The sequence below is a fragment of the Nocardioides segetis genome (assembly GCF_051390595.1).
In the GTDB taxonomy this organism is placed as follows: Bacteria; Actinomycetota; Actinomycetes; order Propionibacteriales; family Nocardioidaceae; genus Nocardioides.
On the sequence record NZ_JBNINR010000017.1, the window covers coordinates 55067 to 107261 of the forward strand.

The 52195-nt window shown below is 70.8% G+C and carries 51 protein-coding genes and 3 pseudogenes (1 of these 54 only partly in view); 10 read left to right on the forward strand and 44 right to left on the reverse strand.

Annotated elements, in window-relative coordinates; all coding sequences use genetic code 11:
* A protein-coding gene (locus ACPZVR_RS21760; RefSeq protein WP_436701783.1) for a MerR family transcriptional regulator crosses the window boundary here: on the forward strand, positions 1 to 263 show its 3' portion. 109 nt of this gene lie to the left of the window's left edge; 263 of the gene's 372 nt are visible here — the last part of the coding sequence; the start codon falls outside the window, past its left edge; it ends in the stop codon at positions 261 to 263.
* Between the two features lie 123 nt (positions 264 to 386).
* Here the strand turns inward: ACPZVR_RS21760 and ACPZVR_RS21765 are convergent, their stop codons facing one another.
* The 4 genes from ACPZVR_RS21765 to ACPZVR_RS21780 form a co-directional block, all read right to left on the reverse strand.
* The gene (locus ACPZVR_RS21765) at positions 387 to 827 is read right to left on the reverse strand and encodes a carboxymuconolactone decarboxylase family protein (protein ID WP_436701784.1); all 441 of its coding nucleotides are present in this window, start codon (positions 825 to 827) and stop codon (positions 387 to 389) included.
* A 78-nt stretch (positions 828 to 905) separates the two neighbouring features.
* A complete protein-coding gene (locus tag ACPZVR_RS21770; protein ID WP_436701832.1) occupies positions 906 to 1397 on the reverse strand; it encodes an RrF2 family transcriptional regulator in 492 nt (163 codons plus the stop codon).
* Positions 1398 to 1491: 94 nt separating this feature from the next.
* Positions 1492 to 1827 carry a YnfA family protein gene (locus tag ACPZVR_RS21775; protein ID WP_436701785.1) on the reverse strand — a complete coding sequence of 112 codons (336 nt, stop codon included), beginning with the start codon at positions 1825 to 1827 and terminating at the stop codon, positions 1492 to 1494.
* 58 nt (positions 1828 to 1885) lie between these two features.
* On the reverse strand, positions 1886 to 2152 hold the full coding sequence (locus ACPZVR_RS21780) for a hypothetical protein (RefSeq protein ID WP_436701786.1): 267 nt from the start codon (positions 2150 to 2152) through the stop codon (positions 1886 to 1888).
* 164 nt (positions 2153 to 2316) lie between these two features.
* Between ACPZVR_RS21780 and ACPZVR_RS21785 the strand changes: the two genes are divergently transcribed.
* Genes ACPZVR_RS21785 through ACPZVR_RS21800 form a run of 4 tightly spaced genes read left to right on the forward strand, consistent with a single transcriptional unit; the run spans position 2317 to position 5050 of the window.
* Complete coding sequence (locus ACPZVR_RS21785; protein WP_436701787.1) at positions 2317 to 3081, forward strand: ABC transporter ATP-binding protein; 765 nt, start codon at positions 2317 to 2319, stop codon at positions 3079 to 3081.
* Between the two features lie 10 nt (positions 3082 to 3091).
* On the forward strand, positions 3092 to 3853 hold the full coding sequence (locus ACPZVR_RS21790; protein WP_436701788.1) for an ABC transporter permease: 762 nt from the start codon (positions 3092 to 3094) through the stop codon (positions 3851 to 3853).
* 15 nt (positions 3854 to 3868) lie between these two features.
* Positions 3869 to 4642 carry a MerR family transcriptional regulator gene (locus tag ACPZVR_RS21795; protein ID WP_436701789.1) on the forward strand — a complete coding sequence of 258 codons (774 nt, stop codon included), beginning with the start codon at positions 3869 to 3871 and terminating at the stop codon, positions 4640 to 4642.
* Between the two features lie 48 nt (positions 4643 to 4690).
* Positions 4691 to 5050, forward strand: coding sequence for an MmcQ/YjbR family DNA-binding protein (locus ACPZVR_RS21800; protein ID WP_436701790.1), 360 nt, complete (start codon positions 4691 to 4693; stop codon positions 5048 to 5050).
* A gap of 53 nt (positions 5051 to 5103) precedes the next feature.
* On the opposite strand, the gene ACPZVR_RS21805 is transcribed toward ACPZVR_RS21800, so the two are convergent.
* Entirely contained in the window at positions 5104 to 5586 is a 483-nt protein-coding gene (locus ACPZVR_RS21805; protein WP_436701791.1) for a MarR family winged helix-turn-helix transcriptional regulator, read from the reverse strand.
* An 86-nt stretch (positions 5587 to 5672) separates the two neighbouring features.
* Here ACPZVR_RS21805 and ACPZVR_RS21810 point away from each other — a divergent pair, with 86 nt between their 5' ends.
* Positions 5673 to 6542 (forward strand): phosphatase PAP2 family protein, encoded by an 870-nt coding sequence (locus ACPZVR_RS21810; protein WP_436701792.1) that lies wholly within the window; start codon positions 5673 to 5675, stop codon positions 6540 to 6542.
* 34 nt (positions 6543 to 6576) lie between these two features.
* Here the strand turns inward: ACPZVR_RS21810 and ACPZVR_RS21815 are convergent, their stop codons facing one another.
* The 16 genes from ACPZVR_RS21815 to ACPZVR_RS21890 form a co-directional block, all read right to left on the reverse strand.
* Positions 6577 to 7326: an SDR family NAD(P)-dependent oxidoreductase gene (locus ACPZVR_RS21815; protein ID WP_436701793.1), complete on the reverse strand. Its 750-nt coding sequence runs from the start codon at positions 7324 to 7326 to the stop codon at positions 6577 to 6579.
* Position 7327: 1 nt separating this feature from the next.
* The gene (locus ACPZVR_RS21820; RefSeq protein WP_436701794.1) at positions 7328 to 8935 is read right to left on the reverse strand and encodes a GMC family oxidoreductase; all 1608 of its coding nucleotides are present in this window, start codon (positions 8933 to 8935) and stop codon (positions 7328 to 7330) included.
* Positions 8932 to 9951 (reverse strand): glycerate kinase, encoded by a 1020-nt coding sequence (locus ACPZVR_RS21825; protein WP_436701795.1) that lies wholly within the window; start codon positions 9949 to 9951, stop codon positions 8932 to 8934. The genes ACPZVR_RS21820 and ACPZVR_RS21825 overlap by 4 nt, the downstream gene beginning before the upstream one ends.
* Positions 9948 to 10769: a sugar phosphate isomerase/epimerase family protein gene (locus ACPZVR_RS21830; RefSeq protein WP_436701833.1), complete on the reverse strand. Its 822-nt coding sequence runs from the start codon at positions 10767 to 10769 to the stop codon at positions 9948 to 9950. The genes ACPZVR_RS21825 and ACPZVR_RS21830 overlap by 4 nt, the downstream gene beginning before the upstream one ends.
* Positions 10769 to 11968: a dihydrodipicolinate synthase family protein gene (locus tag ACPZVR_RS21835; protein WP_436701796.1), complete on the reverse strand. Its 1200-nt coding sequence runs from the start codon at positions 11966 to 11968 to the stop codon at positions 10769 to 10771. Before ACPZVR_RS21835 ends, ACPZVR_RS21830 begins: the two co-directional genes overlap by 1 nt.
* Positions 11965 to 13584 carry an acyl CoA:acetate/3-ketoacid CoA transferase gene (locus ACPZVR_RS21840; protein ID WP_436701797.1) on the reverse strand — a complete coding sequence of 540 codons (1620 nt, stop codon included), beginning with the start codon at positions 13582 to 13584 and terminating at the stop codon, positions 11965 to 11967. Before ACPZVR_RS21840 ends, ACPZVR_RS21835 begins: the two co-directional genes overlap by 4 nt.
* Positions 13585 to 13621: 37 nt before the next feature.
* Positions 13622 to 14380: an SDR family NAD(P)-dependent oxidoreductase gene (locus ACPZVR_RS21845; protein ID WP_436701798.1), complete on the reverse strand. Its 759-nt coding sequence runs from the start codon at positions 14378 to 14380 to the stop codon at positions 13622 to 13624.
* Complete coding sequence (locus tag ACPZVR_RS21850; protein WP_436701799.1) at positions 14377 to 15900, reverse strand: aldehyde dehydrogenase family protein; 1524 nt, start codon at positions 15898 to 15900, stop codon at positions 14377 to 14379. The genes ACPZVR_RS21845 and ACPZVR_RS21850 overlap by 4 nt, the downstream gene beginning before the upstream one ends.
* The gene (locus tag ACPZVR_RS21855; RefSeq protein WP_436701800.1) at positions 15897 to 16697 is read right to left on the reverse strand and encodes an enoyl-CoA hydratase/isomerase family protein; all 801 of its coding nucleotides are present in this window, start codon (positions 16695 to 16697) and stop codon (positions 15897 to 15899) included. The genes ACPZVR_RS21850 and ACPZVR_RS21855 overlap by 4 nt, the downstream gene beginning before the upstream one ends.
* A 47-nt stretch (positions 16698 to 16744) precedes the next feature.
* A complete protein-coding gene (locus tag ACPZVR_RS21860; RefSeq protein ID WP_436701801.1) occupies positions 16745 to 17749 on the reverse strand; it encodes an ABC transporter permease in 1005 nt (334 codons plus the stop codon).
* Positions 17750 to 17804: 55 nt separating this feature from the next.
* A complete protein-coding gene (locus tag ACPZVR_RS21865; protein WP_436701802.1) occupies positions 17805 to 19292 on the reverse strand; it encodes a sugar ABC transporter ATP-binding protein in 1488 nt (495 codons plus the stop codon).
* A gap of 66 nt (positions 19293 to 19358) precedes the next feature.
* Entirely contained in the window at positions 19359 to 20432 is a 1074-nt protein-coding gene (locus tag ACPZVR_RS21870; protein WP_436701803.1) for a sugar ABC transporter substrate-binding protein, read from the reverse strand.
* Between the two features lie 80 nt (positions 20433 to 20512).
* Entirely contained in the window at positions 20513 to 21607 is a 1095-nt protein-coding gene (locus ACPZVR_RS21875; protein ID WP_436701804.1) for a LacI family DNA-binding transcriptional regulator, read from the reverse strand.
* A gap of 77 nt (positions 21608 to 21684) precedes the next feature.
* The gene (locus ACPZVR_RS21880) at positions 21685 to 22551 is read right to left on the reverse strand and encodes an alpha/beta fold hydrolase (RefSeq protein ID WP_436701805.1); all 867 of its coding nucleotides are present in this window, start codon (positions 22549 to 22551) and stop codon (positions 21685 to 21687) included.
* A 52-nt stretch (positions 22552 to 22603) separates the two neighbouring features.
* Complete coding sequence (locus ACPZVR_RS21885; protein WP_436701806.1) at positions 22604 to 23263, reverse strand: response regulator; 660 nt, start codon at positions 23261 to 23263, stop codon at positions 22604 to 22606.
* Between the two features lie 37 nt (positions 23264 to 23300).
* The gene (locus tag ACPZVR_RS21890) at positions 23301 to 24443 is read right to left on the reverse strand and encodes a sensor histidine kinase (protein ID WP_436701807.1); all 1143 of its coding nucleotides are present in this window, start codon (positions 24441 to 24443) and stop codon (positions 23301 to 23303) included.
* A gap of 133 nt (positions 24444 to 24576) precedes the next feature.
* Here ACPZVR_RS21890 and ACPZVR_RS21895 point away from each other — a divergent pair, with 133 nt between their 5' ends.
* Positions 24577 to 25494, forward strand: a complete 918-nt coding sequence (locus ACPZVR_RS21895; protein WP_436701808.1) for an ABC transporter ATP-binding protein — start codon at positions 24577 to 24579, stop codon at positions 25492 to 25494.
* Positions 25491 to 26318 carry an ABC transporter permease subunit gene (locus tag ACPZVR_RS21900; RefSeq protein ID WP_436701809.1) on the forward strand — a complete coding sequence of 276 codons (828 nt, stop codon included), beginning with the start codon at positions 25491 to 25493 and terminating at the stop codon, positions 26316 to 26318. The genes ACPZVR_RS21895 and ACPZVR_RS21900 overlap by 4 nt, the downstream gene beginning before the upstream one ends.
* Here the strand turns inward: ACPZVR_RS21900 and ACPZVR_RS21905 are convergent.
* Positions 26311 to 26727 (reverse strand): hypothetical protein, encoded by a 417-nt coding sequence (locus ACPZVR_RS21905; protein ID WP_436701810.1) that lies wholly within the window; start codon positions 26725 to 26727, stop codon positions 26311 to 26313. The two genes, ACPZVR_RS21900 and ACPZVR_RS21905, sit on opposite strands and share 8 nt — an antisense overlap.
* Before the next feature lie 250 nt (positions 26728 to 26977).
* Positions 26978 to 27353, reverse strand: a pseudogene (locus tag ACPZVR_RS21910) (transposase); the annotation flags it as partial.
* Positions 27354 to 27439: 86 nt separating this feature from the next.
* Between ACPZVR_RS21910 and ACPZVR_RS21915 the strand changes: the two are divergent.
* Positions 27440 to 27976, forward strand: a pseudogene (locus ACPZVR_RS21915) (IS630 family transposase); the annotation flags it as partial.
* On the opposite strand, the gene ACPZVR_RS21920 reads toward ACPZVR_RS21915, so the two are convergent.
* From ACPZVR_RS21920 to ACPZVR_RS22000, 17 genes are all read right to left on the reverse strand, one after another.
* Positions 27973 to 29148, reverse strand: a complete 1176-nt coding sequence (locus ACPZVR_RS21920; protein WP_436701811.1) for a thiolase family protein — start codon at positions 29146 to 29148, stop codon at positions 27973 to 27975. The pseudogene ACPZVR_RS21915 and the gene ACPZVR_RS21920 overlap by 4 nt on opposite strands.
* A 32-nt stretch (positions 29149 to 29180) precedes the next feature.
* A complete protein-coding gene (locus ACPZVR_RS21925; protein ID WP_436701812.1) occupies positions 29181 to 29930 on the reverse strand; it encodes an SDR family NAD(P)-dependent oxidoreductase in 750 nt (249 codons plus the stop codon).
* Between the two features lie 161 nt (positions 29931 to 30091).
* A complete protein-coding gene (locus ACPZVR_RS21930; RefSeq protein WP_436701813.1) occupies positions 30092 to 31492 on the reverse strand; it encodes an NAD-dependent succinate-semialdehyde dehydrogenase in 1401 nt (466 codons plus the stop codon).
* A gap of 30 nt (positions 31493 to 31522) precedes the next feature.
* Positions 31523 to 32509, reverse strand: coding sequence for a 5-oxoprolinase subunit C family protein (locus ACPZVR_RS21935; protein ID WP_436701814.1), 987 nt, complete (start codon positions 32507 to 32509; stop codon positions 31523 to 31525).
* Entirely contained in the window at positions 32506 to 33399 is an 894-nt protein-coding gene (locus tag ACPZVR_RS21940; RefSeq protein WP_436701815.1) for a 5-oxoprolinase subunit B family protein, read from the reverse strand. Before ACPZVR_RS21940 ends, ACPZVR_RS21935 begins: the two co-directional genes overlap by 4 nt.
* Before the next feature lie 20 nt (positions 33400 to 33419).
* Positions 33420 to 34181, reverse strand: coding sequence for a 5-oxoprolinase subunit PxpA (gene pxpA, locus ACPZVR_RS21945; RefSeq protein ID WP_436701816.1), 762 nt, complete (start codon positions 34179 to 34181; stop codon positions 33420 to 33422).
* 4 nt (positions 34182 to 34185) lie between these two features.
* Positions 34186 to 35556, reverse strand: a complete 1371-nt coding sequence (locus ACPZVR_RS21950) for an aspartate aminotransferase family protein (RefSeq protein ID WP_436701817.1) — start codon at positions 35554 to 35556, stop codon at positions 34186 to 34188.
* 11 nt (positions 35557 to 35567) lie between these two features.
* On the reverse strand, positions 35568 to 36578 hold the full coding sequence (locus ACPZVR_RS21955; RefSeq protein ID WP_436701818.1) for a phosphotransferase: 1011 nt from the start codon (positions 36576 to 36578) through the stop codon (positions 35568 to 35570).
* Positions 36575 to 37336 carry an SDR family NAD(P)-dependent oxidoreductase gene (locus ACPZVR_RS21960; RefSeq protein ID WP_436701819.1) on the reverse strand — a complete coding sequence of 254 codons (762 nt, stop codon included), beginning with the start codon at positions 37334 to 37336 and terminating at the stop codon, positions 36575 to 36577. Before ACPZVR_RS21960 ends, ACPZVR_RS21955 begins: the two co-directional genes overlap by 4 nt.
* Positions 37337 to 37407: 71 nt before the next feature.
* The gene (locus tag ACPZVR_RS21965; protein WP_436701820.1) at positions 37408 to 38340 is read right to left on the reverse strand and encodes an NADP-dependent oxidoreductase; all 933 of its coding nucleotides are present in this window, start codon (positions 38338 to 38340) and stop codon (positions 37408 to 37410) included.
* A gap of 20 nt (positions 38341 to 38360) precedes the next feature.
* Positions 38361 to 39917, reverse strand: a complete 1557-nt coding sequence (locus tag ACPZVR_RS21970) for a class I adenylate-forming enzyme family protein (protein ID WP_436701821.1) — start codon at positions 39915 to 39917, stop codon at positions 38361 to 38363.
* Between the two features lie 61 nt (positions 39918 to 39978).
* On the reverse strand, positions 39979 to 41781 hold the full coding sequence (locus ACPZVR_RS21975) for an acyl-CoA dehydrogenase (RefSeq protein ID WP_436701822.1): 1803 nt from the start codon (positions 41779 to 41781) through the stop codon (positions 39979 to 39981).
* A gap of 3 nt (positions 41782 to 41784) precedes the next feature.
* Positions 41785 to 42660, reverse strand: coding sequence for an NAD-dependent epimerase/dehydratase family protein (locus ACPZVR_RS21980; protein WP_436701823.1), 876 nt, complete (start codon positions 42658 to 42660; stop codon positions 41785 to 41787).
* Complete coding sequence (locus tag ACPZVR_RS21985) at positions 42657 to 43097, reverse strand: nuclear transport factor 2 family protein (RefSeq protein WP_436701824.1); 441 nt, start codon at positions 43095 to 43097, stop codon at positions 42657 to 42659. The genes ACPZVR_RS21980 and ACPZVR_RS21985 overlap by 4 nt, the downstream gene beginning before the upstream one ends.
* On the reverse strand, positions 43094 to 44377 hold the full coding sequence (locus ACPZVR_RS21990; RefSeq protein WP_436701825.1) for an alpha/beta hydrolase family protein: 1284 nt from the start codon (positions 44375 to 44377) through the stop codon (positions 43094 to 43096). Before ACPZVR_RS21990 ends, ACPZVR_RS21985 begins: the two co-directional genes overlap by 4 nt.
* A complete protein-coding gene (locus ACPZVR_RS21995; protein WP_436701826.1) occupies positions 44374 to 45825 on the reverse strand; it encodes an APC family permease in 1452 nt (483 codons plus the stop codon). Before ACPZVR_RS21995 ends, ACPZVR_RS21990 begins: the two co-directional genes overlap by 4 nt.
* Positions 45815 to 46408 (reverse strand): pyridoxamine 5'-phosphate oxidase family protein, encoded by a 594-nt coding sequence (locus ACPZVR_RS22000; protein WP_436701827.1) that lies wholly within the window; start codon positions 46406 to 46408, stop codon positions 45815 to 45817. Before ACPZVR_RS22000 ends, ACPZVR_RS21995 begins: the two co-directional genes overlap by 11 nt.
* Positions 46409 to 46501: 93 nt before the next feature.
* On the opposite strand from ACPZVR_RS22000, the gene ACPZVR_RS22005 reads away from it, so the two are divergent.
* The gene (locus tag ACPZVR_RS22005; RefSeq protein ID WP_436701828.1) at positions 46502 to 47122 is read left to right on the forward strand and encodes a TetR/AcrR family transcriptional regulator; all 621 of its coding nucleotides are present in this window, start codon (positions 46502 to 46504) and stop codon (positions 47120 to 47122) included.
* A 268-nt stretch (positions 47123 to 47390) separates the two neighbouring features.
* Here ACPZVR_RS22005 and ACPZVR_RS22010 read toward each other — a convergent pair whose 3' ends face one another.
* The 4 genes and pseudogenes from ACPZVR_RS22010 to ACPZVR_RS22025 all read right to left on the reverse strand — a co-directional run.
* Positions 47391 to 48917 (reverse strand): reverse transcriptase domain-containing protein, encoded by a 1527-nt coding sequence (locus ACPZVR_RS22010; protein ID WP_436701829.1) that lies wholly within the window; start codon positions 48915 to 48917, stop codon positions 47391 to 47393.
* 304 nt (positions 48918 to 49221) lie between these two features.
* Positions 49222 to 50985 (reverse strand): UvrD-helicase domain-containing protein, encoded by a 1764-nt coding sequence (locus ACPZVR_RS22015; RefSeq protein WP_436701830.1) that lies wholly within the window; start codon positions 50983 to 50985, stop codon positions 49222 to 49224.
* Entirely contained in the window at positions 50982 to 52046 is a 1065-nt protein-coding gene (locus ACPZVR_RS22020; RefSeq protein ID WP_436701834.1) for an ATP-dependent nuclease, read from the reverse strand. Before ACPZVR_RS22020 ends, ACPZVR_RS22015 begins: the two co-directional genes overlap by 4 nt.
* 72 nt (positions 52047 to 52118) lie before the next feature.
* Positions 52119 to 52195: pseudogene (locus ACPZVR_RS22025) on the reverse strand (transposase); the annotation flags it as partial.

A 52195-nucleotide genomic window follows, 5' to 3' on the forward strand; every position in this document is an offset into this window, starting at 1 on the left:
TCCGGCTCTACACCGAGGACGACGTGGAGAAGATCCTGGTCATCCGGCGGATGAAGCCGCTCGGCTTCACCCTCGACGAGATGAGCGCCGCCATGCGCGACCTCGAGACCCTCCGGGACCCGCACGCCGCCGAGCGCCACGCCACCGCCCGGGCGCGGCTGGACGCGGTGCTCGCCGACGCCACCGAGCGCCGGGCCCGCCTGGTCACCCAGCTCGCCATGGCCGACGAGTTCCTCGACCAGCTCGCCCGGCAGCTGGGCTGACCGGGCGGCCCCGGGCGGCCCCGGGCGGCCCCGGGCGGCCCCGGCTGGACCCGGGCGACCCGGGCGGGCGCGCTCAGGTCAGCGCGCCCTCCGGCTGGACCCGGGCGACCCGGGCGGGCGCGCTCAGGTCAGCGCGCCCTCCGGCTGGAGGTGGGTGGTGATGCCGGCCATGTTCCAGGTGTTGATGGTGCCGACGGCGACGATCAGGTCGGCCCGGCGCTCCTCGCCCAGCAGCCGGCCCGCCTCGTCCCACAGGTCGTCGTCGATCGGCCCGACGCCGCCGGTCAGCTGCTCGGCGAAGGCGAGGGCGACCCGCTCGGTCGCGTCGAAGAACGGGCTCTCCTGCCAGGCGGCGACGCCGTGCAGCTTGCGGATCGGCGTCCCGCGGCGCTCCAGGTCGGTGGCGTGCATGTCGACGCAGTAGGCGCAGCCGTTGAGCTGGGACGCCCGCAGCTTGACCAGGTCGTAGAGCACCGGGCCGAGGGACTTCTTCATCCGGGTGTCGAGCGCGAGCAGCGCCTGGAAGGTCTCCGGGGTCGCCTCGCGGATCGGGGTGCGGGTCATGGCTCTTCCTCTCTCATTAATCGGACATTACTTGTCCAGTTTTGGATGTACGGTCCGAGGCGGGCCCGGACCGCAGGCTCAGGTGCGGGCGAAGTGCCGGCGTACGTCGGCGGCGACCCGGCGCGGGGTCGCCGCGGCGAGGTCGAGGACGGAGGTCGCGGCCAGCTCCCGGCGCCAGGCCAGCTCGGCTCCGCGCATGGCGTGGGCGATGCCGCAGGGCTTGGCGAACTCGCGCTCCGGCCGGTCCTCGTTCAGGCCGCGGCGGCGGATCTCGGTGCAGGCGAACGCGTCGCCGGGACCCTCGATCGCCGCGACGACGTCCATGAGGGTGATCCGGTCGGCGGACCGGGCCAGCCGGACGCCGCCGTGCTTGCCGGGCACGGACTCGGTGATCCCGGCCCGGGTCAGCGCCTGGACCTGCTTGACGAGGTACGGCGCCGGGAGGTCGTAGACCTCGGCGAGCCGAGCCACCGGCACCGGCGTCGCGCCGCCCGCGTCGCTCGTGTCGCCCTCCTGCAGCCAGTGGAGCAGCACGCAGACATGGGCCGCCCACTCGACGCCCTCGTTCATCCGCACGGCCACTGCTCCTTCGCGTTATCTGGACACAGAGTATCCAGGTAATGCGGGAGAGGCAACCACCCGAGCCCGGTCCGCCCGACCGGGGTCAGCCCGATCGCGGGGCGTACATGATGACGGCGACGCCCACGAGGCAGACCAGCGCGCCCGCCACGTCGTACCGGTCCGGGCGGAAGCCGTCGAGCGCCATCCCCCACAGCAGCGAGCCGGCCACGAACACCCCGCCGTACGCCGCCAGGATCCGGCCGAAGTGCGCGTCCGGCTGCAAGGTGGCGACGAAGCCGTAGAGGCCCAGCGCGATCACCCCGGCGCCGATCCACAGCCAACCGCGGTGCTCCCGGACCCCCTGCCACACCAGCCAGGCGCCGCCGATCTCGGCGATCGCCGCCAGCACGAAGAGGGGGATCGAGCGCAGCACGTCCATGGCCCGATCCTCCCAGGGACGAGTCGAAGACGCGCTCGACCGGTCCTAGACAGCGAACTCAGAAGTAGCCGCGGGGGCGCTCGGCGGTGTCGCCGGGCCGGTGGCCGTCCTGCCAGTCGGTGATCGTGCTGCGCGCGTCGAGGTCCACGTCCGGGTTGGCCCGGATGAACTCGTGGACGACCCGCTCGGGGTCGACCCGCTCGCGGTTGACGATCAGCCGGCCGTACGCGACGAGCTCACGCACGGTGAAGGTCCGGAACCCGTCGCGGTCCTGCGCGGGGGTGGCTGATCCGAAGTGCGCTCCGTAGCCCTGTGCCCGAGTCATGGCCTCACCGTACCCGTGCGTGCCGGCGGCCCGGCACCCGAGCACGGTACGACGGCTCACCAGAAACCCGGGTCGGCTGCGGGGTTGACCTTGACGCAGCGTCAACCCCGCACGCTGCTGTCCTGAGGCCGCCCCGGCCTCCCGTCACGAAGGGAAGCACCGCCATGACACGACAGGCAGCGACCGCCATCCGGGTCGCCGGCGTCGAGAAGTCGTTCGGAGACCTGCCCGTGCTGCGCGGGGTCGACCTCGAGGTCGCCGCCGGCAGCATCGTCGCCCTCCTCGGCTCCAACGGCGCCGGCAAGACGACCCTGATCCGGATCCTCGCCACCCTGACCCGCGCGGACGCCGGCACCGCCTCGGTCCAGGGCTTCGACGTGGCCACCCGGCCGGCGGAGGTCCGCGAGTCCTTCAGCCTCACCGGACAGTTCGCGGCGGTCGACGAGATCCTGACCGGCCGGGAGAACCTGGTCCTGGTCGCGCGGCTGCGGCACCTGCCCGACCCCGGGAAGGTGGCCGACGACATGCTCGCGCGCTTCTCCCTCACCGAGGCGGGCGGGCGCCGCACCGCCACCTACTCCGGCGGCATGCGCCGGCGGCTCGACATCGCGATGAGCCTGATCGGCGATCCGCCGGTGATCTTCCTGGACGAGCCGACGACCGGGCTCGACCCGCAGGGCCGGATCGAGGTGTGGCAGGCCGTCCGGGAGCTCGCCGCCGGCGGCACGACCGTCCTGCTGACCACCCAGTACCTCGACGAGGCCGAGGCGCTGGCCGACCGGATCGCGATCCTCCACCAGGGCCGGATCATCGTCGACGGCACGCTCGCGGAGCTCAAGCAGCTGCTCCCGCCCGCCCAGGTCGAGTACGTCGAGAAGCAGCCGACGCTCGAGGAGATCTTCCTCGCGCTCGTCGGCGCGGAGCACTGAGGAGAGCGTCATGAGCACCCACGTCGTGAGCGACACCCGCACCCTGCTGGGTCGATCGCTGCGCCACATCCTGCGCAGCCCCGACACCATCATCACCACCGCCATCACGCCGATCGCGATGATGCTGCTGTTCGTCTACGTCTTCGGCGCCGCGATCGACGCCGGTGACGGCGAGTACGTCGACTACCTGCTGCCCGGCATCCTCCTGATGACGATCGCCTCCGGCATCGCCTACACGTCGTACCGGCTCTTCCTGGACCTCAAGGGCGGGATCTTCGAGCGGTTCCTGTCGATGCCGATCGCCCGCTCCGCGGCGCTGTGGGGCCATGTGCTGACCTCGCTCGTCGCGAACCTGATGTCGGTCGTGCTGGTCGTGCTCGTCGCCCTCCTCATGGGCTTCCGCTCCGGTGCCGGCGTGCTCGCCTGGCTCGGGGTCGCCGCGATCCTGGTCCTGTTCACCCTGGCGCTGACCTGGCTGGCGGTGATCGCCGGGCTGGCCGCGAAGTCGCCGGACGGAGCGGGGGGCTTCGCCTACCCGATCATCTTCCTGCCGTTCGTCAGCTCGGCGTTCGTCCCGACCGAGGGCATGCCCGGGCCGGTCCGCTGGTTCGCCGAGCACCAGCCGGTCACCTCGATCGTCAACACGCTGCGCGCCCTGCTCGCCGAGCAGCCGGTCGGCGACGACGCCTGGATCGCGGTGGCCTGGTGCGCCGGCCTCCTCGTGCTCGCGTACGCGATCGCCACCCGGGTCTATCGCCGCCGGTTCGCGTGAGGGCAGGCTGGTTCCGTGCTCACGATCGGACAGTTGGCGTCGTACGCCGGAGTGACCATCCGGGCGGTGCGGCACTACCACCAGGTGGGGCTGCTGCCCGAGCCGGAGCGCGACCGCTCCGGCTACCGGTCCTACGACGCGCCGGCGGTGGTCCGGCTGATCCGGATCCGGACCCTCGCCGAGGCCGGCGTCCCGCTGGCGCGGGTCCAGGAGCTGCTCGACGCCGACCCGGCGACGTTCAGCGAGGCGGTCGGCGACATCGACCGCCGGCTGCGTGCGGAGATCCGCGAGCTCCAGGAGCACCGGCGTCGGATCGCGCAGCTGGAGTCGGGCGACTCCCTGGCCGTGCCTCCCGAGGTCGCCGACTACCTCGACCGGGTGCGGAGCATCGGCGCGCCCGACGAGCTGATCGAGGGTGAGCGGGACGCCTGGATCCTGATCGCCGGCCGCTACCCCGACCGCATCCCCGCCTTCATGGACGACAAGAACGCCCAGCTCGAGGACGAGCGGACGGTCCGGTTCTACCGGCTGATCGGCGACCTGGTCCGCGGCGAGCGCGACGAGCACGAGCAGATCGTGCGCGAGATGGCCGACCTGCTGGTCGAGCTCTTCGAGGAGGCGGCGGCCACCGGGCAGCTCGAGCTGCAGGAGGAGTTCCTGGACGACAACGCGCTCGTGCGGCTGTTGGACTCCATGGCCGACGAGAGCCCGCCCGTCCGGCGGCTGCGCGAGCTCCTCGCCGAGCGCGGCTGGGCGGGGTGGACCCGCATCGAGCGCGTCGAGGACTGACGAGGGGGCCGGCGATGAGTCCGCGCCGTCGTACCGGTCGAACCCAGCATGGCGGTGCTCGACGACGTCCGGTCGCTCGGCGACGAGCTGGAGCGGTCCTACCCGGTCTACGTGCGCGACCGGCTGAAGTTCCGGGTCGGCCAGATCGTGTACGTCGCGTTCTCGCGCGACGAGACCGTGATGGGCTTCGCGTTCCCGAAGGAGGAGCGCGCGGCACTCGTCGCCGGGGCGCCGGACCGGTTCGGGCTGCCCCGCGAGTCCGAGCTCCGGTTCAACTGGGTCCACGCCGAGCTCGCGGCCCTGGAGCCGAGCGAGGCACGCGAGCTCGTGGTCGACGCCTGGCGGATGGTCGTGCCCCGGAAGGTCTCGCGCGCCTGGGACCTCACGCACCCCGACGGCCCGGGATGAGCCGCCGCGGCCGGCGTACCTCCCCCGCTCGGCCGGGGCCGGGTGCCGCGGCGTCAGCGCACGGGCACCGGTGGGGCGGCAGGGGCGTCCGCGGGCGCGAGCACGTCGGCACGGGCGAGGAGACGCTGCAGGGCCGTGTTGAACGCCCCGACCTCGTCGTCGGGCAGCCGGCCGATGAACATGCGCAGCGCGGCGCGGCGCGGCTCCTGGTGCCGGTCGAGCAGCTCACGGCCCTCGCGGGTGATGGAGACCAGCCGGACCCGCCGGTCCACGCGGCTCTCGCGGCGCTCCACCAGGCCGAGCCGGACCAGGCGGTGGATGTTGCGGCAGGCCGCGGGCGCCGACAGCTCCATCCGCTCCGCGATCTGGTTCACGGGCAGGGGCGCGTCGGCCATGGTCAGCATGAGCAGCGTGCGGATCTGGGTCAGCGAGAGGTCCCGGTCGGCGAGGTAGGTGAGCCCCTCGCGCTCCGCGAGGGTCCACAGGGACTGCAGGAACTGCTCCAGCCCCTCGAACAGCGTGTCGCGCTCACCCACGGGCCGGACGCTACTCAATTGATTGCGTGATCGCAATCATTGCTGTAGGACAGTGATGGTGTGAACGACAGGAGGACGCAGGGCCGATGACATCGCGCGACCTGACGGTGGGCGACAGGGGCGAGCCGGACCCTTCCCTCGCGGCGTCCGCGGCGTCGTCCGTGCGGGCCGCGACCGCGCCTCCGGCCCGCCTCTCCGGACGGTGGGCCGTCACCCTCGTCGAGGGCGGCGCGCTGCTGGTCCTCGCCGTGGCCTACACCCTCATCCGCGCCGCCCAGGGCGAGGACGTCGCCGGCGCCCTCGCGCACTCGCGCGCGATCGCGGACGTCGAGCACTGGCTGATCCAGCATTTCGAGCGCCCGGCCAACACCTGGCTCGCGTCGATCCCGGCGCTCGCCGTCCCCGCCTGCTACTTCTACGCCGTCTTCCACTACGCCGCCACGCCGCTGGTGCTCTACCGCTCGTGGCGGCTGGGCGGCTGGGTGCACCAGCGCGGCTACTGGACCCTGATCATCGCCTCGGCCATCGCGCTGGTGATCTACGCGCGCTTCCCCGTCGCCCCGCCGCGGCTCCTGCCCGACCTCGGCATGATCGACGTGATGCGCGCGTACGCCGACTACGGCTGGTGGGGCGACGCCGCGTCGGCGCCGCGCGGCATCGGCGACGCCACCAACCAGTACGCCGCCATGCCCTCCCTCCACTTCGGCTGGTCCCTGTGGTGCGCGATTCAGATGTGGAGCTTCCCCGGCCTGTGGTGGCGCGTCGCCGCCGTGCTCTACCCGACCGTCCAGGTGCTGGTGGTGATCGCCACCGCCAACCACTACCTCCTCGACGTGGTCGCCGGCGGACTCTGCGTGGTCGTGGCGATGGGCCTCGTCGTCGGACTCCGCCGCCTGCGCGCCCGGCGCGTCGCGGCCCCGATCAGCGATCCGACGGGGCTCCCCGCCGGGCGGTGAGGTGACCCGGCACCCCCGGCCGACCGGGGAGGCGTCAGGTGGCGCGGACGGTGAGACCGCCGTCGGCGACGAGGGTGTGCCCGGTGACGAAGGCTGCCGCGTCGCTGGCGAGGAAGAGCAGGACCCGGGCGATCTCGTCGGCATCCGCCGCCCGGCCGAGCAGACTCCGGCCGACCTCGGCCCGCACCTCGTCGGTCCAGGTCTCGGCCATGTCGGTGAGCACGAAGCCGGGCGCGACGGCATTGACCGTCACCTGGGGCGCCAGCTCCTTGGCGAGGGACACCGTCAGGTTCTCCAGCGCCGCCTTGGCCGCCGAGTACGCCGCCACCGCAGGCGCGGCGAGCGCATGACGCCCCCGGATGGACGACACGAGTACGACCCGTCCCTGCCCGCGTGCGACCATCGAGGGCGCGACGGCCCGCACCACGTTGAGCGGCGCGAGCACGTTGGCGCGGTACTGCTCGGTCCACGTGTCGGGCTCGCCGCTCAGTACCGGAGTGGACGCGACCGCGCCCAGTGTGCACACCAGCGCATCGACGCTCACCCCCGCGTCAGCGAGACCGCCGACGCCGTGCGCGGTGGCGGCGGGATCGCCCGCGTCGAAGGCGACCCGGCGGCAGCCGAGCTCGTCGGCGAGCGCCCGCAACCCCGGACCGTCCCGCCGTCCGTGGACGACCACCTCCGCTCCCGCGGCGGCGGCCCGGCGCGCGGTGGCCGCGCCGATGCCGCGGGAGGATCCGGCGATCAGCAGCGTGCGGCCGGACCAGTCCGTCCCTGCCGGCATCTCAGCCGGCCCGGGCCGCCGCGAGCACCAGGGCCGCGCCCTTCTCGCCGATCATCATCGACGGCGCCTGGGTGTTGCCGCTGATGATCGTCGGCATGATCGAGGAGTCGATCACCCGCAGCCCCTCCAGGCCGTGGACGCGCAGCTGGGGGTCGACGACCGCGAGCTCGTCGATGCCCATCTTGCAGCTGCCCACCGGGTGGTAGTCGGTCTTGCCCCACCTGCGGATGTAGTCGCGGATCTGCTCGTCGGACTGCACCGAGGGACCCGGCAGCTGCTCGGCCTCCAGGAGGTCACGGAAGGCGGGTGCGTCGAACACCTTGCGCATCAGCTTGAAGCCCTCCACCGCGACGTCCATGTCCTCGGGGACCTCCATGTAGTTGGGGTCCACCACCGGCGGGACCGAGGGATCCTTGGAGCGCAGGGTGACGGCGCCACTGGAGATCGGGCGCACGTTGCAGGCGAGCAGGGTGACCCCGTGCCCCGGGATGCGCTCGGCGCTGCGGGCCCCGTCCTTCCACACGACGTACGCCGGCAGGAAGTGCAGCTGGATGTCGGGCGAGCGGACGCCGGGCGCGCTGCTCACGAACGCGCCGGCCTCGGTGATGGTCGCCGTCGCCGGCCCGGTGCGGTAGAGCCCGTACTCGAGGGCGTGCAGCAGTGCCCGATGCCAACGGTCCTCGCCGCTGTAGGTGACCGGCTGGGCGGCCTTGCGGGTGATGTAGACCTCCAACTGGTCGCGGAGGTTCTTGCCCACGCCCGGCAGGTCGTGGACGACGTCGATCCCGAGCGCGGCGAGCTCGTCGCCGGGGCCGATACCGGAGTGGAGCAGCAGGCGCGGCGAGTTGATCGCGCCGGCACTGACGATGACCTCCCGGTCGGCCCGCACCCGCTGGGTGCGGCCCTTGACGACGTACTCCAAGCCGGTGGCCCGGCCCTGGGTGACCAGGATCCGGCGGGCCTCGGCTCCGGTGACGACGGTGAGGTTGGGCCGGTCGAGGACCGGGTGCAAGAAGGCGGTCGAGGCGCTCTCGCGGCGGGCCGCGCGCTGGGTCACCTGGTGGAAGAAGACGCCCTCCTGGCTCGCGCCGTTCGGGTCGTCGGTGCGCGGGATCCCGACCTCCTGCGCCGCCCGGAGGAACGCCTGCGACATCGGGTTGTGCTGGACCTGGTCGGCGACGTTCAGCTCGCCCCGGGTGCCGTGGTACTCGTCGGCGAGGCGCTCGTTGCGCTCGTGGACGGTGAAGTAGGGCAGGACCTCCTCGTACGACCAGCCGGCACAGCCGAGGTCGGCCCACTCGTCGTAGTCGAGCCGGTTGCCCCGCACGTAGAGCATGGCGTTGACCGAGGTGCTGCCGCCGAGCACCTTGCCCTGGGGGAGGAACATCGACCGCTCGTCGAGGTGCTTCTGCGGGGCGGTGTCGTAGATCCAGTTGGCGGAGGTCCCCATCAGCTTCGCGAAGCCCGCGGGGATCTTCACCAGCGGGTGCCGGTCTCGCGCCCCGGCCTCGAGCAGCAGGACCGAGCTCCGCGGGTCGGCGCTGAGCCGGTTGGCGAGCACGCAGCCGGCCGCGCCGGCGCCGACGATGACGTAGGTGTAGCTGTTCACGGGGTGGTCACTTCCTTGGTTGCGGTACCGGTGGGGCAGATCTCGCGGGTGGCACGACGGGCCGCGGCCCGGAGGGCGGCCGGATCCCCGGCCTCCGTGACGCCGCTCAGGCCGAGGCGCGCGATCACCTCGGGGGAGACGTCGCTGCGGCCGACGACGGCATGGACGGGCACTCCGGCCTCCTGGGCCCAGCGCGTGAGACCGGCGACGGCCTTGCCCTCGGCGGTCTGCGCGTCGAGGCGACCCTCTCCGGTGAGCACCAGGTGGGCACGCTCCAGGCGGGCGACGACGCCGTGCGCGTGCAGGACGGCGTCGATCCCGGACACCAGCTCCGCGTCGTGGACCGCCCACAGCGCGCCGGCCAGGCCACCTGCGGCACCGGTGCGCGGCACGCCACGCGGGTCGCGGGGAAGGGAGCGAGCGGTCTCGTGGAGCCGGTCGGTGAGTCGTACGACGGTGGCCGGGTCCGCGCCCTTCTGCGGTCCGAAGACGCGGGCGGCGTCTTCATAGGGCGTCGCGACGTCGCACAGCACCCGCAGCCGGGCGCCGCGCAGACCGCCGGCGGCCGCGATCGCGGACAGGGCACCGCGTCCGCCGTCGCTGCAGCCCGAGCCGCCGACACCGAGCAGGACCCGCCGCACGCCCGCGGCCGCGACCGCCGCGAGAAGCTCGCCGGTGCCGGCGCTCGTCGCGGCGAACGCATCGACCGTGGCGGGGTCGATCAGGTGCAGACCGCTGGCGGTGGCGGTCTCGACGACGGCTGTCCCGCCGTCCTCGGTGAGCAGGTAGTGGGCGGGTACGCGGCGCCCGTCCGGTGCGGTCGCGTCGACCTCGACCAGATGGCCTCCGAGAGCGGCGCGCAGCGCGGCGAGGGTGCCCTCGCCGCCGTCGGCGACCGGGCACACGTCCGGCACGCCCCCGGCGTCGCGGACGCCGTCGGCCAGGGCCGCGGCCACGGTCGGGGCGTCCATCGTGCCCTTGAAGGAGTCCGGTGCGACCAGCACCCGCGCGCTCATGCCGCCGCCCCCGGGGCGGTCAGCCTGGCCATCCGGTCGCGGACGTCCTCGACGAGCTCGCGCACGGGCCGGTCCCAGACGGCGCGGTTGAGCACCTCGACCTCGACCGGCCCGTCATAGCCGAGGGCGTGGACGCGGGACAGCAGCCCCGCGAGATCGATGACGCCGTCGCCCGGCAGCCCCCGACCGGCGAGGAGGTCGGTGGTCGGCGCCAGCCAGTCGGCGACATGCAGGGCGACGACGTACGGCGCCGCTACGGCCAGGCTCTCGTCGAGTTCGGGGTCCCACCACACGTGGTAGGTGTCGATCGCGATGCCGAGCCGCGGGTGGTCGATGGCGCGGACCAGTCGCGTCGCCTGGCCGAGCGTCACGATGGCCGAGCGCTCCGCGGCCAGCATCGGGTGGAAGGGCTCGACGGCGAGCATGACGTCGTGCTCGTCGGCCAGCGGGAGCAGCCGCTCGATCCCGCGGCGGATCCGCGCCTCGGCGTCGGCGGGACCGGCCGATGTCACCGGACCGCAGACCAGGGTGAGCACCGGCGCCCCCAGGGCGGCCGCCTCCCGGACGGCCGCGTCGTTGTCGGCGTCGGCTTCCGTGTCCGGCCGAGTGCCGGTGAAGAAGCCGCCGCGGCACAGGCCGATCGCGCTCACCCCGTGGTCGTCGAGGGCCCGGCGGGTCAGCCGGACGTCGCCCGCGACGTACTGATGGCGCCACAGCGCGACCCGGTCGATCCCGCCGGCGGCGCACGCCGCGAGGAACTCGACGGTGGGCGTGGTCGGCGCCGTCGCCTGGTTGAGCGCGAGCGGCAGCGGCTCCATCACGCCTCGACCCCGGCGACGCGGAGGAAGGCGCGCATCCGCTCGGTCGCCAGCTCGGGGTCGCCCAGCGCGCCCGCTCGGTCGGCGAGGACCAGCACCCGGGCGAGGTGGGGGACCGAGCGCTGCGTCTCGGCGCCCGCCACCATCCGGAAGTGGTCCTGGTGACCGTTGAGCCAGGCCAGGAACACCACCCCCGTCTTGTAGGCCGAGGTCGGGGCCGCGAAGAGGTGGCGCGCCAGTGGGACGGTCGGCTCGAGGATCTCCGCGAACCCGGCGGAGTCCCCCGCGTCGAGCCGGGCGAGCGCCGCCCGGGCCGGAGCCGCGATCGCGTCGAAGACGCCGAGGAGGGCATGGCTGTGGTCGGTGCCGTGGGCCCCGTCGCCGACGATGAGGGGCACGTAGTTGAAGTCGTCACCGGTGTGCATGAGCACACCCGGAGGCAGCCTGCGCCGCAGCTCGACCTCGCGTCGCTCGTCGAGCAGCGAGATCTTGACTCCCTCGATCCTGGCCGCGTGCCGGGCGGTCAGCTCGAGGAAGGTCTCGGCCGCGACGTCCAGGTCGGTGCTGCCCCAGTAGCCGCGCAGCTGCGGGTCGAACGCCTCGCCCAGCCAGTGCAGGAAGACCGGGCCGTCGGCCTGACGGAGCACCTCGTCGTAGACGCCGAGATAGTCGTCGGCGGAGCGGGCGGTCGCGGCGAGGTGCCGGCTGGCCATGAGCACGGGCACGGCGCCGCTCTCCCGGATCCACGCCACCTGCTCGAGGTACGCCGTGACCAGGTCGGCGGCGGACCAGAGGCGGGTGGGGTCGAGCTGGTCGGTGAGCGCGCCACAGACCAGCCGGCCACCGACGGCCCGGGCCTCGGTGCCCGAGCGCCGGATGAGGCCACGGGCCAGCTCCCAGCCGAGTCCACCGCCGCGCTGCGCGGTGTCCATGGCGTCGGCGACGCCGAGGCCCAGGCCCCACAGGTGGTGGCGGAACGCGAGGGTGGCGTCCCAGTCGATCTCCCGCTCGGTGCCACGGTCCCGGATCTCCGCGAGCGGGTCGGCGACCACGTGGCCGGCTGCGAAGACCGAGCGGGTCGCCGGCGGGGCGGCGTACGTGGCGTCGAAGAGGGCCGGACGCTCGCCGAGCCGGTAGGTCTGCAGTGTGCCGGCCGCGTCGGGCAGCCTCAGCGTGGAGGACGCGATGAGCGCGCTCATGCCCTGTCTCCCTCGACCACCGCGCTCCGCCAGGCGGCCCCCAGCGGAGCGTCGGTGAACAGGGCGGCGTCCATCTCACGCAGGTCGGGCGCGACCTCCACCGGTCCCGGGAGCTGGTCGAGGACGTCGGCCCGGACGTCGATGCCGGGCGCGACCTCGGTGAGGACGAGCCCGTTCTCACCGAGGCGGAACACCGCTCGCTCGGTGACGTAGAGGACCCGCTGGCCCCGGACCCGCGCCTGCTCGGCGCTGAAGGTCACCTGCTCGACCTCGTCGACGAACTTCCCATGCCGGCCCTCGGCGCGCAGGTCCAGGCGGCCGTCGCCGGGGACCGCGTCGAGGCCGCCGGCGTTGAAGGTGCCGCAGAAGACCACGGTGGCGGCGTTCTGGGAGATGTTGACGAAGCCCCCGGTGCCGACGACCCGCTTGTTGAACTTGGAGACGTTGACGTTGCCCGCACGGTCGACCTGAGCGAAGCCGAGGAAGGTGATGTCGAGCCCGCCGCCGTCGTAGAAGTCGAACTGGTAGGGCTGGTCGAGCACCGCGGCGGGATTGGTCGAGACCCCGAAGATGACGCCGCGGGCGGGCACGCCGCCGACCAGACCCTGCTCCACGGTGAGCGTGAAGTGGTCCGACCAGCCCTCCTCGGCCGCCACCGACGCGACGCCGTCGGCGATGCCGACCCCGAGGTTGACCACGTCGCCGTCACGGATCTCCGCCAGTGCGCGCCGGGCCACCACCTTGCGCTGGTCGAGGGCGAACGGCTCCAGATGGCTGAGCGCCTGCTTGAGCTGCCCGGAGAACGCCGGGTTGAAGTCGTGGGTGACGGTCTGCCGCTGCTCGGGATGGACCACCACGACGTCGACGCAGATCCCGGGGACCTCGACCGAGCGCGGCGGCAGCGAGCCGCCCTCGGCGACGTGCTTGACCTGTGCGATCACCAGCCCGCCGGTGTTGCGGGTGGCCTGGGCGATCGAGAGCATCTCGAGGTTCGCGGCCTCCTGCTCCAAGGAGATGTTGCCCTGCTCGTCGGCCACGGTGCCGCGGATCAGGCACACGTCCAGCTCGATGCGGGGATAGAACAGCCACTCGCGGCCGCCGAGCTCGACGACCTGGACGAGCTCCTCGGTGGTGACGTCGTTGAGCCGGCCCCCCTCGAGGCGCGGGTCGCAGAACGTGCCGAGACCCACGTGCGTCAGCAGGCCCGGTCGCCCACCCGCGATCTCACGGAACAGCTGGCTCATCACCCCCTGCGGGAAGTTGTAGGCCTCGAACTGGTTCTCGATGACCATCTGGCTCATCCGGGGCGCCATCCCCCAGTTGCCGGCGATGATCCGGCGGGCCAGACCCGGCTGCGCCAGGTGGTCCATGCCTCCGCCCTCGCGGTCGCCGATCCCGGTCGTGTGGACCAGCGTCAGGTCGCGAGGCTCGCCCGTCTCGGCGTACCTCCTGCCGAGGGTGGCCAGGAGCAGGTCCGGCTCGACCAGCCCGCCTCCCGAGCCGCCGATCGCGACCGTGTCGCCGGGGCGGATCATCGCGATCGCGTCGTCGGCGGACAAGAAGAGCGGTCCGCCGCGCACCCGGCGCGAGGGACGAGGGGTCGTGGTGGGGCTCATCGGGGGTCCTTCGGACGGAGGTGGGGTCGGGGGACGGTCATGCCATGACCCCGCCGCCGTTGACGTTGAGGGTCTGGCCGTGGATGTACGACGCCGCGTCGCTGGCGAGGAAGACGACGGCGGGGGCGACCTCCGCCGCGGTGCCCATCCGGCCGGCGACCAGGCCGGCCGTGCGGGCCCGCGTGAGCTCCTCGTCGAAGGTGACGGCGGTCATCGGGGTGGTGATCGGGCCGGGCGCGACGGCGTTGACGCGCACCGTCGGCCCGAGCTCACGGGCCATCGCGCGGGTCAGGCCGAGAACGCCGGCCTTCGCGGCGCAGTAGCTGCTGAAGTCCTCGGCACCCTTGTGCGCGAGCTGGGAGGAGACGTTCACGACGGCGCCCGAACCGCGCACGAGCATGCCGCCGACGACATGACGGGAGACGATGAAGACCCCGTCGAGGTCGATGGACAGCGTGCGCCGCCACTCCTCGAGCGACATCTCGGTGATCCGGCCGGGTGCCATGAAGCCGGCGTTGTTGACGAGCACGTCGATCGGACCGAGTGCCGCCTCGGTCGCGGCCACGAAGTCGGCAGCCTGCTGCCAGTCACTGACATCGCCCTCCACGACCACGGTCCGGGTGCCGTGCGCGGACAGCTCGTCGGCGAGGGCGGCCGCCTCCTCGTGCTGGCCGAGGTGGTGGATCGCGACCCCCGCCCCGGCCGCCGCGAGCGCCCGGCACATCTCCTGGCCGAGCCCGCCGGCTCCGCCGGTCACCAGCACGGTGCGGCCGGCGAGCACGCCCGCGCCGCTCATCGGCCGTACCAGGCCGGGCGCGTGCCCCGGCGGATCTGGACCGTCTTGTTCTCGGTGAAGAACTCCATGCCCTCGCGGCCGAACTCCGCGCCGTATCCGCTGTCGCGGCGGCCGCCGAGCGGCACCTCGGGGTAGGCGTCGGTCGATCCGTTGACCCACACCGTGCCGGTGTTGAGCGCGAAGGTCAGGTCGAGGGCCTCCTCGACGTCACGGGTCCACACCGACGCCGCGAGGCCGAACTGCTGCTCATTGGCGCGGCGGATGACCTCGCCGAGGTCGGCGTACCGCTGCACGGTCGTGACCGGACCGAAGAACTCCTCCCGCACCGCGTGGTTGGTGTCGGACTCGGTCGCGAGCACGGTCGGCGCGAGGTACGGCGCCGCGGTGGTGCCGGCGACCTGCGCGGCCACGCCGCCGGCGACCAGCGTCGCGCCTTCGGCCGTCGCCGTGCCGACCGAGGCGAGCACACCGTCGAAGTGCTGCCGCGAGATGAGCGGTCCCATCTCGGTCGCCTCGTCACCGGGGTCGCCGAGCCGGATCCGTGCGGCCCGCTCGCCCAGGCGCCGGGTCAGTTCGTCGGCGATCGCGGCGTCGGCGAGGATCCGGGACCCGGCGACGCAGACCTGGCCCTGGTTGAAGAAGGACGCGAAGAGGAGTCCCTCCACGGCCTCGTCGAGGTCCGCGTTGCGGGTCACGATGACGGGGGTCTTGCCGCCCGCCTCGAGCGCGACGCGCTTGAGGCGGTTGCTGCCCGCGCCGGCCGCGATGTGGCGGCCGGTGGTCGTCGAGCCGGTGAAGCTGATGACGTCGGTGTCCGGATGGCTGACCAGACTGGCGCCGGCCGCGCCCTCGGCGACGACGACCGACAGCGCGCCCGGTTCGAGGCCGGCCGTGTAGAGGAGGTCGGCCACGGCGAGCGCGGTCAGGGGCGTGAGCGGGCTCGGCTTCATGACGACCGTGCAGCCCGCGGCGAGCGCGGGAGGCAGCTTCTGGCCGAGAATGCCGAGCGGGAAGTTGAACGGCACGATCAGGCCGGCCACGCCCGCAGGCTCGCGCAGGGTGAAGGCGAAGACGTCCTCGCCCACATCGCGCAGCGTGCGGCCGTTGATGTCGCGCGCCAGGCCGGAGAAGTACTCGAACGCGTTGACGGTCGAGGCCACCTCGCCCCGCGCCTCGCGGATCGGCTTGCCGGTCTCGGCGAGCAGCAGCCACGCCAGCTCCTCGGCGCGCTCCTCGATCAGCCGGGCCGCCCGGGCCAGGACGGTGGCGCGGTCGCGACCCGTCGTCCGTCCCCAGGCTCCCTGGAACGCGGAGCGCGCCGCCGCCACCGCGCTCCCGACCGGTGCATCGGTGGCGTCGCCGCCCACGAAGAGCGGGGCCCCGGTGGCGGGGCTGACCCGCGGAGCCGTCGCGGTCTCGGCGCCCACGCCACGGCCGTGGACGAGCGATCCGATCAGGGGGACGCCGTCACGCTCACCGAGGAGCGCGGCGCCGAGCAGGGACAGGTCGGGGGTGGTCACGATGCGGTTCCTTCGCTGGTGGAGGAGGCGGCCCGCGCCGCCGTGGCCTTCTTGGCGGCTGCCTTGCGGTCGAGGAAGTCCTGCTTGCGGTCCCGGGAGGAGTCCAGGCCGGCGGTGTACGCCGCCAGCGCGTCCTCCTGCGCCAGGTGGCGCTCGAGGCCGGCCAGCGCCCGCTTCGCGAGGGAGACCGCGAGGGGCTCGGCCTGCGTCAGGCGCTGGACCAGCGCGGCCACGGCCGTGTCGAGGTCGGCCGCCTCGTGCGCGCTGCTGACGATCAGCAGCTCGGCGGCGCGGACGCCGGTGATCAACTCGCCGGACAGCAGCAGGTGTCGCGCCACGCCCAGGCCGGCGACGTCGGCGATGCGCGCCGTACCACCCCACGACGGGAGGTTGCCGAGCCCCAGCTCAGGCAGCCCGAGCCGTGCGTCGCGGGACGCGATCCGCAGGTCGCACGCCATCGCCAGCTCGAGGCCGCCACCGACGGCGATCCCCTCGAGCACCGCCACCGTGGGCACCGGCAGGGCGGCGATGGCATCGAAGGCCGCCGTGCCGGCGCGGGACTGCGCGGCGGCCACGGCGTTGGCCGGGGCGACCCAGTCGGCGATATCGGCCCCGGCGCAGAAGCTCCCTCCTGCGCCGCGCAGGACCACGACCCGCACGTCGTCGCGGGCGGCGAGGACCGCGACCTGCTCGCGCAGGGCGGCGACCATCGCCCGGTCGAGCGCGTTGCGCTTGGCCGGACGGTCGAGGGTGAGGTGGGCGACGCCGTCGGTGTCGACGGTGAGGGTCACCGGCATGGTGGGTGCTACTCCCTTTCTCGAAGATGCGGTCGGAGCGGGCGGGGTCAGGCCCGCCGGCGCCGGGCGAGTTGGTCGACGAGGAGCGCGAGGATGATCGCGGCGCCGACGGCGACCTGCTGGTAGAAGGCCTGCACGTTCAGCGACGTCAAGCCGGCGGTGAGGGTGGCGATGAGGATCGCGCCGAAGGCGGCGCCCGCCATCGAGCCGTGGCCGCCCTCCAGCTTCGTGCCACCCATGACAGTGGCCGCGATGGCGGTGAGCAGCAGGTCGGCGCCCAGGGTCGGGTCGGCGGCACCCAGTCGCGCCGTGAGGATGGCGCCGCAGAGGCCGGCGGCGGCGCCGGCGACGACATAGGCGGTGGCCGTGTGCTTGCCGACGCGGATGCCCGCCAGGCGGGCCACCTCGGAGTTGCCGCCGATGGCGACGAGGTACTCGCCGAACAGCGTGTACTTCAAGACGAGGCCGGACACCACGGTCAGGACGACGAACAGGACGACCGGGATCGGGATGCCGGCGATGCCGCCTGCGAGGGCGTCCTCGAACGCGACCGGGATGCCGTAGACCGCCTGGCCGCCGGCGATGATCAGCGCGAGCCCGGCGTAGACGCTCATGGTGCCGAGCGTGACGATGAACGGCGTGATCTTGGTGACCGTGATCAGCAGGCCGTTGATCAGCCCGCAGCAGGCGCCGATCGCGATAGCGCCGAGGATGGCGACCGGCGCCGCGACCTCCTGGGAGAGCAGGCCCGCACACACCGCCGTGACCGCGACGGTGGAGCCGATCGACAGGTCGATGCCGCCGGTGAGCAGCACGTAGGTCTGGCCCAGGGCGAGGATGCCGACGACGGCCGCCTGGAGCAGGACGTTCATCAGGTTGTTGCCGTCGAGGAAGAACGGCTTGGCGATGCCGAAGCCGATCACCATGGCGAGGATGACGACGATCAGGCCGCCCTGTCGGGCGGCGCGGCCGGCGAGCTCGCGCACGTCGAGGCCGGGCCTCGCCTGCGCCGAACCCGACGGCGCCTCACGGGTGAGGGTGGACTGGGACATGACCTGCTCTCCTGGTGCGTCGGTGACGGCGGTGGGGGTGGTGGCGGGGGTGGGTTCACTCGGCGGCGGCATGGCGGACCACCACCTCCTCGGTGGCTTCGGCGCGGTCGAGCTCGGCGACGATGCGCCCCCGCCTCATGACCAGCACCCGGTCGCTCATCGCGAGCACCTCCGGGAGGTCGGAGCTGATCATCAGCACCGCCTTGCCGGCCTCGGCGAGGCCGCGCATGATGCCGTGGATCTCGCCCTTGGCGCCGACGTCGATCCCTCGGGTGGGCTCGTCGAAGATGAAGATGTCGCTGTCCGTGCGCAGCCACCGCGCCAGCACGACCTTCTGCTGGTTGCCACCCGAGAGCGTGCGCACCGGCTTGTCGACCTGCATCTTGGTGTTGAGCGGTCGCAGCGAGGCGGTGGCGACCGTTCGCTGCCGGCGCCGGTTCAAGAGCCCCGCCCTACCGGGTGGGTCGATGAGAGTGACGTTGGACGCGGTCGTCATGTCGAGGGCGAGACCCTGGTGCTTGCGGTCCTCGGTCAGCAGCGCGATGCCGGCGGCGATCGCATCACCGGGCCGCTTGATGCGGACCCGGCGACCGCTCACGTAGACCTCGCCGGAGGAACGGCGGTCCGCGCCGATCACGGCCCGGGCCAGCTCGGTGCGCCCGGCGCCGACCATGCCCGCCATCCCGACGATCTCGCCGCGGCGCAGGGTCAGTGACACGTCCTCGACCACGCCGGGGACGCTGACGCGCTCCACGCGGAGCAGCTCCTCGCCGGGCTCCGTCTTCCCGGGCGGGACGCCGATGGCGTCGAGGTTGCGTCCGACCATCAGCTGCACCAGGTCGTCCTCGGACCCGAGGTCCGCACGCAGTCGCGTCCCGACCAGCCGGCCGTCGCGCAGCGCCGTGACGCGGTCGGAGAGCTCGAGCACCTCCTTGAGGCGGTGGGAGACGTAGATGACGGCCTTCCCGGAGGCCCGCAGGTCGTCGATCACCTCGAACAGCCGGGCACTCTCGGCGTTGGTGAGCGAGGCGGTCGGCTCGTCCATGATGATGGTCCGCGCATCGGTGCTGATCGCCCGGGCGAGCTCGACGAGCTGCTGTTGCGCCACGCTCAGCCGGGCGACCGGTACGTCGTCGGGTGCGTCGAAGCGAAGCCGCGCGAGCGCGGTCCGCGCCCGGGAGCGAGCCTCCCGCCAGTCGATGACGCCGCCGCGACTGCGCTCCCGGCCGAGGACCAGGTTCTGGATCGCGCTGAGCTGGGGCACCAGGCTGAGCTCCTGGTGCACCATCGCAATGCCGGCCGCCATCGCGTCCGACGGGCGCGCGAAGTCGACGAGCTCGCCGTCCACCCGGATCTCGCCGGAGTCGGGGCGTTGCACTCCGAAGACGGTCTTCAGCAGCGTCGACTTCCCCGCGCCGTTCTCCCCGAGCAGGGTGTGCACCTCGCCGGGGTAGGCGGCGAAGCTGACCCCGGCGAGCGCCCGCACGCCGGGGAAGCTCTTGGTCAGGTCACTCACCTGCAGAGCGGGGACCCGCTCGGTCATGGTGTCTCTCCGTCCTCGATGGTCATCGTCGAGCGGCTCGCGTCACGGACCGGTCACTCGAACAGGTCACTCGAACAGGTCGGTGAGGACCTGGCCGTCGGCGTCGTAGAACGAGTCGACGTTCTCGGCCGTGATCAGCTGGGCGGGCGCCACGACCCACGGTGCGACCTCCTGGCCCTCGAGCAGACGCACGGCGGCCTCGACGGCCCAGTAGCCCTCCCAGTACGGGAGCGGGCTCACGGTGGCGGTCATCGTGCCCTTGCGCACACCGGCGATCGCCTCGGGCACACCGTCGGTGCCGACCACCGCGATCTGCTTCCCGGACGCGGCGACCGCCTTCGCGACGCCGACCGCCATCGTGTCGTTGTTGGCGTAGATGCCCTTGACGTCAGGGTGCTGCTGGATGATCTGCTGAGCCGCCGAGAACGCCTTGTCCGGGTCCCAGTCGCCGGGGACGCTCGCGACGAGCTCGAGATTGCCGGCCTTCTCCACGCCGTCCTTAAAGCCCTTGATCCGCAGGGTCGCGGCACTCGAACCGGCCTGGCCCTCGACCTGGGCGACCTTCGCACCCTGGGGGAACAGCTTGGCGAACTCCTCCGCGGCCTGGATGCCGTTGCTCTCGTGGTTGGGTCCGACGTACGTCGTCGCCGCGATGCGCGCGTCGTCGACGTTGACGATCGGAGCACCCTGGGACTGCATGGTCCGCAGCGCCGGGGTGAGGTTCGACGTGCTCTCCGGCGCGACGACGTAGGCGTCGAAGTCCTGGCCGGTCAGCGTCTGGGCGATGGTGAGCTGCTCGGTCTGCGCGCTCTCGCTCGAGGCCGCCTGGACCGTGACGTCGACGCCGAAGTGCTCGGCGGCCGCCTCCGCGCCCTTCTCGATGCCCTGCCAGTACTGGTTCGTCAGGGCCTTGAGAATCACCGCCACCCGGTACTCCTCACCTACCTCGACTTTGCCCAGGGTGCTGGCCATCGCCTCGCCGTCGAGCTGGTCGACGCCGTCCTGGTCGCTGGTGTAGCTGTAGTCCGAGGCCTTGTCGGACCCGCCGCTGGCGACGTCGGAGGCGGAGCTGCAGGCCGAGACCAGGACGAGCAGGGCGCTCGACGCGAGGACGGGCAGGATGCGCTTGATTCGGGTCATCGTGGGTGATGCCTTTCTGGCGGGGCCGCCACGGTGCGGCGCCTGGTTGGGTGGATCCGAGACAGTAGGAAAGCGTTTTCCTAATGGCCGTCGAGGAACGGCCCGGGCGGGTCGTCACCGTCGCAGCCGCAGGTCGAGCGCGTGACGAGATCAGCAGGGAGGACGGCGGTCTGCGGGCCGGAGGAGGTATGGCCCCCATCCGCCCAACGCGCCTCGATCCGGTCGACCAGCCGGGCCGCGGCGCTCATCCCGACCTCGCGGGCCCGGGAGTCGATGGTGGTGAGCCGGATGCCGGGCAGCCGCCCGACCCAGATGTTGTCGAAGCCGACGATCGCCAGGTCGTCCGGCACCTCGATCCCGCGGCGCGCGCACGCCTCCAGCACCCCGAGCGCCATCCCGTCGCTCCCGACGAAGACCGCGGTCGGCGGCTCGGGCAGGTCGAGGAGACCCTCCACCGCCTCCGCGCCCCGCTCCGGCGTACTGGCCTCGACCTCCACGACCAGCTCGGGGGCGATGTCGAGCTCGAGCGCCGCGCACTCGTCGCGGAAGGACGCGCATCGCAGCGCGAACGGGACGACGTCCTGCGGACCCGCGATGTGCGCGATCCGGGTGTGCCCGTGCGCGGCGAGATGCCGGACCGCCGCCGCCGCGCCGGCGGCGTTGTCGACGACGATCGCGTCGACCATGTCGTTGCTGGCGATGTCACGACTCGCCAACACGACATCGAGGCCGGAGCCGACCAGCTGGGCGACCTCGTCGTCCTGCATGGTCACCGACGCCATGATGATGCCGTCGACCTGGCGCTGCCGCATCGACCGCACCACGTCGGCCTCCTTGGCAGGCGCGTTCTCACTGCTGCCGAAGATCAGCGTGTAGCCCTTCGCGCCCAGGACGCTCTCGGCCCCCGCGATCAGCTCGGGATAGAGCGGGTTGGTGATGCTCGCGACGATGACGCCGATGGTCTGCGTCCGCCGACGCACCAGGCCGCGCGCCAACGCGTTGGGCTGGAAGTCCAGTTCCTCGACCGCGGCCGCGATCCGGGTCCGGGTCGCCGCGGAGATGTAGTAGTCGCCGTCGCCCAGGTACTTCGACACGGTCCCCTTCGAGACGCCGGCCAGGGCGGCCACGTCCTCGATGGTCGTCCGCTTCGGCGGCGACGGAAACCGGTTTCCCATGGCGAGGAGTATGTGTGACGACTCCCACAGGTGTCAAGGGCCCGTCACTCAGCCCGGCGCAGGGCTTCGGGCCGCCGTCAGGCCGGGCTCTCCAACCGGCGCACGAAGGCGAGGACGGACCGTGCGAGGCGCTCGGGCTGGTCGAACGGCAGCCCGTGACCGGCATCGTCGACCTGCTCCAGTCGCAGGAGCGGGTTGAGCTCGCACAGCTCGGTGGCCAGGTCCCGGCTGACGACGGGCTGGTCGCCGATGACGAGCAGGGTCGGTACGTCGAGCGCGCGCACCACCTCGCGGTACGGCGGGTTGGGCGGCCGCAGCACGTCGAAGGCCGCGAGGCTGGTGCTCAGCCGTGCCTCGACCTGCACCTCGACGAGCTCCGGGGGGCGCCGCGACTGCCGGGCGAGGGCGTCGCCCAGGAGCGCCGCGCGCCCCCGGCGGACGGCCTGGCGGTGCTGCTCGGCGACATCGCTCTGGTGGACCTCCCGTTGCCGTTCGGCGCTCAGGAAGGTGGGGTCCACGAGGACGAGGCCGCGGAGCAGCCGACCGAGCCGGGTCGCGGCCACCGCCGCGGTCATGCCGCCCATCGAGTGACCGATGAGCACCGGGCGCGCGAGGCCCAGCTCGCGGACCAGACCGATGACATCGGCGGCGAGGTCGGCGTACCGGTAGCCGGTGTCCGGGGCGCTCGAGCAGCCGTGGCCCCGGGCGTCGGGCAGGACGACGTCCAGCTCCGCCTCGAGCAGGCGCGCCACCGGTGCCCAGCCCGAGCCGCTGCCCATCAGGCCGTGGAGCAGCAGGGCGGGCGGCTTGTCGCCACCGGTCCGGCGGCAGGAGACGGTGAGCCCGTCGACCTCGACCTCGAAGCGGTCCAGGAGAGCATGACCGGGGTCGACCAGGCTCGCCAACGGTCCCGCCGGCGGGGACGCTCCCACGGCGCGCTGCATCTCGTACCTCCGCTCCTGTCGTGACTCGGGGATCGACGTGCCGTCCTCGGGCCTACCGGGGCCCGACCCGGCCGGTGTCGTAGGCCCACATCGCGATCTCGACCCGATTGCGGGCACCGATCTTGGTCAGCAGGCTCGCCACGTGGGTCTTGACGGTCGTCAGGCTGATGAACAGCTCGGCGGCGATCTCGGCGTTCGTGCGGCCGACGGCGACCAGGCTCAGCACCTCCTCCTCGCGCCGGGTGAGGGGCTCGGTCGGCTGGGCACCGCGTCTCGACGGGGACCCCGCGGCGAGCGTGGCGAGGAGCCGCCGGGTGATGTTCGGCGCGATCAGGGCATCGCCCGCCGCGGCGGCGTGGACGGCCTGGACCAGCAGCTCCGGACCGGCGTCCTTCAGGAGGAAGCCGCGGGCGCCGGCGCGCAGCGCGCCGTTGACGTACTCGTCGAGGTCGAAGGTCGTGATCACCACCACCGCCATCGGGTCCGGGACGTCCCGCCCGGCGAGGAGCTCGGTCACCTCGATGCCGTCGAGCCCGGGCATCCGTATGTCGACCAGGCAGACGTCGGGCTGCAGCCGACGCGCCATCTCGACGGCGGCCCGACCGTCGGCGGCCTGGCCCACGACCTCGATGTCGGGCTGGTCGTCGAGGATCATCGCGAGGCCCGTGCGTACCAGGTCCTGGTCGTCGGCCACCAGCACGCGCACCGTCATCGGCGCACCGTCATCGGTCGGCTTCCATCGGCCACCTTCATCGGTTGGCGTCCATCGGCACCTCGGCGTCGACCGCCCACCCGCCCTCGGGCATCGGTCCGGCGCGCAGCGTACCGCCGAGCAGCTCCACGCGCTCGGTCATCCCCAGCAGCCCGAAGCCGTGGGGAGCCGGCCTCCCCGGATCGGTCCGGCCGTCGTCGCTGACGCGGATCCGCAGGCGTCCGGCGCCCTCGGCGACCCTGATCTCCACCCGCGACGCGTGGCGGGCGTGCCGCAGTGCGTTGGTCAGCGCCTCCTGCGCGATCCGGTACCCGGCGGCGTCCACCTGGGGCCCGAGGCCGGCGAGATCACCGGCCAGCTCCACCTCGACGACGGGGGCCGGGTCCCGCCGGGCGAGGGACACCAGGTCGGCGACGCCGCGCTGGGGCGCGTACTCCGCCGGTGACCCGTCGCGCAGCACCCGGACCATCGCCCGCATCTCTGCCAGGGTCCGCGACGCCTCCTCTTCGATCACCTGGAGCGCCTCGAGCGCCGCCTCGGGTCGCCTCCTGGCCATCGTCCGACCGGTCTGCGCCTGCACGGCGATCGCCGAGACGTGGTGGGCGACCGAGTCGTGCAGGTCGCGCGCGAGGCCCACGCGCTCCTGACTGCGGATCTGGTCGAACGCCCGGCGCCGGCTCTCGGCGCGGAAGCGGAACGCCGCTCCGGCCGCCACCGCCGCCGCCAGCACCGCGAGGCCGCCGAAGAGCTCGGCCGGGCCGGTGTAGTCGGTCACGGCGCTGAGGCCTCCCACGACCGCCACCACCACGAGCCCGACCACGATCTGCCGTCCCGACCCCCAGCGGACCAGCGCGTAGACGAGCACCAGGACGTAGCTCATCGTGGCCAGGCCCACCCCGGAGACCCCGGCCAGCTGACCCGCCAGCCCCAGCGCCAGTCCGGTGCCGAGGCCCACCACGGCGCAGACCAACGGGTGGGTACGACGCCACAGCAGCACCGGCGCGAGCGCGACCGCCACGACCGTCGCGACCGGCCGCCAGGTGACGTCCTCGACGAAGGCTCCCTCGAGCAGCGCCGCGACCATCACCGCGCCGACCAGCACCCGGTCGCGCCGCGCCGGTGGCGGCGGGTCGGCGGCGCCGGGCTCGTCCCAGAACGAGCGCAGGGCGGTCGTGATCACCGACCCAGCCTAGGGATCGCCGAGGCGCCGGGGATCGACCGAAAGAACGAGACCCCGCCCCTCCTCCGGGCGGAGGCGGGACCGGCCTCGATGCCGATGTGCCGAGGGGCCGGTCGCGGCGAGGCTTCCGACCATGATCACCGTCGACCACCTGACCAAGAGCTACCGCGGCGTGACCGCGGTGGACGACGTGTCGTTCGCCGCCCGACCGGGCCGCGTGACGGGCTTCCTCGGCCCCAACGGGGCCGGCAAGTCGACGACCATGCGGATCATGGTCGGCCTCAGCCCGGCCACGTCCGGACGCGTGGAGGTCCTCGGTGGCCTGTACGCCGACCTGCCGAACCCGGGCCTCGAGATCGGCGTGCTCCTCGATGCCTCGGCGCAACACGCCGGCCGTACCGGCCGCGAGGTGCTCACCATCGCGGCCCGCACCATGGGGCTGCCGACCAGCCGGGTGCCGGCGATGCTGCACCGGGTCTCGCTGACGGAGAAGGAGGGCGACGTCAGGATCCGCAACTACTCCCTCGGCATGCGGCAGCGGCTCGGCATCGCCACCGCGCTCCTCGGCGACCCCGCCGTCCTGGTCCTCGACGAGCCCGCCAACGGGCTCGACCCGGCCGGCATCCGCTGGATGCGGGACCTGCTGCGGGAGTTCGCCGACCAGGGCGGCACGGTGCTGCTGTCCTCCCACCTCCTGCACGAGATCGAGGTGCTCGCCGACGACCTGGTCGTGATCGGGAACGGCAGGATCGTCGCCGCGGGGACCAAGCAGGAGCTGCTGTCGAGCGCCGGGACCGTCGTCTCGTCCGCGGACAACGGCCGGCTCGCCGGCGCGCTCGCGGACGCGGGCTTCGACGCCTCCTCGTCGGGCGGCGGCGCGCTCCACACCCTCGCCGACGCCGACCACGTCGGCCGGATCGCCCTCGCGGCCGGCATCGCCCTGACCGAGCTGCGCTCCGCGGACAGCGCCGGTCTGGAGGAGATCTTCCTCGAGCTCACCGCGGAGTCCCAGCGCGAGAGCACCGTTCCCGAAGGAGGGGCAGCAGCATGACCACCGCGACCACCCGGACCAACCAGGCCACGCGCTCACCCGCCGCCGCGACGACCGCCCGGCGCGCCGTACCTCCGATCCCGACCCGGCGGATCGTGGCCGTCGAGCTGCGCAAGATGTTCGACACCCGCTCCGGCTTCTGGCTGCTCACGAGCACCGGCGTCCTCTCGGTCGTGGCGATCGCCTCCGCCATCGTCTTCGCCCCCGTGAGCACGCTCGGCTACCAGACCTTCGCCAGCGCCCTCGGCTTCCCGATGACCCTGATCCTCCCCATGATCGCGATCCTCGCGGTCACCAGCGAGTGGAGCCAGCGCAGCGGCCTGACGACCTTCACCCTCGTCCCCAGCCGCGGCAGGGTGATCGGCGCCAAGGCGATCGCGGCCGTCATCGTCGGCATCGTCTCGATGCTGGTGGCGCTCGCGATCGGGGTCGTCGGCAACGTGGTGGGCTCCGCCCTCGCCGGTGTCGAGACGGTGTGGAATGTCGGACCGGCCCACGCCGCCCAGATCATCCTGGGCGACCTGGTCGGGATGGCCATCGGCTTCACGCTCGGCGTGGTGCTGCGCAGCTCCGCGGCCGCCATCGTCGGCTACTTCGTGCTCTCCTTCGTGCTGTCCGGGATCCTCGTGCTGCTGGCCCAGGTGAAGGAGGGGTTCACCGACCTCCAACCCTGGCTCGACTGGAACCACACCCAGGTCGTGCTGTTCGAGGGCGAGACCTCCTCGGTCCAGGAGTGGGTCCAGCTCGGTACCACGACCACGATCTGGATCGTCGTCCCGCTCGCCGTCGGCCTGGTCCTCCTGCGCCGCTCCGAGGTCAGATAGCCGACCGGTGCCGCATCAGCTCCCACGCGACCCCGGCGTCGAACCCGGCACACACCCCGGGGTACCAGTCGGGCAGGCGTGAGTCGGTGCCCTTCTCGTGGAGCACGTCGAACGCTGCGTGCGCCAGCCAGCCGGCAGCCGTCACCCTGCGCCCGTCACCGCCGCGGAGCGCGAGCACGGCGACCCCGGCCATCGCGACGACCCCCGCCACCTCCCTCACCACCGCCGACCTATCCCGCGCCGACGTGCGCGCCGCCGGATAGACGAGCGCGACGGGAACCAGCGCCAGGACGAGCGCCTGCGTGCGGGCACGCGGCAGCGACCTCCCCACCGCCACGGCAGTCAGCCGCCCGGCCGCCACCGCCCCGAGCACGGGGATCACGGGGAGAACGCGTCGCGAGATGCCCACATCGGGACTGTAGGCCCGCCGCCTCACCTGCGCACCCTGGTCGAGCAGTCCGCGTCGTCGTCCGCACGAGCGCGTCGCGCAGGGAACGGTTGCCGGGTGCCGACAGCCGGTGTTGATATGCAGCAGAGATTGACGAGCGTCCCGCGGGAAGAATTGGCGAAACGACTGTATTCCGCCGAGCCCGTCAAAGTTGCTGAAGCGGCTTTGGGCCCTGTCGTCTGTGATTCCCTCGAGGGACTTCTTCCCGGTCGCCGGCGTAGAGCGAGATGATCATCTCGCCGAGCCCGGACAGCCGGCGGCTTCCCTTGGGGACCAAGGTCGGGGTGAAGGTCCCGTCCCGGTCGCGTGGGACCGCGAGGTCGACGTCGCCGGCCTGGCTGGCGACCCTTCTTCGGGCTCATACCGTTCCTCGAGTTCGTCACCGCGGACGCCTCAGGGGCGCCCTTCTCGGAGCCCAGATGCGACGTCAGTTCGGCCTGGAGCCCGCGTTCAAGGGTGGCCTTGAGCAGGCCGGGGATGAACCCGCCGGCGCCGGTCAGCTCGATCTCACCGGCGTCGATCTTAGCGAACAACTCGTCCAACGCGCCGGACTTGGCGAGGTCGGCCGCGGCCTTCGCGCCGGGCATGTCAGCCCGGTCAGCACGAGAACCCCCGACCCTGTTGGACCAGGTCGAGAACGTCATCACCGCGACCCTGGAAGTCCCAAGTCCAAGCCCTGGACCGGTCCCGGCCTGTGCTCCCGATCCTGCCCGGCACACCAGAACGGATGGCCCACGACTACATCCGCAACGGCGTGACCAGCCTCTTCGCCGCGGTCAACATCACCACCGGCGAAGTCATCGCCGACCTACACCGACGCCACGGCGCGATCGAGTCCAAGGAGTTCCTCATCACCATCAACAAGAACGTCCCCGACGAACTCGACATCCACCTCGTGTGCGACAACTACGCCACCCACAAGACCGACGAGATCAACGCCTGGCTCGCCCGACACCCCCGCTTCCACATCCACTTCACACCGACCGCGTCATCCTGGGTCAACCAGGTCGAACGCTGGTTCGGGCTCATCACCGAGAAACTCATCCGCCGCGGCATCCACCCCACCGTGACCGACCTCGAAGACGACATCCGCGCCTGGATCAACAACTGGAACGAGAACCCCAAGCCCTTCGCCTGGACCAAGAGCGCCGACGAGATCCTCAACTCCCTCGCAAAAAATCTGACGCGAATCTCAGGCGCAGAACACTAGCCGAGGCGTTCGATGATGGTGGCGTTGGCCATGCCGCCGCCTTCGCACATGGTCTGTAGGCCGTATCGTCCGCCGGTGTCCTCAAGGTAGTTGAGCATGGTGGCCATCAGTCGGGTCCCGGAGCCGCCGAGGGGGTGGCCGAGGGCGATGGCTCCGCCCCGGGGGTTGAGCTTGGTGGGGTCGGCATTGAACTCTGCCGCCCAGGCGAGCGGTACTGAAGCGAATGCTTCGTTGACCTCGTATGTGTCGATGTCGTCGATGGTGAGTCCGGCCGTCCTGAGGATCTTGTGCGTCGCCGGGATCGGGCCCGTCAGCATGATCTCGGGGTCTGATCCCACAACGGCGAAGCTATGGAGCCGGGCCCGCGGGGTCAGTCCGAGCTGCCTGGCCTTCATTTCGCTCATGATCAGCGCTGCGCTTGCGCCGTCGGTCAGTGGGGAGGAGTTGCCGGGAGTGACGTGCCATCCGATCTCCGGGTACCGAAGTGCCATCTCGTCGTCGTAGAACGACGGCCGTAGGCTGGCCAGCCCCTCTACGGACGTCGTGGCCCGAATGGTCTCGTCCTCGGTGTGCAGTCCCCCGTCGGGAAGGGCGATGGGCACGATCTCGCGGCTGAAGTCTCCGGTGGCCGCCGCCGCGGCGCGGCGGTGCGACTCGGCGGAGAACGTGTCGAGAGCGTCGCGGTCGAGCTTCCATTGGGCGGCGATCCGTTCGGCGCCGATGCCTTGGCCGGGCAGTGACGGGAATCGGTCGTCGAGGGGTGCCATGGGGTGGCCGCCGCGTGCTGAGGAGAACATCGGCGCGCGGCTCATCGATTCGACGCCGCCGGCGATGACGACGTCGTAGGCGCCGGAGATGACGCCCTGGGCTGCGAAATGGGTGGCCTGCTGCGAGGACCCGCACTGCCGATCGATGCTCGTGCCGGGCACCTCGATCGGGAAGCCCGCGGCCAGGACGGCGTTGCGGGCAACGTTGAGTGCCTGGTCGCCTGCCTGGGTGACGCAGCCGGCGATCACGTCGTCGACGACCGCCGGATCGAGGTCGTTGCGCTCGGCGAGCGAGGCGAGCAGGGTCGCGAACAGGTCGACGGGGTGGACTCCGGAGAGGGCACCGCCTGGTTTGCCCTTTCCGGAGGCGGTCCGGACGATGTCGATGATGACGGCTGAGTGCATGTTGGTGCCTTCTTTCTGGTGAGAGCCGGAGATCAGCGAGGGGCCAGGCGCAGAGCGCCGTCCATGCGGATGGTCTCGCCGTTGAGGTAGTCGTGATCGATGATGAAGGCGACGAGGTCGGCGTATTCCGACGGTTGCGCGAGGCGTTGGGGGAATGGCACACCGGCTGCGAGGCTCGTGCGCACCCCCTCGCTGAGGCTGGCGAGCATGGGGGTCTCGACGATCCCTGGGGCGATGGTGTTGACGCGTATGCCGTGCTGGGCGAGGTCGCGGGCAGCTGGGAGGGTGAGGCCGACTACGCCGCTCTTGGCGGACGAGTAGGCCGCCTGTCCGATCTGGCCTTCGAAGGCTGCGACCGATGCGGTGTTGATGACGACACCGCGCTGGGCGTGGTCTAGCGGGTCGGTTGTGGCGATCGCCTCGGCGGCGATGGCGAGTACGGTGAAGGTGCCGATCAGGTTGACCTGGACGATCTTGGCGTAGAGGGCCAGGTCATGGATGCCGGCCTTGCCCAGGATGCGTGCGGGTGTTCCGATGCCGGCGCAGTTGACGACCACGCGCAGCGGTCCCTGCTCGGTGGCATGCGCGATGGCGGCACGTACGTCGGCTTCGCTGGTGACGTCGGCTTCGATGTAGGTGACGCCGTCGATCTGGGGGGCGGTGGCGATGTCGCGGTCAAGCCCGAAGACGCGAGCGCCCTTGGCCGCGAGTGCCGTGGCGGTCGCGTTGCCGAGTCCGGATGCGGCGCCGGTGACGACGGCTGCGACGTTATCGATCTGCATGTCTTCTCATTTCTGTGGTTGCTCATGGGTCCTACGCAGCCCGGGCTACGGACGAGGACGAACTGCCGGACGTGGTTGGCGACACCGAAGTTGTTCGTGACGTTCGGTGCGCGCATGTGGCGCTCGTACGGGAGGTTCTCGGCTCGCTGGAGGTGCCTGCGTTATGTAGGCCAGTCCACGCTGAGGTACTGCGTCTCCTGGTACTCGCGCAGGCCGTGTCGCGAGCCCTCGCGCCCCAATCCGCTCTGTTTCACACCACCGAACGGCGCCGAGGGGTCGGAGACCGTTCCGCGGTTGATCCCGACCATGCCGACCTCGAGCCGTTCGGCGATGCGGATGGCCCGGCCCAGGTCGCCGGCGAACACGTAGGCCGCCAGGCCGAGATCGGAGTTGTTGAGGTGGTCCAGGAGGTCTTCCTCGTCGTTCCATTCCAGGATCGGGGCAACGGGGCCGAAGATCTCCTCGGTCACGATCGACGAGTCGTGTGAGACGTCGACGAGGACGGTCGGTGGGTAGAAGTGGCCGGGGGCGGCTGGCAGCTCCGCCGTGTAGGCCACCCGCGCGCCCTTGCGGACCGCAAGCTCGACGGCGTCGTTGACCCGTTGCCGCTCGTTGGCACTCACCAGTGGGCCGATCGCGGCGCCGTCGAGGGCCGGGCCGACCGTCAGCTTCTCGACGGCGGCGCCGAACGCGTGCAGGAATGGGCGGACGACGTCGGAGTGGACGTAGATGCGGTTCGCTGCCGTGCAGGCTTGACCGCCGTTGCGGAACTTCGCAACTAGCGCCCCCTCGACCGCGGCCGCCACGTCCGCGTCTTCGGTCACGATGACGGGTGCGTTGCCGCCTAGCTCCATCGACGCGTTGACGATTCGGTCCGCGGCCTGGTGGAGCAGGTGGCTCCCGACCTGGGTGGAGCCCGTGAAGGAGATCTTGCGGACGCGGTCGTCGGCCATCCAGGCCGAGACGACGGCGCCGGAGCTCCGTGTGGTCACCACTTCGACGACGCCCTCGGGGAGGCCGGCCTCGCCGAGGATCTCGGCGATCGCGAGCATGGTGAGCGGGGTGAGAGCTGCCGGTTTGATGACCACGGTGCAGCCGGCCGCCAACGCGGGTCCGATCTTGCGGGTGGCCATCGCTGCGGGGAAGTTCCACGGGGTGACCAGCGCCGCGACCCCGACAGGTCGGCTCGTCACGATCGTCCGTGCCCCGCCCCCCGGCGACTCGCCATATTCACCGCCGGCGCGAACTGCCTCCTCGGAGTACCAGCGGAAGAACTCCGCGGCGTAGACGACCTCGTTCGTCGCGTCCTGGAGGGACTTCCCGTTTTCGCGCGAGATCAGTGTGGCCAACTCGTGCTGGTCGCGCAGCATCAGCTCGTACGCACGGCGCAGGATGTCGGCGCGGCGCCGCGGGGCGGTGCTGGCCCAACCCGGGAACGCTGCCGCCGCGCGATCCACTGCGGTCGTGGCGTGGGTCGGGCCGAGGTCGGGGACGTGCCCGACGACCTCGAGGGTGGCCGGGTCCTCCACGGCGAAGGTCGGCGCGGTGATCTGATCGGTCATGGTGGCTTCTCTCGGTAGGGGTGAGCCCACTCAGAACAGGCTGAGCAGGTTGAGGCTGGTGCGGACGTCGCGCAGCCGCGCTCGGGACGCCAGCCGCGCGGCCAGAGCACCGTCGACCGAGACCCGATCGAAGCGCACAGTGTCGGGCGCCCGGGCTTGTGCCAGCAGGTCGAGGTCGGCGCTGATCACCGTGCCGAGCGTCGCGTAACCGCCGCCGGTGACGGCGTCTCGGAGCAGACAGATCGGCTCGACCCCGCTGGGAACCTGGATCGACCCCACGGGGTAGCCCAGGTCGACGACGTTGCTCGGGTTGTCGCCGGCGCCGAACGGCTGCTCCCGCTCCACGAACGCCAGGCTCGGGCCGTCGAGGCGGCAACCGATCCGGTCGGCGCGCGTGGTCAGCGTGTAGGTGCTGGCGAAGAACTGCTCCAGAGACTCCGCGGTGAAGCGGTAGCTGCACAGCCCCGGCACGACGCGAACCGTCACCTGACCGCCGAGGCGTCCGTGGAGACGTGAGTCGAGGTGCGCGCCCGGGCGCCCCGGCGAGGCGGTCTCGGAGCCGACCTGCAAGGTGTCGCCGGTGACAAGGGGACCGCCTGTGAGGCCGCCGATCCCCGCGGCGGTGTAGGTCGAGCGGCTGTCGAGGAAGGGCGGGGAGTCGATGCCGCCGCGCACCGCGAGGTAGGACCTGGCGCCCGCCCGGGCCAGGCCGATCTTCAGCTGCTGACCTGCCCGGATCGGGTGGGCTGCCCACATCTCCACCGGGCGACCGTCGATGGCGACGTCGACGTCGGCGCCTGTGACCGCCACGAGGGCGTCCTGCTCGAACCCGAGGGTGGGCCCGTCCATGGTGGCCTCGAGGGTCGCGGCGGATTCGGCGTTGCCGACCAGCAGGTTGGCGCACCGGTGGGCGTACTGGTCCAGCGCACCAGAGGGCGGTAGGCCCATGGCGTAGTAGCCGGGACGGCCGAGGTCCTGGATCGTCGTGTGCGGACCGGGGGCGAGGACCGAGATCACGACAACAGCGCCTTGAGCGAACGTGCGTATCCCTCCGGGTCCGCCTCGTACCGGGCGAGGGAGAACTCGACGGGCGCGCGACGGACGACGTGCTCGTCGTGGTCGACGAGGCGACGCACCTCGTCATACTCTTCCCGGTCGACCGGGCGGAACTGCAACAGGGTCGAGATGGGGGTCAGCACAGGCGATCGGCGGAACTCGCGCGTGGCTTGGCTGAGGTCTACGACCGGAATCGCGCTGCGCCCGAGCAGCTGGTAACCGCCGACCCCGCTCGAGGGGTAGATGACCGTGAAGGCACCACCGTGAGCGACGGCCCGGGCCGGCGTCTCGGTGCGCGGCGTGACGTACTTGGGCGCCTGGAGCTGCCTCTCGCGGGGCACCAGCTGGTACGACTCCGCGTTGCCGGGCTTGAAGCAGGGGAACGTCACGATGAACGGCGCGCTCGAGTGGGCCTCGACCAGCTCGTCGACGGAGGCGAAGCCGTTGATCCGCGCGGTGTACTGGACGTCGGTCTCGGTCGCGGACTGATGCCCGTCGCGGAACCGCATGCAGACCTCGGTCGACCACGGGTCTTCGTAGAGGACCGGCACGTCGAGGATCTCGGTGGAGATCGTCGTCGCCGCGGCCTGCCGGGCCGCGTGGACGTCCGCGATCGTGGTCAGCGCCCGGCGGGGGTCGATGACCTCGGGGTCGACACGGATCAGGTAGCTGCTGTTGGCGGGCGCGATGTCGAGAACGCCCGACAGCTCCAGGTCGGCGATGCGCGCCGTGATCGACTGGACCCGGAGGGCGGCGGCGAGGCTCATCGCCTCGTCGAGCTCGACGAAGACGTACTCGTCGCCGCCGAAGCTGGCGCGACTCCCGTCGGAGAGCGCCGTGTATACGTTCAAGGCCGCGCTCACGGCGAGCGTCACACCCACGGGGCGGCCGGCCGGATCTCGAAACCGGCAGCGGTGAGGGCGCGGCTGACCGCTGCGGCGATGGGCACGGCGTTGGGCCGGTCGCCGTGGACGCACACCGAGCGCACCGGCATCTCGATGCTGCGACCAGAGACCGTCATCGCTCGGCCACCTGCCACGGTCACGGCGGTCTCGGCAACCCGATCAGGGTCCTTGGCTGCGGGACGTGGCTCGATGATGTTGATGCCGTCGTCGTCGAAGTCGAGGTCGACGGCGTTCTCCGGGATCACCGGGTGGCCCGCTGTCCGTACGGCGGTGAGGGCCGCGGTAGGCGCCATCATCAGGGGCAGCTCGAAGCCGGCGCTGCCAAGACCTGCAGCGACGCCGACTGCGAGCTCGGCGTGGCGGCAGATCGCGCCCATCAGGGCGCCGTGCGGTTTGACGTGCCGCAGGCTGACGCCCTCGCTCGCGGCGATCGCGGCAAGTGCCCCGACCTGGTAGACGACCGAGTCGACTGTCTCCTCGATCGACATCGCGATGGCGCGACGCCCGAATCCGACCTTGTCGTCGTATCCGGGGTGCGCACCGACCGCGACCCCGGCATCACGAGCGGCCTGCACGGCCGCACGCATCGTGGCCGGGTCGCCGGCATGGTGGCCGCAGGCGATGTTGGCGCTGGAGACGAAGCCGAACAGGCCGACCTCGTCGCCCAGCAGCCAACGCCCGAAGCTCTCGCCGGCGTCGGCATTGACGTCGATCTGGGGGGGAGTCACCTGCTCATGCCTCTCGTGGTGTGGGGTCGACTGCCCTGAGGCCGGCGGCGAGGGCCTCGACGAGTCGGTCGACGTGGGACTGGTCGAAGGTGAGGGGCGGCCGGATCTTCAGCACGTTGCCGTGCGGGCCGGATGCGGAGATCAGCACGCCGGCGCGACGCATCCGATTCGTGACCTCGCGCGCCGTCCGCGCGGCCTCCACGGGTCCGCCCTCCGCCGACAGTTCGACCCCGTAGAACATGCCGACACCACGGACCGCCCCGATGAGGTCGGTGTCGCCGGCGAGGTCGCGCAGGGCGTCCCCGAGCGAGGCGCCCATCCGTCGGGAGCGTTCGACCAGCTCCTCCTCCTCGATGACCGTGACCACCGCGCGAGCGGCAGCGGCCGCAGCAGTGCTGCCGCCAAACGTGTTGAAGTAGCGGACGGCCGACTCGAAGCCATGTCCCACCTCGGCGCGCAGCACGACCGCGGCGACCGGGTAGCCGTTGCCCATCGGCTTGCCCATGGTGACGATGTCCGGGACGAACCCGTGGCGAGCAAAGCCCCACCAGTCGTCGCCCGTGCGGCCAAAGCCGCCCTGGACCTCGTCGGCGATCATCACTGCGCCGTAGGAGCGCACCTCTTCGGCAAGTGCTCGCAAGACACCCGTCGGGTGGGTGAAGACCCCATCGGAGGAGAGGACGGTGTCGACGAGACAGGCACTCACGCCGTGACCTGCGCGAACCAGGTCGTCGGCAGCCCGGCGCACGTCGCCGCGCACGGCAGCGATCAGCTCGGCCTCGTCCGCGAACCCAGCCGGGTCAGGTGCCGCGATGGTGCGCACATGCGCCCCTGGGGGGGCACCAGGGCCGAGCGAGGGGGAATACGCCGCCACGCTGCTGGTGACACCGTGGTAGGCGTTCGCGGTGACGATGATCCCGCTGGAGCCGGTGTGGTGGTGGGCGATCCGGGTCGCGAGGTCGTTCGCCTCCGACCCGGTGCAGGTCAACGTCACCCGGTCCAGCGGCGCCGGGAAGTGCGCGAGCAGCTGCTCGGCCAGGTCGAGCAGCGGCTCCTGGAGGTAGCGGGTGTTGGTGTTCAGTCTCGCCAGCTGGCGAGACACGGCCTCCACGACGCGCGGGTGGCAGTGACCGATCTGTGCCACATTGTTGTAGGCATCGAGGTACTCGGTCCCGTCGCCGGCGTAGAGATGGACGCCGTGTGCGTTGGTCACCTCGACCGGATCGGTGTAGAACAGCTGGTACCCGGGGCCCAGGAGGCGGTTGCGTCGCTCGATCATCGACGCGATATCCGGCGGTTGGGCAGCCAGGTCGGATGCACGGAAGCCGTTGACCATGCCGACGGTGCTGACGGCTGCGCGAGACGGTGATGACACGGTCGTGATCCTCAACTCGTGGGGGCGTGGGCCGATGCGGCGGCGGCGAGGAAGCGTTCGGTCGCGGTGTCGAGTGTCCGGATGGCGGTCTCGGCGTGGACCCAGTCGTGCTGCGCGTGGCTCTGCACGTAGTCGGCCCGGGCGGGATCGGTGCTCGCGCGCCACTGCGAGACCAAGGCTCGTTGCACGCAGCGTGCCGCGGCTGCCGCGGCGAGCACTCGGAGCTGGGCGGGCGGTACGTCGTGCGCGCTGAGGAAGCCTCGTAGGTGCGCGGATGCCAGTGACCACGGATCCACCAGCCGGTGATCGAGCAGGTTGGCCACCGCGATCGCGAGATCGTAGAGCACCGGCCCGACATGCACGTCGCCGAAGTCGATGACACCGGTGACGAACCCTGGAGCCACCGGGTCTGCGAGCACGTTGTGCACGCTGTAGTCGCCGTGCACGATCTGCCGCGCTCCCCGCTCGGCCACAGGACGGACTGAGCTCGTGAAGTGGTCAACGACCTGAGCGGCCAGCCGGACCTGCGACCGCGGCGGCGCGACGGTGCCGACGAGCTCGCGCAGCAAGGACAGGTCCCACATGATCGTGCGGGCCGCGGCTGGGTGCCGAACGCGGGCGAGGGCCTCGGTGAGCTCGCCGTGCACGGCGCCCACCCGCTCGGCCTCCTCCGGGCCGATCTCCTGCTCCGCGATGCCGGTGCCCGGCAGGCAGGACATGACGTGGACCAGGCGGTCCAGGAGGCCGCTCGGGTGTTGCCACCGGGTGATGGTTGCGCCATCCAGTGCCGGCACGGCCACGGGCACCGGGACCGTCGAGCAACGCGCCAGATGATCGATCACCGCGAGCTGGAGCTCGACGATCTCTCGCGGCTCGTCGAGGGCACAGACCTTGACGATCAGGTCGTCGACCCCGGCGACCGACGCCCGGTAGGTCTCGTCGCGCTCGGATCCGAGCCGCGTCAGTGCAGCATCGATCCCATAGCGCTCGAGAAGGAAATCCCGGAGCGGCTGCTCGGTCAACTGGCGATCCATCCGCCGTCGATCAGCAGCGACGACCCGTGGATGTAGGACGCCGCCGGGGAGGCGAGGAAGACGACCGCGGGTGCGATGTCGCCGACCTCTCCGATGCGTCCCGCAGGCGTGGCCGCGAGCATCTGCTGCTCGTAGTCGGGGTCGGCCAGCAGGTGCTCGTTGATGCTGGTCCGGATGTTGCCGGGTGCGACGGCGTTGACCCGGATCCCGAGTGGGGACAGCTCGGCGGTGAGCGACTTCACCAGCAGCTCGACGGCGCCCTTGGTGGCACAGTAGGCCGTGGAGTTGGGGAATCCGGCGTGGCCGCAGATCGAGGACACGAAGATGATAGACGAGCCCTCGCCGAGGTGCCCGGTGGCGGCGCGCGCGAGGCGGAACGGCGCCCGCACATTGGCGGCCCACTGCTCGTCGAGGATCTGGTCGGTCGTCTCGAGGAAGGGCGTGGGGGTGAAGACACCGGCCGCGTTGACCAGGATGTCGAGACCGCCGAACCGTCCCAGCGCCCGTCGTACGACGGCGTCCGGCGCTGCCTCGTCGGTGAGGTCCACGGCCAGGGTGTCGACCCGCTCGCCGACAGGTGTCAGGGCCGAGGCGTTGGCGGCCAGGCGCTCCTCGTTGCGGCCCACCAGGAGGACGTCGGCACCGGCTCGGTGCATCTCGTGGGCGATCTCGGCGCCGATGCCCGAGCTGGCTCCGGTGACGACCGCGACCTTGCCGGCGAGGGTGGCGGGGTGGATGGGACTCATGGATCTGGTTCCTCTCGGTTGATGCCCTGGGTCGGGAGTGACGTGGGCGGGCGAATACGGATCGGGCTGGGTCAGTCCGGGACCAGCACGACCTTGCCGAAGGCGCGTCCTGACTCGGCCAGGGTGTGGGCCTGCGCCGCGGCGCTCATCGCGAAGACCTGGTCGATCCTGGGTCGCAGTACGCCGCGCCGGACCATGTCCGACACCGCCTCCATGCCGGCCCGATCCGCGTCCGCGAGCATGCCGACCATCCGGATGTCCCGCTCGCGGGCCTCGCCCACGATCACCTCGCGCCCGGCGGGCATGATCGTCACGAGCGTGCCTCCCCGGCGCAGCACCCTGAGCGAGCGTGTCGTGACGTCGCCGCCGACCGTGTCGAGCACGACGTCGACGTTCGACAACTCGGCGTCGAACTCACTCGTGCGGTAGTCGAGGAGCTCGTCGGCGCCGATCTCACGGAGGTAGTCGTGCTTCGAGGTGCTCGCGGTGCCGATCACCACTGCTCCCCGGTCCCGGGCGATCTGCACCGCGAGGTGGCCGACGCCGCCGGCGGCGCCGTGGATGAGCACCCGCTGCCCGGGCTGGATCCCCGCCCGCTCGACCAGTGCCTGCCATGCGGTGAGCGACGCGAGTGGCAGGGCTGCCGCCTGCACGTGGTCGAGCTCGGTGGGCTTGTGCACGAGTGCCCGCGCCGGGGCGAGGACGAGCTCCGCATGGGCGCCGTGCCCGGACGGGTAGGGCAACATCCCGAACACCTCGTCGCCGGGGCGGAAGTCGGCGACGCCGAAGCCGATCTCCTCCACGACACCGGACACGTCCCACCCCAGCACGAAGGGCGGGGGGCCGAGGAAGACCCGGCGCGACCGGTGTTTGAGGTCGGTCGGGTTGAGGCCGGCCGCGGCCACCCGCACGAGAACCTGGTTGGGGGCGGCCCGGGGCCGGGGAACCTCGGCCAGGCGCAGGACCTCGGTGCCTCCGAGGACGTCTTGGCTGACGGCCAACATGGTTGCGCTCGTCCGCGTCGTCACGCCGACGCCCCCTGCTCGCTGCCGATCCGCTCGCGCAGGACGTGCTTCAGGATCTTTCCCGAGGCGTTGCGCGGAACCTCGCCCAGGACGAGCCGGTGCGGAGCCTTGTAGTCGGCGATGAGCGTCGAGACGTGCGAGCGCAGGTCGTCGAGTGTGATCGAGCGGCCCTCGCGGGGCGTCACGACCGCCACGACGCTCTCGCCGTAGACCGGGTGCGGGATCCCGACGACGGCACAGTCCGCGACGCCGGGGTGGGCGGCGAGCGCGTTCTCGACCTCGACCGAGTACACGTTCATGCCGCCGGTGATGATCATGTCCTTCATCCGGTCGACGAGGGTGATGCAGCCGTCGTCGTCGATCCGGGCCACGTCTCCGGTGTGCAACCAGCCCTCGCGCAGGGCGTCCGCCGTCGCCTCCGGGTTGTTCCAGTAACCCTTCATCACGGACTCGCCCCGGAGCACCACCTCTCCCGTGCTGCCGGGCGGGACGTCGTGCCCGCGGCTGTCCACGACCCTTGCCTCGGTGTTGAGGATGGGCCATCCGTTGGCACTCGGGCGCTGCGCGATGTGCTCGGGGCCGAGCCCGATGCCACCGGGGCCGGCCTCCGTCGGTCCGCAGAGGTTGAAGAGCTGCACCTGCGGGACCGCCTCCCGCAGTCGCTCGATCGTGACCGGCGGCATGGGTGCCGCGCCGAACAGGCCGAGTCGCCAGGCCGAGAGGTCCCGGCTGGCGAAGTCCGGGCGGTCCAGGAGCATCTGGTACATCGTGGGGACGCCGAAGAAGGTGGTGATCCGCTCGGCCTCCATGACATCCAGCACGACGTCCGGATCGAAGGCGTCCAGGAGCACGTGCGTGGCCCCGACCGCCGTACCCCCGTGCAGGAAGAGGTTGAGGCCTGCGGAGTGGTAGAGCGGGGCGACCTGCAGAATCCGCTCGCCGTCCGCCATCCCGACGGTCGTGGTCACGTTGAGTCCCGCCCAGATCACCCGGTGGTGGTCGAGCAGGACACCCTTGGGCCGGCCGGTGGTGCCGGAGGTGTAGAGGATCTCGGCATCGTCGGACTCCGAGACCGCTGTTCCCGGCTCGTGGTCCGGGGCATCCGCCATCAGGCTCCGGAGGTCCTGGGGGTGGTCGGGGGTCGGGCTCAGTGGGAGATGGATACGCGGCGGCGTGGCGGCGGCCGCTCGTGCGCTCTCCGCGGTGGCCGCGAGGTGGGGATGGAAGAGGAACCCGGTCGCGCCGCTGTCGTCCAGCAGCCAGGTGACCTCCGGTGCTGCCATCCGCGGGTTGATGGGGACGACGAGGAGGCCGAGCCTGGCCGCGGCGTACAGGGCCACGACGAGGTCGTCGCAGTTCGTGCTCATCACCGCGAGTCGATCGCCCGGAGCCATGCCACCCATGCCGCCCGTGCCGCCGCGTCGGAGTACTGCGGCGGCGCGGTTGACCTCGCGGTCGAGCTCAGCCCATGTGACGCGCCGGCCGTCATGGACGAGCGCGTCGCGCCTCGGCGCCCGGTGGGCTTGTCGTGCTACCAGTTGGCCGAGCGTCGGCATGGGCTTTCTCCTGACAAGGGTGAGGGGGCGATGGAACGTGGTCGGGGCGGACCGGGCATGGTCAGAGCCACGCCGGGTCGAGGTCGACCGTCGTGCGGTCGAGCGAGGCGAGCAGGTGGAGCTGGGGCGCCACCCGCGGGAGCTCGTAGGACCGGAAGTACCGGGCCGTCGAGCGCTTGCCGCGGGCGAAGGGATCGTCTCGGTCGCCGAGCGCGATGAGCTGCTGCAGCCAGATCCAGGCGAGGACGATGTGGCCGGCGGCCTCCAGGTAGATCGAGGCATTGGCCAGCCTGGTGGCCGGGTCGGGGTGCGCATGGAGCACCCTCGTCACCTCCACGAGGCGCGCCCTTGCACGATCGAGGTCGGCTGCATAGGCCGCGATCTCGGGCGCAAGTGAGGAAGCAGCAGCGATGGTGCGCCGCATCTCCTCGTCCAGCAGTTCGAGGCCGGCGCCGTCGCGCATCGCCGTCTTCCGGCCCAGGAGGTCGATGGCCTGGATGCCGTGCGTGCCCTCATGGATCGGGTTGAGGCGGCTGTCACGGTAGTGCTGCTCGACGTCGTAGTCGCGGGTGTAGCCGTATCCGCCGTGGACCTGGATGGCCAGCGACGTGCCGTGCAGGCACCACTGCGATGGCCAGCTCTTCGCGATGGGAGTGAGTACGTCGAGCAGCAGGGACGCGCGATCGCGATCGCCCGGTTCGGGCGCCGACTCCTGTTCGTCCAGCAATCGTGCGCAGTACAGCGTCAACCCGAGAGCGCCCTCGCTATAGGACTTCTGGGCCAGCAGCATCCGGCGGATGTCGGCATGCTCCACCAGCGGCACCTGGGGCAGATTCGCGGCCTTCGCGCCCGGCGTGCGGCCCTGCGGACGCGTCCGCGCGTAGGCCAACGACTTGCGGTAGGCGGTGTAGCCGAGGGCGGCCGCACACGCGCCCACCTCCAGTCGGACGGCGTTCATCATGTGGAACATCTGGGCGAGTCCCTCGCCCGGTGCGCCGACCAGGTAGCCGACGGCGCCGGCGGAGCCGCGGGGTCGATGGGTTCCGTCGCCGAAGCTCAGGACGGTGTTGACCGTGCCCCGGAAGCCCAGCTTGTGGTTCAGCCCGACCAGTGTCACGTCGTTGCGCTCGCCGATGCTGCCGTCGTCGGTGACCAGGAATTTGGGAACGATGAACAGCGACAGGCCCCGGACGCCGGAGGTCTCGGCTCCGGTGCGCGCGAGCACGAGGTGCACGATGTTCTCGCCCAGCTCGTGATCCCCACCGGAGATCCACATCTTGGTCCCGGTGACCCGGTAGGTCCCGTCGTCGGCCAGGCTCGCGCGGGTCTTCGTGTCGGCGAGGGAGGAGCCTGCCTGGGGTTCCGACAGACACATGGTGCCGTGGAAGCGGCCCTCGAACATCGGCAAGACGAACCTGGCGATCTGTTCCTTGGAGCCGTGCGCGCAGATGAGGTGCGCGTTGGCGACGGTGAGCATCGCGTAGCCGTAGGTGCTCACGTTGGCGGCCGCGAACCATGCGGCGCTCGCCAGGTGCACGACCCGCGGCAACTGCAGACCGCCCAGCTGGTGGTCTGCTGTCGCGCTGAGCAGACCGGTCTCCGCCAGTGCGTCGAGCGCCGGCCGGACGTCGGGGTTCAGCCGGACCCGGCCGTCGACCAGTTGCGGCTCCTCGGTGTCGTTGCGCCGGTTGTGGGGGGCGAAGCGGTTCCTGGCGAGGTCCGCACAGACGTCCAGGATCGCATCGAAGGTCGACCGGGAGTGCTCCGCGAAGCGCGGGCGATCGGTCAGCTCCTCGACCCGGAGCCAGTCATGGAGCAGGAAGTCGAGATCGGTCCGGGACAGCAGCTCACTGGTGTCGTCCACGGCTCACTCCTCCCGATCGATCGTCGTGGTGCGGGGTGCGTGACGGCGTACGAACTGGGCGAAGGAGGTGGCGTCCCTGCCTAGGAGCTGTGGGATCTCGACGGTCACGCGGTCTTCGGCGCCGCTCGCGGTCAGCACGTCGGCACCGACGAGGGCGTCGACGAATGTCGCCGGGAGCCCGGCATCGACGAGGTGGGAGCCACGCTCGGCGGGGGTGATCGGTCGGTAGCGGACGGGGAGGTCCCAGGTGGCGGCGATGGTGGCCGCCACCTGCTCGTAGGTCAGCGCCTCCGGCCCGGTCAGGACGTGCTCGCGGCTGCAGTGGTCGGCACGGGTTAACAGCGCCGCCGCGGCCGCGGCGACGTCCTCCGCGTCGATCCATCCCATTCGGCCACTGCCGGCGGCCGCGACGATCTCATGGTCGGTGCGGACGGCGATCGCGGTGGGGTGCTCGCCGAGGAAGTTCTGCATGAAGCCGGACGCAAGCAGCACCGACCACTCCGGCATCTGCTGGACCGTCAGCCGCACGGCGTGCAGACCGGATGCGCACAGCGGGAAGGCCGAGGAGTTGAGCAGCACGGCCCGTCGCGCGCCGGCGGCTCGCGCCCTGTCCAGGAAGCGGTCGACGACGTCGACCGGGTCGGGGTCCAGGGGAGGCGGCAGCAGGTAGATGCTGTCGATGTCGCGCAGCGCCTCGTCGTAGGTGGTGGCGTCTCCCCAATCGAACCGGACGTGCCGGACGCCAGCAGGAAGTGGCTGCTGGGGTGCGCGTCGGCTGGCGACGACCACCTCGACCCCGCGTCGGCGCAGGAGGTGCGTGACGATGCGCCCGGTCTGCCCGGTGCCGCCCGTGACGAGCACGGTCCCGATCTCGCTCATCGTGCGTCGTCCCCGCCGCCCGGTCCGGTCGCTGCCGTGGTCTGGGAGGGGTTCCAGTAGTCGCGAAAGCGAACGATCCGCTGGTCGCGCTCCTCGAGGATCCAGACGTACTGCACGTCGTAGGGTGCGCCGGACTCGACAGCCGTGCCGTGCAGCGTGACCTCGGCGACGATCGTGTGTGGATCGGTGAGCTGGTGCACGATGAGGCTCGGGAACGACTCGATCCTGACCGCGGCACCGATCGCCATCACGTAGTCGCGTACGGCCACCGGGTCCTCCAGTCGCCTGGGCCGTCCGGCTGGTGCGTAGGGGAACTCGATCACCGCGTCCTCGGCGAAGAGGTCGACGTAGCCGTCGAGGTCCATCGCGGCGAGCAGCTCGATCGAGCGCAGCAGGACGGCGTGCGCAGGACTGACGGTCGGCAGGGGCGATGTCATGGCGTCGAGACCTTCGAGGCGCCGGAGAAGGTGTCGGTGAGCCAGTCGAACATGCGTCCGGAGGCCAGCCGCTGGGCACCGACGTGGCAATGCGCATCGGCCCCTTCGGCCTGGGTGAAGGTCATCAGGGTGGCGGGAGCCGACAGTCGGGCCATCAGTTGGCGGGGCTGGGGCAGCGCCACGTCATCGCCCGCGAAGAACAGGTCGTTGTCCGCCTCGCAGACCAGGACCGGGCAGGTGATCCGTTCGGCCACGCCGTCGAGGAGGTTGTACTCGGCGTAGGTCCGCACGAACTCGGCAGGATCGGCGGCGCCCATGACCCAGAGCCCATGATCGAGGGCCCAGCGCAGGGTGGGCTGCTCGGCGGCTGCCTTCTCCACCTCGGCGTTGAACGCCGGGTCATGCCAGCGTTGCTCCATCTCCGCGCGGGTCAGACCGAGGAGGACCTCGACCGCGCCGAGGGCGTCGTACACACCGTCGTTGCACACGACGGCGGAGATGCGTGGCTCGAAGGCTGCGGCGCGAGGGGCGAGCACACCGCCCAGGCTCACTCCGAGGAGTGCGATGCGCTCGGCGTCGACGATGTCGCCGTGTTCGTCGAGGAGGAAGTCGAGGACCGGGCCCACCACGTTCTCCCAGTCCGGGCGGAAGGTCAGGCCGTGCTCGTGCACGGCGGCGGGCTGTCCCGGACCGTCGAAGGTGAGCACGTTGAAGCCGCGCTCGGCGGCGGCTTCGGCGCCGAAGTAGTGCATCTCCTCCGCGCTGCCGTCGAAGCCGTTGTGCATGACGATCGTCGGGCCCTGCTCATCGGAGCCCGCCGCTCCCCGGTAGAGGTAGCCGCGCAACGTCTTGCTCTCGTAGGGGATCCGGACCGGGGTGATGCTCGGTCGCTCGGGATCCTCGAAGGGCCGTGGGATCGCGATCGCCGCCTCGAAGCACTGCACGCCGAGGCGATAGGCGTGCGCCACGCGCGGATCGTGCGGCTTGGCGTGCAGGAAGAAGTCGGCGTTGCGGTAGTAGTTCGCGGCCCGCAGGTAGCCCTCACGCGAGCTCACCAGCCGGCCTTGCGCGGCATCCTGGCGGGCCCCCTCCGCGACGCGATCGGCCGTGCGCAGCCACGCGTCGTACCAGCTGTCGTGGTCGCCCGCGGTGATGTCGGCGGACGTCGCCAGGACCTCGCCGACTTCCGAACCGCCGTAGGACGAGTGGCCCAGCATGCGCATGGTCTCGAACCAGTACTGGGGATGGTCTGCGAAGAGCAAGGGAGTGGAAGAAGTCACGATGGAACGGTACCGTCCCGTCGTGACGTGTGCAACCCTTCCTCCGCGGGATGTCCCGGGTGGAACCAGCCGTAGATCGCGATCAGGATGGGGACCAATGGCATCCAGGCGACGACCTGGTTCTCACTGCCGGTGACGGTCGCGTAGTTGCGGGCGATCGCCGCGATGACGACGATCAGGCCCGCGCCGGCGAGAGCGGGCGCGACGATGGTCTGCCACGGTCCCTCGCTCACCTGGCCGCGCACCCGCGCGACGATCACGCTGACACAGCAGCCGAGCATCAGCGTCACCAGCGAGAGGGACGTGATTCCGGAGACCGCCGGGAACAGGTTGGTGAGCGGGTCCGCTCCCAGGGTCGCGAACCCGGCCAGGATGAGGGCAGTCAGGGCGATCAGGACCGCGGTGCCCACCATGGGGGTGCCGTGGCGGGGGTGCACACGTGCGAGGACGTCGGGCAGGCGTCCGGCCCGTCCCATCGCGAAGAGATAGCGGCTGCCCATGTTGTGCAGGGCGATGGCCGCTCCGAGGAAGCTGAAGGCCACCATCACGCTGAGGACCGGACCGGCCCAGTCGCCGAGGTAGGTCTCAGCGGTCGCGGGAACCAGGGCGCCGGCGTCGGCGGTTGCCAGGGCGACCACGTCCTCGTGGGCGGCCTGGAGGGTCCAGGTCCCGAGGGCGAAGATGACGAGCAGCAGCCCCAACGCGCCGAAGGTCGCCCGGCGAATGCTTCGGCGTGGTGCCTTCGCCTCCTCGCCGTAGACGGCGGTGGCCTCATAGCCGCCGAAGCAGACCAGGCAGAAGACCAGCGTCAGCGCGGCGGCGCCCGAGAAGGGTGCGGACGGGAGCATGCCGTCCACTGACCAGGCCGATGCCGGACGATGGACCAGCACGGCCGCGAAGAGCGCGATGACGATGACGAACTGGGCCAAGCACAGCAGGGCCATCACCCACTGGGCGATGTCGAGGCCCCGAACGCCCAGGATCGCGACGACGCACAGCGCGACCGCTGAGAGGACGTACCAGGGCGGTGAGGAGTCGACGTACGAGACGAGCGTCAGCTTGGCGAAGTACCCCGTCGCCGCGACCATCGCGGTGGATGCGAGTCCGTAGGCCAGGGCAGCGACGAACGCCGCCGAGGAGCCGAGCCTGCGGCCCAGCCCGAAGGTCACGAACGCAGCGAACGCGCTCGGCTCCACGACATAGCGGGACAGGACCAGGAAGCCGACCGCGAAGAGGGCCAGGAGGGCGCCCACGATCGCGAGGTAGCCCACCGTCTCGGTGCCTGCGCCGAGACCGATGCTGATGGAGATGTTGGAGCTCAGCGCGGTGAGCGGTGCGGTGGCCGCCACCACCAGGAAGATCATTCCCGTCGTGGTGACCGTCCCCCGTCGTAGGCGCGGGGCGTCCTCGGCGACCTGGCTCGGGCTGGAGATGGCGTCATTCGTCATGGAGGTCTCCGGGTTCGTTGTCGGGGTGTGCGGAACCGACCGGCTCCGGTGAGCGTTCGGTCGTGGGAAGGGATGGGCCTGAGAAGTCGGCCGTGTGCCAGCGCTGTGGTCGAAGGACGAAGAGCACCTGGTCGTCGGGGTCGTAGCGGTCGACCGCGATGTCTGCTCCCTCGGGGCTGAGGTAGCGGCGGGCGATCGCTCGGCGGACGGGCACGGGCGCCGGATGGATGGCATCGACGACCTGGCACTCGACGACGACGTAGCGGTAGGGCGGGGTCGCGCGCTGCACCGTGAGCGTGGCGCTGCCGGCCGTGCGGATGAGTCGAGCCTTCCGGCTCGAGACGGAGGTGTTGACCACGACGTCACCGCCGGGTTCATAGGAGTACCAGAGCGGCACGCTCGCCGGGGGGCGGCCTGAGTCGGCGTCGATCGCCAGCACGGCGACATGCGACTCGGCCAGGAATTCCTCGCGGTCGACCGGGGAGAGCGGCCGAGGCGGATGCAGCCCGTCGAGCTGCGCCAGCCGGGCCTCGAGTGATCCGTCGGCCGTCGGCCGGCGGCGGTTCGGGGCAATGGACGTCATTGGACCTCCTCCTAGCGGGACGGTACGGTTGCGTCCCGTCCGTGCACCATAGGGCGGCCGGTACCGTCCCGTCCATAGGTTAGGCTGGTTCGCGTGACTACCCGCCCGCCGTCAGGAGCCGCCGTCCTTCAACCGGACGTCACGGCCGCCATCGTGGCGGCCGTTCTTGCCGAGCTCGTCGAGCGTGGCTACGGCCGGCTGGCGATGGAGTCGGTCGCCAAGCGGGCAGGGACGAGCAAGAGTGCGCTCTATCGCCGGTGGTCCAGCAAGCAGGAGATGGTGCTCGCCGTCCTCGCTGACATCAGCGTGCCCATGGCCGACATCGTCGAGACCGGTGACTTGCGCCGGGACATGCGCGCCGCCGCGGAGTCGATGGCGGCGTGGCTGACGGCCGAGCCCTACGCCAAGATCATCCCCGACCTGATCGCCGAGGCCCACCGGACTCCTGCGCTCGCAGAGGCCATCACCGTCTCGATAGCGGAACCGCGGCGCGCCCACCTGCGGTCACTCCTCACTCGAGCGATCGACCGAGGTGACCTTCCGGTGGACACCGACATCGAGATGGCCCAGGACCTCATTGCGGCCGTGATCTACTGGCGCATGGTCGTACGGCAGGCACCGGCCGAGCCCCACTACCTCGACCACGTCACCGACACCGCCCTGCGCGCCCTGCGCGCCACCGGCACGGAAGCACCAGGGCCCGGTGAGCCGTAGGGCGTCCCCGGGGCCCGCAGCAGACCAGCACCAGGCGTGCTCACCTCGGCCCATTCTACTCCCAGGCGCCGCCCGGACCTGACATAACCCGAGAAGTCAAACTTGTCGTAGGCAAAGTCAAAGTTCGCTGCATCTCGACATCGTTTTCGCTGCATCTCGACAACAGCTGGTGTCGAGATGCAGCAAAGATTGGCTGGGCCGCCGCGGTGAATAATGACGAAGCGACGATCAACGACCAGCTTGGTCAATGTTCAGCGCCGCTACTCAACTAGTAGGGCGAGCCGTACGGCGCGGATCTACCAATCCGCCCTGGCCCGTGGAACGAGGCCGCGCGGCGCATGACCCGGGCGATCCGTCGGAAGCTAGGGATCCGCATGTCGATCGTCTCGTGGGTCCTCGCGCTTTTCGTCTTTGCCCTTGCAAAGGCACTCCGCGCCAGGCCATACGGCTGGGCGGAAGTTGGGAAGCCCGCAACTGTGAGGAGCTGCTGACGCTTCTGCATTGCGACGTAAAGCAGGTTGACCAGCCAGCCGTCGAGCGCGACCAGTTGCTCGTCGTCATCGATGAGTGGGTAGGCGGCCATCACGCCTTTGAACCGACGCGACGGGATTTCTCCGCGTTGGAACCGTTGCACCGTGCGTTCGGAGAGATCGCCGTAGAGATAGCTGCGGATCTGAGATAGCAGCGTCACGTAGTCGCGGTCTACGTGCGCGGCAACTCTGCTCGGGTGCTGGCTCCCGCTCTGGGGCGCGTGCAACAGATTCCAGTAGACGAGTCTCTCGATGTGGTTCTTGATCTTCTCGATCGAGCCAGCCTTGACGCGCGCCGAGTGAAGGCCGACTTCGTAGCCGAGGTAGTCGATCGAGGGCACCGCGGCCATCTCGGCCTTGTCCGGGTTGTCGACGAGTAGATGGATGCCGGGACTCTTGTCGAGGTTGAGTTCGACACCCATACGGCGCGCCTGGTCCTCCAGTACCTCGGTCGCTCGGCAGATGGTGGCGTAGTCGTCGGACCACAGCAGCGTGTCGTCCGCGTAGCGGGTGAACCCGACCCCGGTGTGTTCGAGGCTGCGGTCGAGGTCCCACGCTGCAACGTTTGCGAGGAAGAGGCTGATCGAGGTGCCTTGCGGCACGCCGCGGTCTCGGTCGGTGTTGTGCCCATCGCTGTAGGAGCCGCTCGAGCGTGGCGCAGTGGTCAAGAACGCTTCGATGACTGACCGTTCGACGCTCGACATGAGGAACTTGTAGTCACGCAGGTTGCGGCGAATGTGTTCGTGAGCGATTGAGTCAAAGAAGGCACTGAAGTCGAACTCTGCGACGAACATCCTGCTCCGGTCGGAAATCTCTGAACGGAGGTACTGGACGGCATCTTGAGCCGACACATCCTTTCGATACGCGTAGGCGCGAGCGCTGAGGAGCGGGAGGTTCTTTGCCAGGAGGCTCTCGAAGGTGACGCGTGAGACGGCGCTGTCCGCAACCTGAAAGATGGACACTCCCCGGTCGCCGCCGGAGGGCTTCGGCACTCGATACTCGATCGGCTGGCGAGGGCGGTAGGTCCGGTCTCGCAGTTGACGGCGAACCGAGTGGGCGATCCGGCTCGCGCGCGACCTAGTCAGATACGGACTGAACCCGTCGGCTGCGCTCCAGCTCGGAGGCGGCTTCATCACCACCGGCGACACTGGTCCGGTCGATCGCTTTGCCCGACGGCTCGACTCGTCCGAGGCCCGCTGCGCCTGTTCCTCGTAGCGTCGTATGAGCCTTGTCGATTCCCGCAGGATCTCGTGTGCAAGTTCCACGACGTTCATTGTGCTGACGAAGCTCGAGGCCCGCCGGAGAACGGCGGGCCTCAAGCCGGCAACCCGAGTTCCGGAAGGGGAAACTATGCAGTCACGCGGTCCTACGCTCGACGCGCGGTACCCACTGGTACGTCCAGGTGATCGGCCCGTTGACGCACCGCATGCCTCAGGTATTGCCTGCCCGCCTTGCGGTCTGCGGCCGATCGTATCGCCATCGCCGCTGTGTCGGGTCAGATCGCTAGTGCCGCCTGAGAACCGCTGCTTGGTCCGTGCACCAGTCCAGTGGGTCGGGCAGAGTCCGACGTCAGGTCGTGCGGGTGACGTGGTGGGGTACGCCGTCCCGTTCCAGGATCTCGAGCAGCTGGCTTTCGCGGCTTGGCGGCACAACGAGCACCGCGATCTTTCGAGCACGACTGACGCCGACGTAGAGCACTCTTCGTGCTTCGGTGTTGCGACCGTCCTTCCAGTCGTCGAGAACGTGCTTGCCGTCGCTTGCCCGGCTGGGAATGGCGTAGATGACTGCGTCGAACTCGGCACCCTTGACCGCATGGACGTGGGCCCATTTGACCGCGACGGCGTCAGCCGGCAACAGCGACGCGGTGCACGCCGTCCACCAGTCCCAGACGTTCTTCCTGGGCTTCGACAGCTGGTTCGAGAGCGTGGAGATCATCGGTCGAGAGAAGGAGGTGGCGCCGGCCTTGATGATTGCTCGGACCTCGGACGCGCACTCGCTGGCTTCAGTCCAACCCGAGGAGGCCGTGACGATTCGGCTGGCGAGGATCCTCACCTGGTCGGCGGTAACCCCGAGCTGGTCGAGTTGCTCCTTCTGGCTCTGGGGTGGACCGGTCTCGCCCCAGTCCACTAGGTCGAGGATCGTCGACACGACCCGGTTCATCGCGGCCTTGCGCGTGCGTGCATCAGAACCGTTGCGCAGGTCTAGCAGCGCAACCAGCAGCGTTGTCATCTTCGCCGCACTATCCGGCGCGCTCTTGGCTGCGTTAGCGAGCCGTCGCGCTTCTGCCTTGCGGTGCGCGATGACTCGAGTCTCCGTCGGGGCGATCCCAGCAGCTTGAATGATCTTGATTGCTGCGGTGCGAGCCGCAGCACCGCCACCGACGACGACCTCGATCGGTGCTGTTTCGACGCCCGCCGAACAGTGAGAGCTCACCTCACTCACGGAGATGCATCGCAGGCTTGTAACCAGCTTGCAGATCGGATCGGTCGACCGATAACACGTGGTGAGGTTGACGGTGTCGTCGTCGGTAACGGCGCCAGTGCGCCGATGGTAGGGATCAGTATCGGCCCGTCGGAACTCGTAGATTCCCTGGTCCGGGTCGGCGACAGTCACGACGTGAATGCCGCCCCGCTCGAGCGTCTCCAGCAGATCGTGCTCAGTGTGATCGCAATCCTGAAATTCATCCACGATGACTTCGCTGAAGCGCCGCGAGAGTCGTGGAAGGAGGTCCGAGGTCTGGTCGGCGATCAGCTCCAGTGCAACTCGCCTCGCCTCGGACGCGGAGTAGAGGTGACTGTCCAGAAGCGAGGTGACCCGCTGCACCCCCTTCTGTCGCAGTGCGTTCTGGGCGCCGCCGCGGATGTTGCCGAGGAACGTCCGCTCGCCATGGCCGAGGCGCTCCTCGTTCAGTTCGATGACGCCACCGGCAGTTCGCTCCCACCGCGACAGACGGACACCCTGGCCACCCGACGGCAGCCGTACCACCGAGAGCGGGTCCGGCAGGTCATCCCAACTGCTCACGTACCGCGGGACCATGCCGGTCCTGCCTACCACCGCTGGCGTCACGACGTATCGGTGGAAGAAGCCGTCGAACGTACCGATGTAGTTCGGGCTCCCCAACAGATGCGGCGCGTCGACACACCGCGAACGGGCGACGTCGATGGCGGCGTTGGTGAACGACAACAGAGCCACACCTCGAGAAGTCCCAGACCGCTGCCGAAACCGCGCCACGATGGTCCTCGTCTTCCCCGATCCCGGCCCGGCCTCAATATGCCGAACCTCAGGAGCAAGCGCAGCCGCCTGCTCCTCGCTGAGGCCCTCGCTGGTGGTCACGTCTGACTGTCAATTTCGGAGACAGCGTCGATGGCGTCGGTGAGGTAGACGGGGATCTGCAAGATGGGGAGGGTTCCATCAGAGGTGTCGTCGAGGTTGGCTCCCGTGCCGTCCAAGGCCTCTGCCACAAGGTGCGCGAAGTCGCCCTTGGACAGGTCCAAGCTAGGGGTCTCCGGCGTCACCCTCTTCCCAATCGCGGCAGCGAACAGCGCGGCGCGCTCGGCGGGCGTCTTGTCAGCCGCCGCCTCCGCCACCTTGGCCCACTTCTCCGCTGACAACGGATGCAGCTCGATGAACGCTGCCTTCAGGACGGCCTCGTTGTCCGCCAGGGCGAAGAGCTCCGCTTCCAGCGTCGTCCCGCCGACGCAGACCTTCAGGCGGCCGTCCGCGACCGCCTCGCCGTACGCAGCCTCATACTTCGCCCGCCTCTTCTCGCCGGCGCCCTTGTCGCCGTCGGTTACGAGGACGACCTTGTCGACACGACGGTGAGCCCCGCGTAGCAGCAGGGAGAGGTAGGGATCGAAGTCGACGCCTTCGACGCTGACCAGGGTTGCGGCTTGGAACTGGCGAATCCGCGCCGCCGAGGATCCGAAGGAGTCCCCCTCCGATCCGGCTGTGGGCGACAGATGTCGTCCAGCGAGCGAGGGCAACAGCAGCATCTCGGCGATGCCCTCGACCAGGACCACATGGCGTGCGAACAAGAGCGCCGCGCGAGTAGCAGTCAGGTATCGGTCGACCTTGCGCACCTGGGCGTGGGTCAGATCGAGGCCGCAGAGCGCAGTTGCGGTGGTCCGCCACACGTCACCGTCGAGCTCGCGAGCGACCACGACCAGGTTCCTTACGGATACCGCGCTCGCGAGGTTCGGCGAGTGGCTGGTAACGATCACTTGCACCCGCCCAGCGGGGTGCAGTCCCTCGATCGTCCCCGTGCTGCTGGCCTCGGCCTGCTGTCGCAGGAAGCTGAGGAGCACCATCTGAAGTTGTGGGTGGAGATGTGCCTCGGGCTCTTCCACCAGCAACAGGGTGAGGTCGCTCTCGTGTGCCTTGACGAGCTGCAACACGATCAGCGCGATGTAGAGGAGGTTCGCATAGCCCAAGCCCGTGGCGGCGATGTCACCAACTGGTACCCCTGCCTCGGCGGGGTTGTTGGACCAGATCTGGGTCCACACGTCTTTGGGGAAGGCGGTGAAGGCCAGGATGTCCGCGCGAG

Excerpts from the sequence above, each read along its gene's own strand:
- ACPZVR_RS21765 (WP_436701784.1), bottom strand. The coding sequence starts at position 827 with ATGACCCGCACCCCGATCCGCGAGGCGACCCCGGAGACCTTCCAGGCG.
- ACPZVR_RS21770 (WP_436701832.1), bottom strand. The coding sequence starts at position 1,397 with ATGAACGAGGGCGTCGAGTGGGCGGCCCATGTCTGCGTGCTGCTCCAC.
- ACPZVR_RS21775 (WP_436701785.1), bottom strand. The coding sequence starts at position 1,827 with ATGGACGTGCTGCGCTCGATCCCCCTCTTCGTGCTGGCGGCGATCGCC.
- ACPZVR_RS21780 (WP_436701786.1), bottom strand. The coding sequence starts at position 2,152 with ATGACTCGGGCACAGGGCTACGGAGCGCACTTCGGATCAGCCACCCCC.
- ACPZVR_RS21785 (WP_436701787.1), top strand. The coding sequence starts at position 2,317 with ATGACACGACAGGCAGCGACCGCCATCCGGGTCGCCGGCGTCGAGAAG.
- ACPZVR_RS21790 (WP_436701788.1), top strand. The coding sequence starts at position 3,092 with ATGAGCACCCACGTCGTGAGCGACACCCGCACCCTGCTGGGTCGATCG.
- ACPZVR_RS21800 (WP_436701790.1), top strand. The coding sequence starts at position 4,691 with ATGGCGGTGCTCGACGACGTCCGGTCGCTCGGCGACGAGCTGGAGCGG.
- ACPZVR_RS21810 (WP_436701792.1), top strand. The coding sequence starts at position 5,673 with ATGACATCGCGCGACCTGACGGTGGGCGACAGGGGCGAGCCGGACCCT.
- ACPZVR_RS21815 (WP_436701793.1), bottom strand. The coding sequence starts at position 7,326 with ATGCCGGCAGGGACGGACTGGTCCGGCCGCACGCTGCTGATCGCCGGA.
- ACPZVR_RS21825 (WP_436701795.1), bottom strand. The coding sequence starts at position 9,951 with ATGAGCGCGCGGGTGCTGGTCGCACCGGACTCCTTCAAGGGCACGATG.
- ACPZVR_RS21830 (WP_436701833.1), bottom strand. The coding sequence starts at position 10,769 with ATGGAGCCGCTGCCGCTCGCGCTCAACCAGGCGACGGCGCCGACCACG.
- ACPZVR_RS21835 (WP_436701796.1), bottom strand. The coding sequence starts at position 11,968 with ATGAGCGCGCTCATCGCGTCCTCCACGCTGAGGCTGCCCGACGCGGCC.
- ACPZVR_RS21840 (WP_436701797.1), bottom strand. The coding sequence starts at position 13,584 with ATGAGCCCCACCACGACCCCTCGTCCCTCGCGCCGGGTGCGCGGCGGA.
- ACPZVR_RS21845 (WP_436701798.1), bottom strand. The coding sequence starts at position 14,380 with ATGAGCGGCGCGGGCGTGCTCGCCGGCCGCACCGTGCTGGTGACCGGC.
- ACPZVR_RS21855 (WP_436701800.1), bottom strand. The coding sequence starts at position 16,697 with ATGCCGGTGACCCTCACCGTCGACACCGACGGCGTCGCCCACCTCACC.
- ACPZVR_RS21860 (WP_436701801.1), bottom strand. The coding sequence starts at position 17,749 with ATGTCCCAGTCCACCCTCACCCGTGAGGCGCCGTCGGGTTCGGCGCAG.
- ACPZVR_RS21865 (WP_436701802.1), bottom strand. The coding sequence starts at position 19,292 with ATGACCGAGCGGGTCCCCGCTCTGCAGGTGAGTGACCTGACCAAGAGC.
- ACPZVR_RS21870 (WP_436701803.1), bottom strand. The coding sequence starts at position 20,432 with ATGACCCGAATCAAGCGCATCCTGCCCGTCCTCGCGTCGAGCGCCCTG.
- ACPZVR_RS21875 (WP_436701804.1), bottom strand. The coding sequence starts at position 21,607 with ATGGGAAACCGGTTTCCGTCGCCGCCGAAGCGGACGACCATCGAGGAC.
- ACPZVR_RS21880 (WP_436701805.1), bottom strand. The coding sequence starts at position 22,551 with ATGCAGCGCGCCGTGGGAGCGTCCCCGCCGGCGGGACCGTTGGCGAGC.
- ACPZVR_RS21885 (WP_436701806.1), bottom strand. The coding sequence starts at position 23,263 with ATGACGGTGCGCGTGCTGGTGGCCGACGACCAGGACCTGGTACGCACG.
- ACPZVR_RS21895 (WP_436701808.1), top strand. The coding sequence starts at position 24,577 with ATGATCACCGTCGACCACCTGACCAAGAGCTACCGCGGCGTGACCGCG.
- ACPZVR_RS21900 (WP_436701809.1), top strand. The coding sequence starts at position 25,491 with ATGACCACCGCGACCACCCGGACCAACCAGGCCACGCGCTCACCCGCC.
- ACPZVR_RS21920 (WP_436701811.1), bottom strand. The coding sequence starts at position 29,148 with ATGCACTCAGCCGTCATCATCGACATCGTCCGGACCGCCTCCGGAAAG.
- ACPZVR_RS21925 (WP_436701812.1), bottom strand. The coding sequence starts at position 29,930 with ATGCAGATCGATAACGTCGCAGCCGTCGTCACCGGCGCCGCATCCGGA.
- ACPZVR_RS21930 (WP_436701813.1), bottom strand. The coding sequence starts at position 31,492 with ATGACCGATCAGATCACCGCGCCGACCTTCGCCGTGGAGGACCCGGCC.
- ACPZVR_RS21960 (WP_436701819.1), bottom strand. The coding sequence starts at position 37,336 with ATGAGTCCCATCCACCCCGCCACCCTCGCCGGCAAGGTCGCGGTCGTC.
- ACPZVR_RS21965 (WP_436701820.1), bottom strand. The coding sequence starts at position 38,340 with ATGTTGGCCGTCAGCCAAGACGTCCTCGGAGGCACCGAGGTCCTGCGC.
- ACPZVR_RS21970 (WP_436701821.1), bottom strand. The coding sequence starts at position 39,917 with ATGCCGACGCTCGGCCAACTGGTAGCACGACAAGCCCACCGGGCGCCG.
- ACPZVR_RS21980 (WP_436701823.1), bottom strand. The coding sequence starts at position 42,660 with ATGAGCGAGATCGGGACCGTGCTCGTCACGGGCGGCACCGGGCAGACC.
- ACPZVR_RS21985 (WP_436701824.1), bottom strand. The coding sequence starts at position 43,097 with ATGACATCGCCCCTGCCGACCGTCAGTCCTGCGCACGCCGTCCTGCTG.
- ACPZVR_RS21995 (WP_436701826.1), bottom strand. The coding sequence starts at position 45,825 with ATGACGAATGACGCCATCTCCAGCCCGAGCCAGGTCGCCGAGGACGCC.
- ACPZVR_RS22000 (WP_436701827.1), bottom strand. The coding sequence starts at position 46,408 with ATGACGTCCATTGCCCCGAACCGCCGCCGGCCGACGGCCGACGGATCA.